The sequence below is a fragment of the Acinetobacter sp. Brlt_5 genome (assembly GCF_051949055.1).
GTDB lineage: Bacteria > Pseudomonadota > Gammaproteobacteria > Pseudomonadales > Moraxellaceae > Acinetobacter > Acinetobacter indicus.
The window spans coordinates 115344-162118 of record NZ_JAYJLP010000004.1; the positions used below are offsets into that span (position 1 = coordinate 115344).

Genomic DNA, 46775 nt, shown 5'->3' on the forward strand with positions numbered 1-46775 from the left:
AATTCCAAAAGGCACGTATGGCAATGCAGAAGATGTGCAGACCGCGGCCATTATGAATGCCTTGGTGGTACGTTCCGACCTGTCTGAAGATGATGTGTATAAGCTGACCAAAACCTTCTTTGACAATTTAGGCAATTTGGCCAATGCCCATCAGGCCGCTACCGATATTACTCTGGAAAAAGCCCAGCAAGGTCTGGTTGCACCGCTGCACCCAGGGGCGAAACGTTATTATGATGAGGTGGCAGCACCTTAATGTTCAGCTATAAAAGTGCAGTTTGGGCTGCACTTTTTCTGTTGATGCTGATCATCCTGCTCGGCTTGTGGTTTCCGCAAAGTTATACCCTGGTCAAGATTGAAGAGAGTCACAAAGGTCCTAACACCAGCTGTGTGATTCGCCCGCAACAGTTTCAGTTGCAGTGGCAACATTCGGTAGAAAAAACCCGCTGGCAGGAACATTATCAGCGTGAAGATCAGCATTTTATTTTAACGCATACCGACCTGGTGTCCTTTGGTGCCGGTACACCGGATCATTATCCTGTGCTGCGCCAAGCCAATGGCCAGGTACGTATGCAGGTCAATCATCATTTAAAAGAATTACATTGGACCATTTCACGCCGTATGCAAGGACAGCTCCAGATCAATCAGAAACGCTGGCCCATAGCCGAAGATTTTCCTGATTACACGGTGGTGCATTTTTCGGTACAGCAACGACCGTTCTGGAAATGGTGGGGTCAAGGAGACTGCGTATGACACAACAAGAAAAAGTAACCATTGAACAGCTGGATGAAAAAGAACAGCAGGCCCTGCTGGAAAAATTTGACCGGGAATCGGTCACGCGTCAGCCTCGCAGCAAATCGGTCAGCTGGTTTATTGCCGCGATTGCCATCAGCTATTCGCTGTTTCATCTGTTTATTACCTTTAACCCGCTTCCAGAACTGCTACAACGCTCGGCGCACGTGGCCATTGGTCTGGTACTGGTGTTTTTACTTTATCCGGCACGACAGTCCAGTTCCCGCCAGCATGTGGTCTGGTTCGACTGGATTCTGGCCCTCGCCTCTCTCGCTTCATTTTTATATTTATGGAAAGAATATCAGGCCATTATGACCACCCGCGGCGGGATTCCCAATGTACTGGATATTGTGTTTTCAATTATGACCGTGGTGCTGGTAGTGGAAGCAGCACGACGGGTCATGGGCTGGATGTTGCCCATTCTCGGGCTGATTTTCCTAGCTTATCCTTTTATCAGTCATTTTAACTGGATGCCAGAACGGTTGCTGACCCGGCCTTATACCGTGAGTGATATTTTCGGGCAGATGTATCTGAAAACCGAAGGCCTGTATTCATCGGCGATTGGCGCATCGGTGACTTTCATTTTCCTGTTTATTTTATTTGGCGCCTTTCTGGCTAAATCGGGGATGGGCAAATTATTTAATGATCTGGCCATGGCCCTGGCCGGGCATAAACAGGGTGGCCCGGCCAAGGTGGCGGTTATTTCCAGTGGCTTTATGGGCAGTATTAATGGTACAGCAGTGGCCAATGTGGTCGGTACCGGTTCCTTTACCATCCCGCTAATGAAAAAGATTGGTTATCACAAAAATTTTGCCGGCGCGGTGGAAGCCAGTGCTTCGGTCGGCGGACAGATTTTACCGCCAGTGATGGGCGCCAGTGCCTTTATTATGGCGGAAACTACCGGCGTCAGTTATGGCACCATCGCCCTAGCCGCGACCCTGCCGGCGCTGTTGTATTATTTAGGCGTGATGGCCCAAGTCCATTTTCGTGCCGGGAAAGACAACCTAAAAGGGGTACCCAAAGCAGATTTGCCCCGGGTTAAAGAAGTGCTAAAAGAGCGCGGACATTTGCTGATTCCGATTGTGGCGCTGGTGTTTTTCCTGTTCCAGTCAATTCCGGTCAGTTATGCCGCGGTATATACCATTGTACTTACGGTTATTGTGGCAGCCTTTAGAAAATCCACCCGCATGGGAATTCGGGAAATTCTGGATGCCCTGGCCGATGGTGCCCGGCAGTCCTTATCGGTGATGGCAGCCTGTGCGGTGGTCGGAATTATTATTGGGGTGGTCAGCCTGACCAGTTTTGGTACTGTCATGACCTCATCCATTATGAGTATTGGTGCGGGCAGCCTGTTCCTGACCCTGTTCTTTACCATGCTGGCCTCCATGATTCTGGGCATGGGCCTGCCTTCAATTCCGGCCTATATCATTACCGCGACTATGGCTGCGCCGGCTTTGGCCCATTTTGATATTCCGACCCTGGTGGCGCACATGTTTGTGTTCTATTTTGGTCTGTTTGCCAATATCACCCCGCCGGTGGCGCTAGCCGCCTTTGCCGGTGCCGGGATTGCTGGCGGTGACCCGATGCGGACCGGTTTTCAGGCACTGAAACTGTCACTGGCCGGTTTTATTGTGCCGTTCCTGTTTGTATATAACCCGGCCATGCTGATGATTGATACCACCAATGTGGCCGTTAATGCGCGTGAATTTGCCTTCCCGGCCTGGACCACCATTGTCAGCATTACCGTGACTTCGGTTATTGGGATTCTAGCCTTGGGCGCGGCGGTCGAGGGCTATTTCAAAACCGGTTTAAACTGGTTCTGGCGAATTTTCATGGGGGTGGGTGCCTTAATGATGATTATTCCGGAAACCTATACCGATATTGCCGGTACCATCATGGTGGTGATTGCAGTGGCTGTTAATGTGCTGCAAGCCAGAAAGCAAAAATCGACGCCATCCGGTTTATCATCTGCCTAAAATAAAAGCCCAATCTGAAGATTGGGCTTTTTTCTATTCACTACATTACAGAATTAAAAAATCCGGTTCTGGTCTTTGTCTGCTTTTGGCAGTTTATCCATGATTTTCTGGGCAATTTCCCGATAGCTGTCGGCTGCATCATCTTCGGCAATCACAGACGGTTTACCGGCATCGGCATTTTCACGAATCTGTACATTCAGCGGCAAACGGCCCAGTAATGGAATATCGTATTGCTCGGCCAGTTGATCGCCACCACCGGTCCCAAAAATTTGCTCTTCAAAACCACAGTTAGAACAGATGTGCGTCGACATATTTTCAATCACACCTATCACCGGAATCTGTACACGGTTAAACAGCTCAATGCCTTTGGTCGCATCCATTAAGGCTACGTTTTGCGGTGTAGTGACAATTACGGCACCCGTGACCGGAATACGCTGCGCCAGGGTTAACTGGATATCACCGGTTCCCGGCGGCATATCAATCACCAGTACATCTAAATCTGGCCACAAGGTCTGATTGAATAACTGCATCAGGGCACCCGTAGCTTTTGGTCCACGCCAAGCCACCGGGGTATTATGATCACCAGTTAAATGACCAATCGACAGCACCGCCATCCCATAGGCATCTAGCGGCACAAAATGCTCGGCTTCAATCATCGGGGTTTGGCCGGCATTGCCGAGCATGGTTGGAATACTCGGGCCATAAATATCGGCATCCAATACACCCACTTTCAGACCCAGCTGTTGCATCGCCAAGGCCAGATTAACGGTAGTGGTTGATTTTCCAACCCCGCCTTTACCGGACGACACCAGAATTACGTTTTGAATACGTGGATGTTTTGGCACATCACGCTGCTGCGGTGCAGCTTTTTGAATTGGCGCTTCTTCTTGCTGGGGTTGATAGTTGGCATTGGCTTGCTTGAGCGCATCTGAACTTGCCGAAGCATCGACCACAGGTGGCAGACTGGATTTTGCTGCAGCTTGTGGTTTGCTGGAACAGCTTTCCCCTTCGGCATGGTGATGACCACAGCCACCCTCTTTTTTCGCTCCGGTTTTTTGCTGCACCACATGCAGATTCAGTTCCTTGATGCCGCATTGCTCGAGTGCATCGGCCAGATCATCATGAATCTGCTGCAAATACTGTTTTTCTTCCGGATAGGTATTGATGGTTAATTGCAGGATGCGTCCCTGTACATTGACCTGAGAAATACGCTCTTTGAGTGCGTTTTGGGAAGCAGGAAGTACATAGTTTTGCAGTACCTTCTGGATTTCTTCCTCTTTCACCTCCTGTGCAGGAGCAAAGACCGATTTTAGTGAAGAAAGCCACGACATAAAGTTACTCCAAATCTGGATATACAACCGAATGCCCTAGTTTAACGGGTATTTAAACGAAGGTTAAGCCAGTGCAGCCACAGGAATTATAAATCTTAGTCAAAGACTTGGTTTTTTCTGTTTTTTCGGCACAGAAATGCAGATTTTATCCGGTCCTGAAAAGAATTAACCGATTCCCTTGTGCAAGCCTGCATCATCTAAGGTAAAATCGCGGACATTGCATAATGAATACGAATGAGAGAGTTAATCCGTGCGTAAAATTTTAGTCACCAACGCCCTTCCATACGCCAATGGTCCAATCCATATGGGCCACTTACTCGGTTATATCCAGGCAGATATCTGGGTTCGTGCCATGCGTGCAATGGGCCATGAAGTGACTTATGTCTGTGCGGATGATGCTCACGGTACCGCCATCATGCTACGTGCTGAAGCCAACGGTATTTCACCAGAACAGCAGATTGCCAATGTTCAGGCCGAACATATGCGTGACTTTGCCGGCTTTAAGGTCGATTTTGATCATTATGATTCCACCCATAGCGACACCAACAAGGCACGCGCGCAAGAAATTTATATCAAGAACCGTGATGCCGGCAATATTGCCGTACGTCCTGTGACACAACTGTTCGACCCGGAAAAAGGCATGTTCCTGTCGGACCGTTTCATTAAAGGCACCTGCCCGAAATGTAAAGCCGAAGATCAGTACGGCGACTCATGTGAAGTCTGCGGAACCACGTATAACGCCACTGAACTGTTAAATCCGAAATCGACGTTAAGCGGTGCCACGCCGATTGAAAAATCATCGGATCACTACTTCTTTAAATTGCCAAACTTTGGTGAATACCTGCAAAAATGGACCCGTGATGAAGGCCGTTTGCCGGTATCAATTGCCAACAAGTTAGATGAATGGTTTGACAATGGCCTGAACGATTGGGACATCTCCCGTGATGCACCTTACTTCGGCTTTGAAATTCCGGATGCGCCAAATAAATATTTCTACGTTTGGGTTGATGCACCTATCGGCTATATGTCGAGCTTTGAAAACTACGTCAAAACCAAACGTCCAGACCTGAATTTTGATGATTACTGGAAAAAAGATTCTGACAATGAGGTCTATCACTTCATTGGTAAAGATATTGTCTATTTCCACGCGCTGTTCTGGCCAGCAATGCTGGAAGGTGCCAACTACCGCACCCCAACCGGTTTATTTGTAAACGGTTTCTTGACTGTAAATGGTCAGAAGATGTCGAAATCTCGCGGTACCTTCATTAAAGCAGAAACCTATTTACAGCATCTGAATCCGGAATACTTACGTTACTACTTTGCCTCTAAACTGTCTGATAAAGTTGAAGATTCTGACCTGAATCTGGATGATTTCGTGCAGAAAGTAAACTCTGACTTGGTGGGTAAAGTAGTGAATATTGCCAGCCGTTGTGCCAAATTTATTAACACCAAGTTTGATAACACATTAAGTGCAACCTGTGCCGAGCCTGAACTGGTGCAAAGCTTTATTGACGCTGGTGATTCAATCGCGCAAGCATACGAAGCACGTGAATTCTCTACTGCGATTCGTGAAATTATGGCACTGGCGGATAAAGCCAATCAATACATTGATGAGAAAAAGCCTTGGGCGCTTGCGAAAATTGAAGGCGAAGAACAGCAAGTGCATGATGTGTGTTCTGTCGGGATCAACCTGTTCCGTCAATTGGCGGTTTACTTGGCGCCTGTATTGCCAACATTGGCTGAACAAGTTCAAGCCTTCTTACAACTCGACAGCTTTGACTTTGCATCGCGTCAGCAAATTTTGCTTGCACATGAAATTGCACAGTTCCAACCGCTCATGCAACGTGTTGACCCGAAAGCTGTTGCTGCAATGGTCGATGCATCTAAAGATTCTTTAGCTGCGCCTGCTGAAGCACCAAAAGCTGAAAAGAAAAAAGAGAAGAAAGCTGAGAAAAAGCCAGAACCGAAAGTCGGTGAAGCTGAAATCATTAATATTGATGATTTTATGAAAGTTGACCTACGTGTGGCTGAAGTTTTAGAAGCAGCTCACGTTGAGGGTTCTGACAAGCTTCTTCAATTGACGTTAAATGTGGGTGAAGCTGAGCCACGTAACGTATTTAGCGGTATTCGTGAGTTCTATAAGCCTGAAGACTTAAAAGGCAAATTGGTGGTGATGGTGGCAAACCTTGCACCACGTAAAATGCGTTTTGGTATTTCAAACGGTATGGTGTTAGCTGCGGGTAATGGCGATGGTGTTTGGGTAATTTCACCTGAAACTGGTGCTAAACCGGGTGATAAAGTGTCTTAATTGATATTTTTAAAATAAGGCTTCTTCGGAAGCCTTTTTCATATAAAAAGGTACAACCATGTTAAGAAAAATATCCATATTGATTATTAGTTTGTTCATCTCACTGATGGTACATTCCACTGAAAATGAAATAACATATAAATTTAGTCCGACTATTCAAATAGCGAAAGATAAATATCAAAAGCTTATAAATTCATTAATGTCTGATCCATCAGCACCGAACTCAATTTCATATTCACCTGAATTAGATCAATTATTAAAAGAAAATAATGAAGTAAAGATCAATCAGTATATTAATGTAGAAAAAAGAAAATACCTTGCGACATTAAATAAATATATTTTACAGGGTGATCCATCTGCATCTATGGCTCTTCTTGAATTCGTATTATTCTTCAAAGAAACTGAACTAAAATCTGAAATTGATATAAGCCCTATTGAAAAATTATCAGATCAAAATAATGCTTATGCCTCGTATTTACTAGCTCAACACTTTGAATATGATCCCACCAAATATCTAAAATTCTTAGAAAAAGCAGGCGAACAAGGTTCACCTATCGCACAAAGAACACTTGTCGATGAGTATAATTTTCGATTACCTAAAAAGTTACAAAGTATAAAAAAAGCAGAGTATTGGAAGCAAAAAGCGATAGCTTCAATGGGTTCTGATGAGTATGAAGAAGAAGTTTGTAAGTTAGCAAATTGCGATACTGGAGAGTTCGAGCTTGTCGATTTCTCTAAGGACATTGAGAAAATATTAAATCAATCAAAATAATAGTCTTTCTTATATCCCATTCTATAAATAGCGATTACTCTCTGTGAATGCAAACCTTGCACCACGTAAGATGCGTTTTGGTATTTCAAACGGTATGGTACTCGCTGCGGGCAATGGCAACGGTGTTTGGGTGATTTCACCTGAATCTGGCGCGAAGCCGGGTGATAAAGTGTCTTAATTGTTAGATTAAGATGAGAAAAAGCCTCTACGTTGTAGGGGCTTTTTTTATAAATGAAAAGCTTTAAAGATTCATATAATACAGTTCTATTAAAAACTCAGTTTAGCACTTCTAACTCACCTCCAATTAGATCAAAATTTAAAATTAAATTGTTGATTTTTATTTCTTTAAATATAAAATCTACTCGCTTTTATCTTTATAATTATTCGGGGTATATATGAAAAAATTACTAATTTCAGTTCTGGCAATGTCAACAATTGTATTTACTGGCTGTTCAGTTCGTATGGCAGATATGACTGTAGCATCTACCAAAAACTATAATTTAAACTCAAACCAATTTGTAAAAGGTGAACGTGTGAAAGGGGAAGATAAAGTTCCTGTTGTACTATTCCCTTTAGGTATTCCTAATTTCAAAACTGCTATTGATCGTGCAATTGAAAAAGACTCTTGTGCTGTGGCACTTTCAGATGTTGTCATTACTCAACTGAACCAAGCATTCCTCGTGGGTCAAATTGGTTACCGTGTAGAAGGTACTCAAATTATTGACCGTTCACAGCCTGCATGTAATAAGTAAGTCTTTGTGATTTATAGAGCCTTTACTCATGTAGGGGCTTTTTTTATTGTTAACTTCCCCTTGCGAAGTAGTGTTTCTCATCTCCCTGACAAAAGTAAGGCTAATTTCTCTAATTATCTATCCCCTCACCCTTACGAAGCAGTGCTTCTCATCTCCCATAGGGAGAGGGAGAATCCTTTATTAAATCAATATTGATATATTCCCTCTCCTTTTAGGAGAGGGTTAGGGAGAGGTCTGAAAATTATTCCCTTACTTTTGAAAGATCAAAAGTAAAGCACATAACAAAATAGTGTTAATAACCCTCACCCCAACCTTCTCCCTGAGTCATCTATGGCGCAAGAGAAGAAGCTTTCAACTAGTGTTAAATTTCACCAATAAATATGATAAAAAGATGTATCACTTCAAAACTTATAAGAACCCATGAAAACTTTAAAACCCATCCTTCTCGCTCTAACCCTAAGCACTGCAACTTTCACCACAGTCCAAGCCGCTGAACCGACCATCCCCCAACAAAAACAGGTCGCGGGCTACTATCAGCATCAGTTTGGGCCTTATCAGATTACCGCCCTGCTCGATGGCACCAACTATCTCAACCGCTCACAATTTAAAGGTGTGGCAGATCAGGAATTCAGCGAGATTCTGCAAAAATACTATGCCGATCAAGCCAAAGGCATCCAGACCTCCGTCAATGCCTTTCTGGTCAATACCGGCAGTCAGCTTTATCTGGTTGATAGCGGTGCAGCCAGCTGTTTTGGCGATCACTTAGGTTCAATCTATAACAATTTAAAAGCCTCAGGCCATCAACCAGAACAAGTGAATGGTGTCTTTCTGACCCATTTACACCCCGATCATGTCTGCGGGATTTCTAACAATGGTGTAGCCAATTATCCAAATGCGACCTTGCATATTGCCAAAACTGAATATGATTTCTGGCTCAATCCCAATACTGTAAAAAAACTACCGAAAGACAAACAGGCTGGCTTTTTGGGTACGGTGGAAAAAATCAAAGCGGCTTTAGCACCTTATGAAAAAGCCAAAAAGATTAAAGTCTTCTCCGATAAATCTCTGGCCTTTGGTGGTGTCGAGTTTAAGCCATCATTCGGGCATACACCGGGACATTACAGTTTTAAATTAAAGCATGAGCAGCAGGAACTGGTGTTTATTGGTGATATTGTGCATTCGCATACCATTCAGTTTGATAAACCTGAAACCGCCATTGAGTTCGATATTGACCCGAAAGCGGCGGTCGCCACTCGTCTCAAGCATTTTGCTGAATATGCCAAAGACGGTCAGACCATTGCGGCCGCGCATTTACCATTCCCGGGCATCGGCCATATTTATTCAAAAGATGGCAAAAGCTATCAATGGATTCCGGTACATTTTACCGATTAACTCAGAACTCTTGAGCTAAGTCATTTTTATAAACAGAACCCCGCTAATGGGGCTCTGCTGTTTTACATCCAGTATTCCTTGCTATTCTTTCGCACTTTTTCTGTTCCAGCACGCAACCACATTAGCCCTCGCAGCAATTTTTGACTTAACTTTTAAAATTTTCTAAACAGTCCAGTCGGTTTCAAAATGCACCGTAAACATACAAACTGCTGCCCATCTTTGTATCAATCAATTTAAATCCTTCAAAAATAGCCAAAAATATTGAATTTTACAGCGCTCAAAAAAGATTTGATTTAGTGCAAAAAATCGCATTGTGCTTTATATCGAGTCTTATTCATTTCACGAAATTCTTCATCAAAATTTCCGCAGTCTGCCCCTCTTTTACAATCTATTCGCCTCGATATACTGAGTTTCTTTTCCTGATCCCGTGCACTCAATTGGAACGCACAATGCCAAATATCGACTTATTATTTCTCCTTCTTGGTGCAGTGCTAGTGCTGGCCATGCATGCCGGATTTGCATTTTTAGAGCTGGGCACCGTTCGGCATAAAAATCAGGTCAATGCCTTAAGCAAGATTCTCACAGACTTTGCCATTTCTGCGGTGGCCTATTTTCTGGTGGGCTATTACATTGCCTATGGCCAGCATTTTTTCCATGATGCTCATACCTTGGCAGCCGATCATGGCTATAATCTGATGCGCTGTTTCTTCCTGCTCACCTTTGCAGCGGCCATTCCAGCAATCATCTCGGGCGGCATTGCTGAACGTGCCAAAATGCGCTCCCAAGCTTTAGCGACATTATTTCTGGTTGCCCTGATCTATCCTTTTTTCGAAGGGATGATCTGGAATGGTAACTTTGGTCTGCAACTCTGGCTGGCACACAGCTTTGGTGCCAGTTTCCATGACTTTGCCGGTTCAGTGGTGGTCCATGCCATGGGGGGCTGGATTGCACTGGCCGCGGTGATTCTGCTGGGTGCGCGTTATGGTCGCTATAAAAAAGATGGTCGCATCAGTGCCCATCCGCCTTCATCTATTCCTTTTCTGGCTTTGGGTTCCTGGATTTTGATTGTCGGCTGGTTTGGCTTTAATGTCATGAGTGCCCAGCGTCTGGATGCCATTTCCGGACTGGTGGCGATCAATTCTTTAATGGCGATGGTCGGGGGCACAATAGCCGCTAAAATTGCAGGCAAAGATGACCCGGGCTTTTTACATAATGGTCCACTTGCCGGTCTGGTGGCCATCTGCGCCGGCTCCGATGTGGTACATCCACTCGGTGCCTTTGTGATTGGCGGCATCGCCGGGATTATGTTTGTCAAACTCTTCACCTATACCCAGAATAAACTCAAGATTGATGATGTGCTTGGTGTCTGGCCATTGCATGGCGTATGTGGTGCTTTTGGTGGGCTGGCAGTTGGCATCTTTGGGCAGCAATGGCTCGGTGGTATGGGGGGCGTATCCCTGATCTCCCAGCTGTTCGGCACAGCACTGGCAATTCTGATTGCGCTGGCCGGGGGGGTCCTGGTTTACGACGTACTGAAACTGCTGATGGGCATCCGTTTAAGTCAGGAAGAAGAATTTAATGGCGCAGATTTATCTATCCACCGGATTTCCGCCAATTCTGAAGAAAATATGTTCTAAGATAAAAAAGCCTCCGACAAAACGGAGGCTTTTTTGAGATATGTTGATCAACGATCAACACAATTTAAGCCATCTATTTCATACCAAAAATCAGCTTTAGACCCAGCACCGTCATCACCACACCGGCCGCACGATCAAACACTTTTTTAAACTTTAAATAGACTGCGCGCGGTTTTTCCGCCGATAGTGCCACCGCCAGCAAGGAACACCAGCCGGCATCAATAAAGAAACACAGAATAGGCAGGACAAAATAAAAATACAGCGGAATCTCTTTGGGTAATAGCGCGGTAAAAATACTGGCCAGCACAATGGCAATTTTAGGATTCGACAATTGGGTAATCAGACCGGTCATAAAAGCACGGCGTAAGGACATTTGCGTGCCGGCAGCATGATCGGCCTGAATCGGGTCTTTGGCATGTTTAATAATTTTAAATGCCAGCCACAGCAGGTATAAACCGCCACAAATTTTTAAGGCCAGATAAGCCGATGGCACAGCCAGTAAAAAGGCCTGTAAGCCCAGCACCGCAAGCAAACCAAAGATGGCTGCGCCCAAACCGGTGCCCAGCGCGGTAAACAGACCATGCTGACGTGAAATCGCAATCGAGTTTTTCGCCACATAAATTGATGTTGGCCCCGGACTCATGGCCCCCAACATCAATGCCAGCGCAATTGATCCCAAAATAAAAACGGATTCCACAGTCCTATCCAATACAATGATCTGCCGGCATTTTACAAGCAAGTGCTTTGAATATCTTCCTATTTTTTACCAGTTGTTTTGATTTTCACGATATTTTTCACTATAGATCTTTATACTGACCTTATAAAATTCACTCCGTATTTTAATCAATCTGCTGAAATTTGCTTGCCATAAAAAAGCGCCCAGATACCAGCATGGCCTGAGCGCTTTTCAAGATCATCAATTAAATACAATATTAATAAATCTGTGATGGATCGGTCTGCTCTGGCCTCACACTCGCTTCTTGCTTGGGCAGCAGATAATCCTGATCATGCACCGGCACACCGCCAATAATCATGCTGCGTGTTTCTTCCGTTTTGGGCTGGTTTAAATCTTTGGTCGGGTCACAAGCCGCCAGTAAAGCGCCCTGGATTAAAATAAGCAGGAAGATGATTCTTTTCATCATTATTCTCCCTTTCTGCAAAGTCTATCCGTTTATTTTTTGCACAGTTACTATTTTTATGCAAGCCTGATCCGGCTTTTATCGTGAAAGATTATTTAGCCTCGTTGATGGCCGCGCCCCGTTTTCAGTTAGAATTGTCAAAAACGTTCCGTTCTGTCTATGTTTGATTCTATTGCCCAGCAAGTGCCTTATCAGCACATTGAATATCGCCACCAGCGCATCAGCATCAAGCGGCTGGATCTGATTCATCCGCAGATTTCGGGCAACAAGTTTTTTAAACTGAAATACAACCTGCTGGCCGCCCGGCAACAGGGGTTTGAAAAAGTGCTGACCTTTGGTGGGGCCTATTCCAATCATATTGCTGCAACCGCTTTTGCCACGCATAAGTTTGGTTTTCAGAGCTTAGGCATGATTCGCGGTGAAGAACTGGCGCAGCGTCCTTTCAACCCGACCCTGGCCACGGCACAGCAATTTGGCATGCAGCTGGAGTTTATCTCCCGCAATGCCTATCGCCAGAAAGATCAGCCCGATTTTTTGCAGCACCTGCAACAGCAATATCCTGATTTTTATCTGATTCCGGAAGGTGGCACCAATGCGCTGGCGGTTCAAGGCTGTCGGGAAATTCTGACAGCGGAAGATGCGCAATTCGATCTAATCTGCTGTGCCGTCGGTACGGGTGGCACGTTTGCCGGGTTGATTGAGGCCAGCCAGCAACATCAGCAATTGCTGGGATTTTCGGCTTTAAAAGGTGATTTTTTAACTCAGGAGGTCGCGCAGCTCACGACCAAACGCAACTGGCGTATTCTGGATAATTACTGCTGTGGTGGTTATGCCAAAACCACACCCGAATTAATCCAGTTTATTCAGTCATTTGAGCAGCGTTATAATATTCCGCTGGAGCAGGTTTATACCGGCAAAATGCTGCGCGGCATCTTTGATCTGATTGATCAAGATAAAATTGGGCCAGACCAGAAAATTTTACTGATCCATACTGGCGGGCTACAGGGACGCGCGTTTTAAAGCATCAGCTTCAAGTGCAGTCTATTTATGATACCGGCTGGTTATTGTTTAGCGCCATCAGGCCTTTCACCAAACGGTAGATATGCCAGATAAAGGCCAGCAACAGCACAATAAAACCAATCAGAATGGTGGTCAGAACCGCACCGACCAGATAGGCAATCAGCGTCACCCAAAAGGTTTTGATTTGCCAGTTCACATGACTTTCCAGCCAGGTACCACGCATTTCCGCGCGTTTTAAATAATTCATGATAATGGCAATAATTGGCGTAACACCGACAAAAAAGCCGACGATGTAGAAGATGTAGGTGATCAGGTTGTATTGTTTGAGCTGATCCAGCCCCGTGGTTTGATTCATTGATTTTTCCTTTTTTATAAAGTCCGATACCAGATATAGATGTCTAGCCGACATTTCTATTTATTGTTAAGCCAATCAAAGTGTAACTGCGTCAAGTTGAAGCTCGACATCTTAATATAAACAGATCATAAAAAAGTCTGATGAAAGTTTTGTTGATGATCTGTATGTGCTGTGAAATTCAAAGTTCATCTGTTGTGACGTCCTCAATCGGGCTTCCATCCAGCGGATACAGTTTCAACTGGATGGAAGGAAAATCAAAACTTAAGGCTGATTGGTCTCTGGCAATGGATTGGCGGCAAAATAGCGCTCCAGATGATTCACATGTGAATCCGGACGTGGTCGGCGCATATTTTCTGCGACCCCGTTATAGAGCTCAGCCCGTGGCGTTAAGTGGAATTTATTCAGCTCTGGGTCCATATACGGCAAGCGCTGTTTACGCTGTAAATATTGATGCAATTGCTGATTAATTTCCTGTAAACCATAGCCACCTTTGGCCCAGGCGCTTTCGTGGCTGCCCCAGTGATGGCCGAACTCATGGCCCACAATGCCAATACTGGTATTGAAATAATGCGCATAGAACAGCCAGGTATCGACTCCCAGCACATTTCGTCCGCCTAAACCGCCGCCCACGGTGGTCACCCCGAGCGTCACTTCGCCACGGTTCATAATCTCATCATAATATTTTTGATACTCCGCTGCGGTAAAGTAACCGCCATCTCCGACCACTTGGCCCTTGTTGCCAAAGAAGTCATGCCCCATGACCGCTTTATGGTTAAACCAAATGTGTTTAAACTCAGGGCTATTCACCAGATAGGCAAAATTGGTAATCATAATCACCCATTCACGCGCATAGGCTGGAGTAATTTTGCCCCAATTGCCATGCGTTTCAGGGGCAAAGTTGCCAAAATGAATTTTCCATTTCGGCTTTAAACTCATGAGCTTTTGTACATGCGGATCGGTTGCGGAGCTGATTTTTAACTCGAGTAAATCTGCCGGTAACTGCTGGAAGTTGCCTAAATTTCTTAGCTGAACCGAACCTGTGCCCTGCAGCAATGGGAAATGCATATTTTCATTGATATTCAGTTTGAGTTTGACCTGGCTAAAAGCATCCAGATGGTCCAAGCGGGCCAACACAAACCATTGCTCGGTATCTTTCAGTCTGGCGTGAATTTCCAGATCACGGACCGGTGCCGCACTATAGCTTTGCAAGGCCAGAAGCTGATGCTGTAAATTTGCCGATAAAATATTATCCATATAAAAATGGCGCAGGTTTTCATTGGTCAGGGTTTCCCAGCTTTCCCCATCTTGCAGCACATAACTGCGGCTTTGGGCCTGCTGCTGCTTGAGTGCCGTGACTGTGGCAGCAGTATTGGACTGGAACTGCTGCAATCGCTTAAGCGGCATCATGACAATTTTGCCGTTAAACAGGCTGAATAAATGTTCCTGACTAACCTGAATATCTAAGGCACCGGCCAGTTGCTGATCGGTACTCGCCCCTGCCGTACGATATTTATAAAAACTTTCTTCTGCGGCTGGAAAAATATTCTGTAGATTTTGCGTATTTGGTAAAGCTGAACTGTCGATCCGGCCTGAAGTATGGGCTGCATAAAAACGCTGGTCATCCGCGGCATGAAATACCCGTGTTCCCACATTTTCCTGTCGTGTCGCCGCCACGTTTGTTGCGCCTTCTTCAAGATGAGTCAGGTCATATACATAGCTCATGCCATTATTAAAACTGGCATACAGCAAATTACCGACAGCTTCCAAACGCGCACTACAGTTATAACCACAGTTCGGCAAGGACAAACGTGCATATTTTTTGGCTTTTAAATGATTGGTGCTACTGATCTCACTTTGCTTCCAGACATTAATCCGGCTATGCGTATCTGTGGCAAATACATATTGATCATTCGCTGCCACCGACATGGGATGCACCACCACGGTATTGTGCTGATCACCCGACCAACTGCCGGTTCCCAACGACATCAGAAATTGTGGTTCGCCTGAGCCTAAATCAAAGACATCGACCCGGTTAGACGAATAAGAAGCCGCATATAAGCGGTCGTTATGTACACTTAAATCAAACAACCGATTCCACGGCCGACCAATGCCGGAAATATTCTGGGCATGGATCGAACTCAAGACTCGCTTGGCTTTCAGGTCATAACGCAAAATGCTTGCCTCGGCGCTGTCATTGGCCACATACAAAATATCCTGATGCACCACCATCGCTTTCGGATTCCAGCTGTCCAGACCAAAAGTCTGGGCACTAAATTCGGTGGCCAGATCTGCAAAGCGAACGTCATTGATCAAGCTGGCAGTGACAGGCGTGGTATCAGGTGTTGAACCAGGTGAAGTTGGCGTCACAGGAGCCGGTGCAAATGGATTTGAAGATGCTGCCGTATTGCTGTCACTGCCACCGCAGCCAGTGAGAGCCATACTCAAAATTACCGCCAGGCTTAATAATGTTTTATTCATTGTGTTCCCCAAGAGACAAAGTCATGACATAAAAAATATGTCTAAAAATTGCTATTTATTCTAAACAACAATGCCCCTTTAATAAATACCAAAATATTGATTTAAAACAACTTTAAAATAAAACCAGATCAAATAAACACGACTTTGCCGCGCAAAAATCACCTTAAAACAGTAAAATGTGGCCTTGTTAACGATGATTTGGTTTATTGATAGACCATTCCTGTTTTATAGGAAAAGTAAATATTCTGCGCACATTTCAATCTGGAAAATGCGGCATCATCAAACGATAAAGTCTATAATAGTCCGCTTTCATTTTCTCTCGGTGCAACATGACAACAGCAAATCAATACGATGTTCTAGTTTTGGGTGCCGGTGCGTCTGGTTTAATGACCGCCTATATGGCTGCCCAGCGCGGACGCAAAGTATTGGTGCTGGAAAAAGCCAATAAAGTTGGCAAGAAAATCCTGATGTCGGGCGGTGGTAAATGCAATTTCACCAACCTCTATGTCGAGCCAAGCAACTATATTTCACATAATCCGCATTTTGTGATTTCCGCGCTCAGCCGCTATACCAATTGGGATTTTATCGGGCTGGTCTGCGAATATGGCATTGACTATGAAGAACGTAAACATGGGCAGCTGTTTACCTTAAATGGCGCCAAAGACATTCTGAATATGCTGCTGGCCGAGTGTGACAAAACCGGTCTGGTCGAGATTAAAACCAGCTGTGAAGTCAAAGCCATGACCGCCATAGATGATTTGGGTTTTCAGGTCGCAACCACTTTAGGTTATTTTCAGGCAGAATCTGTGGTGATCGCCAGTGGCGGCCTGTCCATTCCGACGCTGGGAGGGTCCGGAATCGGTTATGAAATTGCCAAGCAGTTTGGCCATCATGTCTATCCAACCCGTGCTGGCTTGGTGCCGTTTACCTTTTCCGACAGTTTTAAAGAAGTCACTACCCGCCTCAGTGGTAATGCCGTAGAGACCACACTTTCCAATACGCTAAACAGCTTTACCGAAGCTTTGCTGTTTACTCACCGCGGTTTAAGCGGACCAAGTTCGCTGCAGCTGTCCAATTACTGGGATGTCGGCCAAAGTTTTCATATCGACTTCCTGCCGGCCGTGGATTTAGCCGAGTTTTTTAAAGCCAAAAAATCCAGCCAGCCGAAAGTGCTGTTACGTACCTTACTGGCCGAACATTTACCGAAAAGTGTGGTGGCAGAGCTGCAACAGCTGATCTGGCCGGAACAGGCGGAAAGCGCCATCGGACAGCTGAGTGATGAAAAACTGGAGCAGATTGCAGCGCGCCTGCACAGCTTTGAAGTCAAACCGTCAGGTACCGAAGGCTACCGTACCGCAGAGGTGACTTTAGGTGGCGTCGATACCACTGAAGTTTCTTCCAAAACCATGGAAAGTAAAAAGCAGAAAGGCTTGTATTTTGTCGGTGAGGTGCTGGATGTGACGGGCCATTTAGGTGGTTATAACTTCCAGTGGGCCTGGGCGTCAGCGCATGCCGCCGCCCAATATGTCTGATGGTTTATAAAACTGGTGGATGAATTATTCCAGATAATCTGTGCGCAATAAGCACAGATGATTCTGGCGTTGTACACGTAAAATAGTCTGCTGCATTTTCACCACGGCGCACTGAACATGCTTTGGTAGTACTGCCGGCTGTTCTGATTGTTTTAAGCTAATTTTTAACATAAGGTCTTCCCCAAATAGACTTTCGTCGATTTTATTCCCTGAATATTTCATACAGATTAAATATAAGCATCTAAAATATATGAAATATTTATTCCTTTTTTATGAAGCTTTACTATAACAAAAAATTGTTCATTTATACAACATCATCGACTTTGGTCGCAGCTTGCCCGGTATCGCCCGGATCATCAGCGCTCTGGCCGGGTTGGTTTTGAGTTTTGGCAAAAATAAATTTATATGCGCTGGCCAAAAAGCCAAGGGTAATCCCTGCAATCACTACGGGTGCAAAAAGATTAGAAGGCGCTTTCTTTTTCGTCATTCTGCTTCTCCAGTTTTCAACAAAAAACGAGGTCGATCAACACTCAGTTTGATCGACCTTGTAGATAGATGACAGGTTATTTCGGGTCATCTTTTCGTGGTTGATGTGCATCGACATCCGGTTCTTTTTCACCAGTTGAACCAAACGGATTATTATTGGCCGGATGCGCCGGATCCACCTTCAGCGTATCAGGTGTAACCTGATCTGCACCGGATGCTTCATCTTCCTGTGGTGCAGTGGTCAGCGTTGCCGGTGTGGTATTCGACAAATCCGTAGTCATGGGGGTATTTGTCCCTTGTGACGGGTCCTGTTTGTTCATTGGATTCACTCCTGGGGTCGTAAAGCCACTATTGGCCGCACTGTCCTGCTCCTGTTTCAACGGATTCGGCTGCTTGGCTTCGCGTTTGGCTTTATCAATCAGATCGGTTAAAACACGTTCTGCCGGTTGACGGCCACCCAGACCAAAGGCCAGAGCAAAGGCCACCGCAACTGCACCCAAGGTTAAACCGAAGGCCAGGTTCACAATAGAATCGGCAATGCCCATGGCACGTAAGCCCATTGCTACGACCAGACCCATAATCAGTACGCGTACCAGCGTCGCTAACCAGCGTGAACTGTTGTATTCACCACGCTCGACCACTTTGGCCACCACATTCGCCAGCCAGAAACCGACCACCAGAATGACCGCACCCAGCAGGATATTGGCACCGAAGTAAATGAACATGGAAATCAGACCACTCACCTGCTCGAAACCAAGACGGTTAGCCGCTTCAGACACAGCAAACAGCATGGTAAAGAACACGATCAGACAACCAACCATGGTCGATACTTTGGTGGTACCGAGGAAACGCTGTACACCCAGTTTGGCCGGAATTTCATCGACACCTGTGCCTGAAATAATTTCAACCACCAGATTGGCCACGAAACGCGACACCACATAGGCAATGATCAGAATTAAACCGGCGGCAATAATATGCGGAATTGCATACATGATTTCATGCAGCATGGCGGTTGCCGGCTGAGAAATCGCCTCAATACCCAAGGCTTCAAATGCAATAATTAATGCAGTAATGATAATAATGGCGAAAACAAAAGAACCGACCAGCTTCGGCAAGTTAGAGTTCTTGAACAGGCCAATTTTTTGCGCCTGCTGTTGCAGATTCAGGCTACCAATTAAACCTTCGACAATACCACGGACAATTTTAGCCAGAATATAACCGACAAAAATAATCACGCCGGCAATAAAGATATTCGGCAGATAAGAAATGGCTTCAGTCACCATGTTTTGTACTGGATACAACAGGCCGTTTAAGCCCAGAATCGACAGCACAATTGGCAAGAACAGTAACAGGATTAACCAGTACACAATATCACTGATATTGCGGCTAATCGAGCTAACCCCGACATCGGCACTGAGCTTTTCATCCAGCTGGGTACGATTCAGTACGCGCTGCAGGCCCATTTTGACCAGCGTTGCGACAATCCAGGCAATAAAACCGACCGCAATGGCTGCCAACAACTGGGGAATAAAGACCAGGAAGCTTTGAATCATATTGCTAAACGGCCCACTGACACTGGTCAGATTCAGCACATTCAGCGCCGCGATAATCGCGATAATCATGATGATCCAGAAGGCAACTCTGGACAGAATACTTTCTACATTGGGACGGTGCCCGGTGGCATGCGACAGCTTCTGGTTGGTGCCCAGCTTTTCTAAGCCTTTTTTAATGGCTGCACCGACAATTAATGCAATAATCCAACCAATAATAAGTATGGCAATCGCCGATAAAATGGGATGAAACTGTTCCCAGTAGTACATGGCATCGAAGCCTGCACCTCTCGGGTTTCCATCAAAATAATCATTCATATGTCTTGCCCTCTTGTTATGACTTTCTACATTCGTTGTTCATGGCAAAAGATGCGCATCTTGATCATGGTAAAAATGAAAGGTTTAAGTACTTTGTATTTTTAAGTACCGTGTTTTTATGAAGTACCAAGCGTGTAAGAATGCACGGCTATCGCAAAAAACCCTGAACTGACGGTCAGGGTTTATGCAATCTTCAGACTTATTGAGCGGTGGCCGTAGCGGTATCGCCATCAGTGGCAGTGGCTGAATCACCATCTACAGCGGTGCCAATGTCGCCATCCACACCTGTGGTCGCCACACCTTCTTCAGCCATTGCAGGCGTACTGTTATTGGGTGTAGCCTGTTCTACATTGGCATTCGGATGCCCAGGTGGTGCCTCACTCGGTTTAGGATCACGATCCGCAAACATGTACACCACCAGTGCCAGCAGAAAAACACCCACAGCAATCAAGATAAAAACTGGCATACGTTTTTTCTTTTGTACTTCTTCTGCGCTTGTGACATGAGGTGGCTTGTTAAAATCATGGCTCATGTTTCCCTCACTTCTTTTCTATTCGCTTGTCGAATTTTTATACTAACAAGAAGCATTGTTGTGTTGTGTGACAAAGCATTGTGAGATGGTGAAAAATGTAATTACAAAAATTGAAGTTTATTACTGCTTTCATTTTATTCAAAATTTTGACGCAAGCCGGGTTCAGCAGCTGATAGATCTTGTATGCTTTTTAATCACAACAAGCAGATGGATAACTGATGCAAAATTAGAAGAATAAGCACATGAAAAGGAATATAGAATCGCCTAGATGAGAGAAAAAATTCAGCAGCCTGAGCATTCTCCAGTGCTGATCAGCCCCTCCTTGCCTGATACAGCAAAATGCCAGGTAACAATTTGCTTCAGCTCGCCCACCACAAGCGCTGCCTTAACGCATACAAATGCGCTATAATACGTCACTCTTTTTTTCATGCTCCAGAATTTTATGGCGTATCGTCAACAAAGTGTAACGCTTGATCTTGACACTGACGTCACACATCAATGTGCTTTGCACTACACGCGTGATCAGCATTTAATCGGGATTATTGAGTTCAGTAAACCGAGCTTTCTTCTGAAATGGGGCGATCTGGAATATTTCCGCCGTCGTACTGAAGAGTTTTCAGTGATGCCGTTTCCAGACTGCATTAATGCCATGGTGATTGATGTGCGTAATGTCGCGGCCTGGCTCGATAATGAAGTGCCGATTATTCCATGGCGCTTACTGGAAGAAGAATGTCCAGTGCGTCTGGTGGTCCCTGCAGACCGTGTCGAACACTATGCCGGCTTTTTTGAACCGACCTGGCTGACTACTGATACAGAAACAGCGATTCAGGAAATCCGTCATTTTATGGATATGTTTGTGCATTAAGCATATTCAAGTGGTGCTGACACTTCATCAAAAAAACCTCATCTGAATCATACAGATGAGGTTTTTTAATAGAATATACGTTTCATTTAATCCGTTAGCGAATGGTAAAAATACACTGCTGCTTAAAACTGGATTTGGGTAGCCAGATCAGCTGTTTATAGCGCACCTGATCTATTCCAAAACTTTGCATTTTCTGGCGTGTATAGCGCCAGCCAATACAATCTTGATAGCGCGCATATTCAGGCGCTTGCCCTGCTGTAGTCGATGCCTGCTGGACCTGAATTTTCTGGAAAAACGCGGTTTCTCTGGCGCGCATCGGGCCAATATACTGCTGATAGGCCTGCTCCATGTCTGCATCATCAAACTGCATTGGTTACATGGCGCCGCCATGCCAGCCCAGCTGACTGCGCCAGTTCAGATATTTGACCTTTCCGGCCGGAAACACATAATTGGCGCAGGAGGAAAAACAGTATTGCCCGACTTCTACATTCAGCTAATGCGCATAGACCAGATCACCCAAATCCATTCCCAGACCAATTTCACCCCCTTGACTGGTGATTTTCAGGGTCTGTACTTGCGGGAACTGCTTTAACAAGGCAGCTGCACGGGTATTGGCATCTTGGCTGAGCGGGCCAGTATAGATCAGCACATTTTCTTGTACCGTCACTTCTGTTTCCGTGCCTGTGATATTTGCCTGCAGCGTAGTTTCCGCCACCAGCGCGACGCTGGCCATAAGCATGGATTGAAACACTTGCATCACATCCTCACAGAACAATAAACCAGGCTGAGAACAGCAGACCATTGAAGTAAGCCTGTAGCACTCAAGCTTACCAGTAATTCTCTACCGCGATATTGCCTTCTCCACGGCGATTCATGCTCAGGCCACGCGCTTTTAGGGCTTCTTTGGTATCTTCCACCATTTGCGGGTTACCACATAGCATCACATGACTGCTGTCCGGATTAAAAGACAGGCCCACAGCTTTTTCCAGCTCGCCATTGGCGATTAACACCGGCAGACGGTCATGCAAAGGTGCGTTCGGATCACGGGTAATAATCGGCACAAATTTAAAACCTGTATGCCCTTCGCCAAAAGTCGCTGCAATTTCTTCAATCCGCTCGACATAGGCCAGTTCAGCGGCAGTACGGACACTATAGACCAGATGGATATGCTGGTATTTATTCCAGGTGTCGAAGTCTTGCAGCATCGACAGGAATGGCGCCAGTCCGGTGCCGGTACCCAAAAGCCATAAGTCTTGTGGCAAAGGCAACTGATAGCGCGCCAAGGTTAAAAAGCCATACGGTACTTTTTCCAAATACAGCTCATCGCCAACCTGCAGATGTTGCAGATTGGAAGTAAAGGCCCCATCGGGTACGACAATTGAAAAGAATTCCAGGGTTTCATCAAAAGGTGAGGACACCACTGAATAGGCCCGCACCACCAGTTCATCGCCGACTTTAAGGCCAATACGCGCAAATTGCCCGGCAGTAAATTTAAAGTGGGCTGGACGCGTCATGGTAAAGCTGAACAAGGTATCGGTCCAGCGATGTACAGATAACACCGTTTCTAGGCTAAATTTTTCAATTGACATAATTTGTACGTGGCATGAAAGACTGCGCTCATGGTAGCATGGCAGCATAATTTATTAATATTTTTTAAATGTTAAGGCTATATTCATGCGCATGACTTTACGCCAATTGGCTGTTTTTGTAGCAGTCGCTCAAGAAGGCACAGTAACCAAGGCCAGTGATGCCGTCAAACTGACGCAAAGTGCGGCGAGTATGGCTTTAGCAGATCTGGAAGATGGTTTAGGCGCACCATTGTTTGACCGTTTAGGTAAACGCCTGCAATTGAATGATCTGGGCCGTTTTTTACTCCCGCAGGCGCTTGAAATTCTGGGTCGCTGTGAGGCCTTTGAACAGGCCGCCAAAGGTGAGCTGCAAAGCATTGATTTGCGTCTGGGCGCGACCCTGACCATTTCCGATTATCTGATGCCAGATTTAATGGCCAACTTCCTACAAATTCAGCCACAGGCGCATTTACAGCTGCAAGTCGGTAATACCCGTCAAATGATTGAAGCAGTCAACCAGTTCCAGCTCGATTTAGCCCTGATTGAAGGTTCCTGTCATTTACCGCAGCTGCAATGTATCCACTGGCGTGATGATGAACTGGCGGTCTGCTGTTCACCGAATCATCCGCTGGCGCAGCTAGACCGTGCCTTAACCGCAGAAGACTTTAAACAGGTGGAATGGATTTTACGAGAAGAAGGTTCAGGCACGCGTGAAGTATTTGATAACGCCATTTTAAAAGATGTGCCAGATGCCAAAATCCGTTTAACCCTGGGTCATAATGAAGCCATTCTGAAAATTGTGGCCGGCGGCTTAGGCATGTCCTGTATTTCAAAACTGGCGATTGAGCCTTTACGTGAAAAAGGCCAGCTGGTGATTTTAGATACTCCATTCTGGCAACTGGCGCGGCCTTTATTTATGCTGGTGCATCGTCAGAAATACCAGGGTCCAGGTCTGAAAGCCTTTATGAAGTTCTGTGACAGCAAATAAGACTGTATTTAATCCATAAAAAAGCGCCTGCAGGCGCTTTTTTCATACCTTATCGAAATTGGCTTTCACATGGAATCCCGTCGCCATCACCATCCATTTTGGTATTTGGGCAATTACGAATAAAGAATAAAGCCTCCTCATAAGACTTCATCTGACTACAATGCTCGCGGCCATCACATTTAAATTGTTCAGATGAGCTGCTACTTACCGGCAGCGCTTGCTCTACATTCTCTTGGACATTTTCTAAATTCTTTTTCCCTTTTTCACTAAGTCCAAGTTCCGGTAATTCGCCATGTACCGCTCTTTGCTCAGCTACGATCTGTTGCTGAGCAATCATCAGTTCTTCAAGTTTTTGCTGTTTCTGAGTTTGATATTCTTGATATTTCTTATATACCAAAACACTTAATCCTAAAATAATGATTAAGCCTAATACAGTAATGATCTTTGAGTTAAGCCATGAAGACTTCTTTTTATCTCTTGACGAAACTTTACCCTCGATATTTCTGTATCGTAGATTGTTCTGTTCAGCAGGCTCTGATACTTTTAGGTCTAAGCGCACAATATTCGCGGCTTTAAATTTTCCTGCATCTTCAACAATTATAAATTTTAGATTTTCACCGATTTTAGGTGGAACATTCTTATTGGGAAAATCTTTGATGTGGAAAAATAAATCTTTTGACTCTTTCTCTATCTGAATAAAACCAAAACCACGATCTTCATGATAGCTTTTGATTTTCCCCTCTTGAAACATAATGCGCTCTTATCTTTGATATTTTTAATAATTGTAATAAAAAAGAAGCTAAAAAGCCTCTTTTCTATTCTTATACTCGACTTAAGCAGAATATATAAATTCTACCTCAGTACTAACGTCGGAAATTGGACAGCAGGGAAGAAGTAATCGACTGGTTATGGGCGGCCACTTTGGATTTTTTGGCTTTGGCCGACTGGTCTTCAACCCGCTCAATTTTCACTGCTTTAAACTTGTTGCCGTTTTTGACCACATTAAATTTCACCCGGTCATTTCGCTTCGGTTCTATCCTATCGGCCGGGAAATCGGAAATATGAAAAAACACTTCGCCTTCCGGACAGGCAATAAAGCCGTAACCCTTGTCTGCGTTGTATTGCTTAACTTTACCCTGATATTGTTCGTTGCTCATCGACCTGTCCCCCATTTGCGCTTCAAGCTTAGTATATAAAAAAGAGGCTATAAAAGCCCCTTCTCTGTTCACTGGCAAAATCAGTCTTTTTGCACGGAACCGAAAATTTTGTCACCAGCATCACCCAGGCCCGGTACGATATAGCCATTTTCATTCAGGCCCTGATCCACAGAGGCAGTGAAAATTACCACATCCGGATGCGCTGCTTCTACACGCTGAATGCCTTCTGGCGCAGCCACCAGCACCATCACGCGAATATCTTTACAGCCGCTGGCTTTTAACACATCAATCGCCGCCACTAAAGATGAACCGGTGGCCAACATTGGGTCAATGATCATGGCAATACGGTTTTGTACATCCGGTACCAGTTTTTTGTAGTAGGTACGTGCTTCCAGCGTTTCTTCATCACGCTCTAAGCCCAGTACAGACACTTTGGCGCTTGGAATCAGGTTCAGGAAACCATCCAGCATGCCAATACCGGCACGTAAAATTGGTACCACCGTAATTTTTTTACCGGCAATACGGTCTACCGTGACCGCACCATTCCAGCCGTCAATTTCATGCTCGACCATTGGCAAATCTTTGGTCGCCTCATAGGTCAACAGCATGGTCACTTCTTGCGCCAGCTCGCGGAAGTTTTTAGTGCTGATATCTGCACGACGCAGTAAACCGAGTTTATGACGAATGAGCGGATGACGAATTTCATGGATAGCCACGGGAGAACACCTAAAAGGTTAAGATAAAATTCCGTCTATTATAATCATTTTTTGACCCTGATAAAAACAAAAAAGCCCTCAAATATTGAGGGCTTTTTGCTAGACAATTCTCTTTTTCAAGATTATTGCTGAGACAGCATGAAGTGAATTGGAGATAAAATCTCGGCTTCAAGCGCCATCTGGATAATTGGATCCGGATAAACACCAATCACCAATACCGCCAGTGCAGCCAGCAGAACCATGATCCCGCCAACACGTTGACCCCAGTGATCGACTGCATCCATTTTTGGTGTTTCTGGCGGAGTCATATACATCACCACCATCACACGTAAATAGTAATACAGACCAATACCCGAACCGACAATAATCATCGCTGCCAGGAACCAGTGCTGGGTTGTTACCGCAGCCATGACAATCAGGAACTTACCAATAAAGCCTGCAGTCAGTGGAATACCGGCCAGAGACAGCATCATCACGGTTAATACAGCAGTCAGCACTGGACGACGCCAGAACAGACCACGGTATTCAGCCAGACTTTCTGCTTCTGAAGTGTTGTTATATGGACTCGACATTAACGCTACGGCACCGAAAGCACCAATCGTGGTTAATACATAGGTAATCACATAAACAGTCACATTACCCAAGCTGGCATAAGTCAGACTGATCAGACCAATCAGCAGATAACCGAAGTGTGCGATTGAAGAGTATGCCAGGACACGCTTCAAGTTCACTTGGCGTACCGCCAGGAAGTTACCGACCACAATCGACAGTACGGCAATAATGGTCAGCAGTGTAATAACTGATTCTTGCAGGATGGCACCTGAAGTCAGCAAGTAACGTACGAACAAACCAATGGTCGCCACTTTGGCAGCCGTTGCCAGGAAGGTCGCGATTGGTGCTGGAGCACCCGCATACACATCTGGTGTCCATTTGTGGAATGGTGCCAAAGACAGTTTGAATGCAACCGCAAAGATAATTAAGGCAATACCTAAAATGACCAGTGGCTGGTGCAGGTTCTGCATAAGCGCCTGTACAGAGTCATAGAATGACAGTGAACCGGTGTAGGCATAAATATACGCCATACCCATCAGCAACATCGCAGATGCGGTTGCTGAAAGTACCAGGTATTTCACCCCTGCTTCTAAAGACTTCGAACGCTGATGCGTATAGGCTAACAAGCCATACACCGGAATCGACATCAATTCCAGGCTGATGAAGAATGAAGCATAGTGCGAGCTTGCCACCATGAGCATTGCGCCTGCAACTGAGGACAACATCAGGATGTACAGCTCTTCACGATTGTCTTTATAGCTTTCAATATAAGCATGTGACAAGGTACAGCAAGCCAGTGCAGCAACCAGGATCAGTAACTGATAAACCAGTGTGAACTGATCAATCATAAACATGCCCATGACATTCGCTGGTGCAAAAGCACCACCGAATAATGAGAGCAGAATATACGCTGCAGCAAGGTTTAAGCCCACTACAGATGCTGTCGCAATCAGGTTATGGTTACGCTTGATTGCGGTGAGAATCATCACGACGATCGCAGTTAAAGCCACGATCATCACAGGAGCTAATGGCATAAGCTCGGAAAATGACATTGTGAAGTTCATGACTTATTGGATCTCCACATTTTCGAGTTGAGTGCTTACCTGTTCGGTCACGTCAACTAGCTCTTGAACTGGAATGTAGCTGTTTGCTAACCACGCCATGCTTGAATTGGAAATATCAAGGAAGCTTTGTGGATACAGACCAAGCCATAACAGACCAACGGCACAAATTAACAGAATCACAATTTCACGCGCATCCAGATCTTTTAACGGATTGCTGTAATGCTGTTTTTGCTCTTCGTTTGGTGTACCAAATAATGCTTTGTGAATCAGGATCAGACCATAAAGACCTGCAAACACCAGACTCACTGCAGCAATGATTGTAAATACAGGGAACTGGTTGAATGAACCCATCAGAATCAGGAATTCACCAATAAAGTTACCCAGACCCGGGATACCGACCAATGCTGCCACGAAGAACATCAGGAAGAAGGCCAGATACGGGAATTGACCACGAATACCACCCATCAGACGCATGTCACGGGTATGCACACGTTCATAGACCTGACCACACATAATGAACAATGCAGCAGATGACAAGCCATGTGCCAGCATCATGATCATTAAGCCTTGGTAAGTCAGGATATTACCTGCGTAAATCGCCAGTAACACAAAGCCCATGTGCGAAATAGAGGTATAAGCCAACAGGCGTTTCATATCGGTTTGCTGGAAGGCACACCAAGCGCCGTAGAAAATACCAATTAAACCGAAAATAATCGCGATGTCTGCAAACTGTGCAGAAGCCGCCGGGAAGAATGGAATCACGAAACGGAGTAAACCGTACGCTGCAGTCTTAATCAAGATACCTGCAAGGTCAACAGAACCCGCTGTTGGTGCCTGTGCGTGGGCATCTGGTAACCAGCCGTGTAACGGGAAAACTGGAAGTTTTACCGCAAAGCCGATGAACATACAGATCATGAAGGCATAAGCCACTGCCGGTAACTGTGCATCAAGTGTATTCGCCACCGCTAACAGATAGTGGTAGTTGAACGAGATGGTACCTGACAGCATGTAACCGTAAATCACCAGCCCCAAGATACCGATCAGCATGATCAGACCTGCAACCTGTGTATAGATGAAGAACTTGGTTGCTGCGTAAACACGCGATTTACCATCTGCCCCTTTATGCCCCCAAAGCGCAATCAGGAAGTAGATTGGAACCAGCATCATCTCCCAGAAGAAGAAGAACAGGAACAGGTCAATCGCCAGGAATACACCAATTACGCCACCTAAAGACCATAACAGGTTCAGGTGGAAGAAGCCCACGTTCTTCTGGATTTCACCCCAAGAACAGCCGACGGCCAAAATACCCAGCAGCGCTGTCAGGCCAACCATGAGTAATGATAAGCCATCTACCGCCAGGTGAATGTTAATGCCCAGGGTTTGAATCCAAGGCAACTGGAATTGGGCAGCCCAGCTTGGAACCTGTGCACCCAATTCATATTGATACGTACCTGATTGCCATAACGCCAGGGTCAGACCCAGCGTTACCAGCATACCCACCAGCGCAATATAGCGCGGCAGTTTGTCGTCGAGCTTGTCGACGATCCAACAAATAAAACCTGCAATGAACGGAACGAGGATCAGTGCGGGTAAAATGATATTGTTTGGAGCTTCCATCTTATTTCCCCACGACCTGAGTCACGACCACGACCAGCAGTAAAACAACAACACCGAGGGCCATACTAGAGGCGTATTCGCGCAATGAACCGGTTTGACGTGAACTGGTAAAGCTGTTGCCTGCTTTAACAATTGCAGGAAGCACCAGCCACAAGCCATCAATCGGATCGCGACCTAAAATTTTAGCGATAAGCAGGTAAGGCTTCACGAATACGATGTCATACAACGCATCGAAACCAAGTGCATTACGGCAGATATTGGCCAGACCTGACCCCAGAGAAGTCTGAGCAAAGCCTTTCACGGCATTGTAAGCAAACGCAAACAGCACCACGCCAACAGCAAGACCTGCCAAAGCAACCCCAATCGCGATGTATTCAGCACCATGTGCACCGGCTTCAAGCGCTTCAGGAATAATGAAGGCTGGAATTCGTGCAGCATCCAGAATACTCATGACTGGTGCTTTCAGCACAATCGCCAGACCCGTTGAAAGCACTGCCAGAATTGCCAGTGGAGCCCAGTAAGTAATGCCTTTGATTTCATGATAAGGCGTGTTTTCTTTGCCGAAGAATACTACCCAGATTAAACGGAAAGTATAAATAGACGTTAAGAACGCACCTGCAACACCCACCCAATACAGTGTATTGAAGACTGGTACGCCAGCTAAATGGCTTTGTGTCCACACCGCGGCCAGAATCGCATCTTTAGAAAAGAAGCCGATGGTCAGGAATGGAATGGCTGCCAAGGCACCGCCACCAATCGCGAAACATGCAAACAGGAATTTGTTCTTGTAGAACAGACCACCCATCTTGAAGATGTTTTGTTCATGATGGTAAGCCAGAATCACCGCACCTGAAGACAAGAATAATAATGCCTTGAAGAATGCGTGAGTCAGCATGTGGAACAGACCCGCCTGGTACGCTTCAGCACCTACGGCCATAAACATATAACCGAGCTGACTCATGGTTGAGTAAGCCAGAATACGTTTGATATCGGTTTGAACCAGCGCTGCAAAACCAGCCACCAGCAAGGTTACTGCACCGGTAATAGAAATGAAGATCATCACTTCTGGTGCAAGTTCAAATACGCTGAACATACGGCAGCATAGATAAACACCTGCAGTCACCATGGTTGCCGCGTGGATTAACGCAGATACTGGTGTCGGACCCGCCATCGCATCTGCCAACCAGGTTTGTAACGGGATTTGCGCAGATTTACCAGCAGCACCCAGGAACAACATTAAGGCAGTCCAGATGGTAATTGATGAGCTTTGGGTCATAACCGCAGCAGCATTCTCAACGATATACTGTGTATTCAGGGTACCGAACTGTTGATACAGCAAGAACAGTGCAATCAGCAGGAATACGTCACCAACACGCGTTACGGTAAAGGCTTTAATTGCCGCAAAACCGTTGGCCGGGTTCTGGTAGTAATAACCGATTAACAGGTAAGAACACAGACCTACACCTTCCCAACCCAGGAACAATAACGCCAGGTTATCGCCCAGTACCAGCAGTAACATGCTGGCTACGAACAGGTTGAAGTAAGAGAAGAAACGTGCAAAGTCTTCCTCACCACGCATATACCAAGATGCGAAGATGTGAATCAGGAAACCAACACCGGTGATCATGCCCATCATCAGTAACGATAAGCCGTCAAGCTGCAAACTGATGCCTGGGGCAAAATCACCCACACTGAACCACGTCCACAAATGCTGAACGTAAAGTTCTTTACCGTTATTGACAAAGTCAAGGCCGGCAATCAGGGCAAATAATGCCGATAAACCAACTGCCCCTACCCCGATAATCGCCGCAACTTTCTCAGGAAGATTGTGACGCCCTGCCGCTAATAAAATAAAACCGATTAGCGGGAACAAAATTGTTAAATATAAATAACTCATCCGCGCATCTCACTAGCAGCATCCACATCCAGGTGATGGAAGCGATGATAGAACTGAAGGACGATCGCAAGACCGATACACGCCTCTGCCGCAGCCAGCGTCAGAATCAAGATGAACATGATCTGGCCATCTGGTTGTACCCAGGCACTACCCGCCAGAACGAACGCAAGTGCTGCTGCGTTCATCATGATTTCAAGGCTCATTAAAATGAATAACAGGTTGCGTCGCACCATTACACCGTAAAAACCCAGTGCAAAAAGAATGGTTGCAACGATCAAACCATGTTCTAAAGGGATGTTGCCCATTATTGTTTTTCCTCTTCTGCACCTGGTTCACGTTTACCTAAGTGGAATGCTGCAACCAGGGCTGCTAGCAATAACATCGCGGCAACTTCAACCAATAATAAATAGTGAGTAAAGAGTGCTTGACCGACTTCTTTAGGACCAACAATTTCGGTTCCCATGACAGCTGGCGTGCTGGAGTAATCCGATGCAAGCATCCATACCAGAACCAGACCCATCAGGAAGCTCATTAATGCTGGATATGCGCATGCAGATGAGTTGAGCCATTTGCTCTCTTGTTCAACAGTTTGCTGACCCAAGTTCAACATCATCACCACGAACACGAATAACACCATGATCGCGCCGGCATACACAATAATTTCCAGGGCACCGGCAAACGGTGCACCCACAATCATGAACATCCCTGCAACTGCAAGTAATGACACGATCAAGCTCAGTAACGCATGTACTGGGTTCGTGTTGGTGACAACACGAACAGTAGAGATAATGGCCACGAGTGCCATCAAATAAAACGGCCACATCATGGTAATAGACTCCGTACATCAACAGGTGCACTTTCTTTTTGTGCTTGACCTTTGTCTTTACCTGTAACTGCCATACCGGTTACACGGTAGAAGTTATAGTCAGGATATTTACCCGGACCTGAAATCAGCAAGTGTTCTTTTTCATAGACCAGGTCCTGACGAACATATTCACCCAATTCAAAGTCTGGTGTCAGCTGAATTGCAGTTGTCGGGCAGGCTTCTTCACACATACCGCAGAAGATACAGCGAGAGAAGTTGATACGGAAAAATTCCGGATACCAACGACCATCTTCCTGCTCTGCTTTTTGCAGTGAAATACAACCCACTGGACATGCAACGGCACAAAGGTTACAGGCAACGCAGCGCTCTTCGCCATCTGGGTCACGTGTAAGCACGATACGACCACGGAAACGCGGTGGTACGATTTCTTCGGCTGGCACTTCCGGATATAAAATGGTGTCACGTTTGCGGGTTGCGTGGCTGAACACCATCCACAACGAGCGCACGATTGACCCAAATCCAGCTAGAAACTTATACATTTTGTTCTCCCTGCCCTTACCACAAGATAACCGCGCCAGTAACCAGCAGGTTCACCAACGCTAATGGCAAGCAAATTTTCCAGCCAAAGTTCATTACCTGGTCATAACGTGGACGCATTAAAGAACCACGTGCCAGAACGAACATCATTACAAAGAATGCTGTTTTGATAATGAACCAGAATGCTGGAGGTAAGAAATCAAGTCCGAATGGCGCTAACCAGCCACCGAAGAATAACGTCACGATCAGCGCAGAGATCAGCACCACGTTGACGTATTCCGCAACGAAGAACATCCCCCATTTCATACCGCCGTATTCGACGTGATAACCTTCTGCCAATTCCTGTTCTGCTTCTGGTTGGTCAAACGGGTGACGGTGCGTTACCGCAACACCTGCAACCACGAAAATCAAGAAGCCCAAGAACTGAGGAATTACAAACCAGACATCTTGTTGTGCTTCTACAATTTCACGCATGTTGAATGAGCCGGCAATTGCCACCACACCCATCAGGGAAATACCCAGGAACACTTCATAAGAAATGGTTTGCGCTGCAGAACGTAGACCACCCAGCAATGCATATTTGTTATTTGATGACCAGCCACCAAATAGAACCGCATAGACTGCAATACCCGCCATTGCCATAAAGAACAGCAGGCCGATGCTCATGTCTGCCACACCTAAATACGGTGATACAGGAATAACCATGAACGACAGTACCGCAGTTGCCATTGCAACCGCAGGTGCCATACGGAAAGTCAGCTTGTCAGCGAATTTTGGTGTCCAGTCTTCTTTGAACATGATTTTCAGCATGTCGGCGACAATCTGGAACATACCGCCCGGACCTACACGGTTCGGACCGTAACGGTCTTGCCATAAACCGAGCAGACGACGCTCGATAAATGACATTAATGCTGCAACCAGTACCACAACCAGCAAGATCACAATCGCTTGAATGACTGAATAGGCAATTGGCCAGTTCTCAGCCCAAAGCGGTGTTTGACGCATTAATTCTTGTTCCATGAATTATACTCCTACCGCGACTGACACAGGCTCAGCAAGAGATACCGTCGGTGCTAGACCAATTGGGTAACCAATATAACCTGTAGGTAAATATTCAATCACTTGAACTGGAAGAACAATTGAAGTCTCGCCTGCTTTCACAGTGATCTTCTGACCATCTTTCAGGTTCAAACGGCTTGCATCCTGTTCACCCACGGCAAACATGGCTTCAGGAATACGTGATTCCATCGCTGGTGTTTTAATGGTGAATTCACCTGACGCAAAAATATGATGCATTGGCACCAAACGGAAGCTGTCCGGATTGGCCAATACAGGGCTTGGTGCTACGAAGCTACGTGCTGGACGTTTTGGTAAACGGTCGAATAAACGTACGCCTGAATCACCACCTTTTAAGTGACCGCCCACGTTGTCCTGGAATTTGTTCCAGGCCTGTGGCGAGTTCCAGCCTGCAGACCACGCAAATGGCACCAGTGCAGATGGCGTCTGATTACCGACATAACCTTCCATCGAGAAAGTTAATGCAGAATCGACATCGGTCGGCTGTTTTGGTTCGTGAATCGAAAGCGGTGCACGAATGGCAGTACGACCTGAGTAACGACGTGGTTCACGTGCCACTTTCAGACCATGGACACGGAAGCCCGCATCTGGTGCAACGTCTAAAATACCTTCTAATGCAGGTACGTTTTTCGCTACAGACTCGATCACATCATCCAGCAAGGTCCATGAAATCGCTTTGCCTTTCATGCCAGTTTCAAGGGCATGTAACCAGCGCCAAGATTCTTTAATCGCCAGTTCCGGCTTGTAGTAGCTTGGGTCATACACTTGATAGAAACGCTGTGCACGGCCTTCTTGCGATACCACAGTACCATCACCTTCAGCGAAGCTTGCTACTGAAAGTACGATGTCTGCTTTCGCCACAGTCGCAGTTTCAGAGTGGTCCAGCACAATAATGTCTTTACCTGCAAGTGCAGCATCGACCTGAGCCGCTGGTAAACGACGGTAAAGGTCATTTTCCACCACAATCACAGTGTCATAGTCTTGTGCAAAGGCTTGCTCCAAGCTTTGACCACCAAAGATCGCCAAGCCCATTGAGTTCACTTCAGGAACAGTCAATGTTAAGCCTGCATTACCCAGATTCTGCGCCACTTGTGCAGCAGCTTCCATAATCGCAGCGTCTTGTAAGCTTGTACCAGAGATGATTAAAGGCTTCTTCGCCGCTTTTAAGGTATCTGCGATGGTTTGCGCAAATGCTTTGGCATCGTCATCTAAACCGGTAATCACTTCGCCTTTTACGCCAGCTGCAATAGCAAAGCCTAAACGCGCGATGTCATTTGGAGATGCAACCACTTCACCAGTTGCTACATCTGCTAGACGGGTTTGTGTTGCAGCCAGAATGTAAATCGGAGATTTCGCATCTTGCGCAATACGTTGTACTGGTTCAGCCAGCCATTCTTGAGTACGACGCTCTGCCGCCATTTCTTTGGCTTTGTTTTTCGCCGCTTGACGAACAGATAACGCCATACGTGGTGCAGTTTGTGTCAGGTCTTCACCCAGAATTAACACGGCGTCATAGCTTTCAATTTCACGCATACCCGGGTTGTAAACACCTTCGGTTTGCATGATTGATGCCGCCAGTTCCACTAGGCTTTGCTCTTTTTGCGACATACCGGTTGAGTAGTTGTCCTGACCAACCAGTTCGCGCAGTGCAAAGTTCGATTCAAGCGAGGCACGTGGTGAGCCAACACCCAGCACTTTTTTGCCTTGAAGATTCTCAATCACGGTGTCTAATGCCTGATCGACAGACACAGTCGTGACATTTTGACCATCACGGAATTGTGGCTGACGCGGACGATCTTCACGGTTTACATAACCGGTACCGAAACGGCCTTTGTCACACAGGAAGTACTGGTTCACTTCACCGTTGAAACGGTTTTCTACACGACGCAGTTCACCATAACGCTCACCCGGAGAAATGTTACAGCCTGAAGAACAGCCTTGGCATACGCTTGGCGCATACTGCATGTCCCACTTACGGTTGTAGCGTGCAGAGTGAGTTTTGTCGGTGAATACACCTGTTGGGCAGACCTCAGTCAGGTTACCCGAGAATTCAGATTCTAAAGTCCCTGATTCTGGACGACCGAAGTACACACGTGATGCATTGGCATATACGCCAAAGTCGGTACCACCAGCATAGTCTTTGTAGTAACGCACACAACGGTAACATGCGATACAGCGGTTCATCTCGTGCGCAATAAACGAACCCAGTTCCTGGTTGTAATGCGTACGCTTGGTGAAACGGTAACGACGACGGTCGTGTTGCGTCATTACAGTCATATCCTGTAAATGACAGTGACCACCTTCTTCACAGACCGGACAGTCGTGTGGGTGGTTGGTCATCAAGAATTCAACAACAGAAGCTCGGAAATCTTTTGCTTCTTTGTCTTCAATCGAGATGTAGGTATTGTCAGCAGCAGGCGTCATACATGACATGACCAGACGACCACGCGTATCTTCAGGATTCGCGTATTGCGTCACAGCACATTGACGGCAAGAACCGACAGAACCTAAGGATGGATGCCAACAAAAATATGGGATGTCGATGCCAAGGCTTAAACAAGCTTGCAGCAAGTTTTCTGAGCCGTTGACTTCATACGATTTTCCATCGACATGAATTGTAGCCATAGTCGAATTCCTTAAGCTTGTTCTACGTTGCTGGTCTGAGCTGCGGCATTCACCACTTTCGCTTCAAACTCGCCACGGAAATATTTGAGTGCGCCCATTAACGGTTCCATCGCACCTGGTGCGTGTGCACAGAAAGTTTTACCAATCCAAAGCTTACGGGTCAGTTCCTGTAAGTGATCGATGTCTTCTTTCGTACCCGTACCATCTTCGAGTGCTTTCAGTGCTTTTACCGCCCACGGTAAACCATCACGGCAAGGTGTACACCAGCCACATGATTCACGCGCAAAGAATTCTTCTAAGTTACGGGTTGCTGAAACCATACATTGGGTTTCATCGACTACCATCAGCAGACAGGTACCTAAACGTGAACCCGCTTTCATGATGCTTTCTGCATCCATTGGCAGGTCAATGTGCTCAGCAGCCAGGAAGTCTGTTGATGCACCACCTGGTAACCATGCTTTCAGCTTCAGGCCGTCACGCATACCACCGGCATGTTCTTCAATCACTTCACGTGCAGTGGTACCAAAAGGCAGTTCCCAAAGACCCGGGAATTTCACCTTACCTGATGCACCGTAAATTTTCGTACCTGGATCTTTAGATTTACCCGCAGACAGGTTGATGTACCACTCAGGACCACGTAACAAAATAGCTGGCAAGTTGTTGTAGGTTTCTACGTTGTTGACAATCGTAGGACGACCCCACGCCCCTGCAACTTGCGGGAATGGCGGTTTGGTACGCGGATTGGCACGGCGACCTTCCAGCGAGTTAATCAGTGCGGTTTCTTCACCACAGATATAACGGCCCGCGCCGGTGTGTACATACAGCTCGAAGCTCCAGCCAGAACCCAGGATGTTGTCGCCCAGGTAACCTTTGGCACGAATCTGCTCAATTGCTTCATTTAAGTATTGTGCAGCTTCGATGTACTCACCACGGATAAAGATATAGCCGTGAGTCGCTTCCAGTGTATATGCCGCAATCAGCATACCTTCAATCAATTGATGTGGAAGTTTTTCCATCAACAAACGGTCTTTGAAGGTACCCGGTTCCATTTCGTCGGCATTACAGATCAGGTAACGTGGACCTGAATTGTCGTTTGGCGCCATCAGCGACCATTTGATGCCCGCCGGGAAGCCTGCACCACCACGACCTTTAACGGTTGCAGCTTTCACCACATCCAGCACTTCAGCCGGTGTCATGCTAATGGCTTTTTTGAAGCCGGCATAACCATCAAGCGCTTCGTAATCATCTGCATTACGAACATGCTCTTGTTTACTCAAACGCCAAGTTAATGGATGAGTTTCTGGGTTACCGTCGCCATAAATTGGTTTTGGTTCGGTATTCATACATACTTCTCCAATAACTGTTTAATTGATGTCACTTCAACCAGACCGTGAGTATCTTCATCAATCATTAACGTTGGACCTTTGTCACAGTTGCCCAGACAGCAGATTGGCAGCAAAGTGAAACGACCATCTGCAGTCGTTTGACCAAACTGAATACCAAGCTCGCGCTGGAACGCTTCTGCCAAAGTTTCCGCCCCCATCAAGAAGCACGCGATAGAGTCACACAAAAGAATAACGTGACGACCTACCGGTTGACGGTAAATACGGTTATAGAACGTTGCTACCCCTTCTAAATCAGCAACACTGATTGAAAGCAGTTGAGCAATCGCATTGAGCTGTGCGTCATCAATCCAGCCATTACGGCGTTGTACACACTTCAGCGCATCCAGAGATGCTGCACGTGGGTACGGATAGTGACCAATGTGATGTTCGATTTCGTGGATTTCATCCGCAGTTAAAATCCCTTCAACATTCACACGTGGCTTTTTATCAGTCAAAATCATCATAATGCGTTTACCCCTTAGCGATCCACGTCAGCCATTACGACATCAATTGTCGCTAAATAAATAATCAAGTCAGAGACCAGACTGCCGTTAATCACCGAAGGAATTTGCTGTAAGTGCGTGAAGGTTGGTGTACGGATACGGGTACGATAACTCATGGTTGACTTGTCTGAAGTCAAGTAGTAGTTCGACGCCCCTTTCACCACTTCTGCCATTACAGATGCTTCACCTGCCGGCATGACAGGCCCCCAAGACACGCTCAAGAAGTGCGTAATCAGGGTTTCAATATCTTGTAATGTCTTGTCTTTTGGTGGTGGAACAGCCAGAGGATGATCCGCTTTATATGGACCAGATGGCATGTTATCCAAGCACTGCTTGATGATTTTTAAAGACTGTTCGATTTCGCGGTAGTGAACGATGACACGTGCATAGGCATCGCCTTCATACTCCACCGGCACTTCGAAGTCATAGTTTTCATAGCCGCTGTATGGACGGTATTTACGTACGTCAAAGTCAATACCTGTGGCACGTAAACCGGTACCTGTCACACCCCAGGCCAATGCAGATTTTGCATCGTACTGCGCTACATTGCGGGTACGGCCTTCAAACACCGAGTTTTTCAGCGCTGCAGTATGGTATTCCTTCAGACGTTTTGGCATCCACTCCAGAATCTCGCGGATCAGGTGCTGCCAGTTGTTTGGAAGGTCATGCGCGGTACCGCCAATACGGAACCAGGCTGGGTGCATACGGTAACCGGTGATCGCTTCAATCGCGTCATAAATCTTCTGACGGTCGGCGAACATATAGAATACTGGGGTCATACCGCCGGCATCCTGAATTGCTGTACCGATATAAAGCAAGTGGTTATTGATACGGAACAGTTCCGACATCATCACACGGATACATTGTGCACGCTCTGGCACCTGAATACCGGCCAGCTGCTCCACACCCATCACATACGGCATGTTTTGCGCACAACCACCGAGGTAGTCGACACGGTCGGTATACGGAATGAATGAGTGCCAGGTTTGACGCTCAGCCATTTTTTCCACACCACGGTGGTGGTAGCCGATGTCGGGTACACAGTCTTTTACTTCTTCACCATCCAGCTGCAAGATGACACGGAACGCACCGTGCGCAGATGGGTGGTTAGGACCTAAGTTCAGGAACATGAAGTCTTCGTCTTCGTTACCACGGGTCAGACCCCAGTCTTCCGGTACAAAACGTAAGTGTTCCTGTTCAAAATCCTGCTTGGCCTGGTTCTGCATATACGGGGTATATTCAGTGGCACGTGCAGAATATTCCTTGCGCAGCGGGTGACCTTCCCAATAGGTTGGCAGCAAGATACGACGGAGCATTGGATGCCCTTCGAAGTTAATGCCGAACATATCGTAAGCTTCACGCTCGTACCAGTTGGCATTTGGCCAGATATTGGTCGCAGTCGGAATATTCAGATCGTTCTCATTTAGCGCAACTTTGACACGGATATCGCTGTTACGTTCTAACGACAACAGGTGATAGAACACGGTAAAGTCAGATGCAGGCAATCCGTCGCGGTGCGTACGTAAACGCTCATCTACCGCAGACAGGTCAAACAGCATCACGTATGGACGTGACACTGTACGCAAGAACATCAAGACTTCTTGTACGCGTGCGCGCTCAACCCAGACCGTTGGAAAATCTTCAAAAGTCGTTTGCACATAGAAGTTCTCACCAAATTTGGTTTTGAGCTCTTCTACAATTGCAAATGCTGGGCGGGAATCAACTGCTGTTGATTCTGGCATAGCAATGTCAGTTTCAGCCATTGGCTTGGCTTCCTATTTAATACAAATTCAGTCAACCTAAACGACAACTACACCCATAACGGGTGCACCACGATTTTGTCGCTTAAATTATTTAATTTCATCCATAGAGCGCAGGTTTTTCACCGCAATACGCTGTGCTTGCTTACGGTCACGTTCTGGCATCATCTTTGGCTTATACACTGGCTTAAGATCATCACCAATCACCGCAGACAGCGGACGGCGCTCTAATTGAATTTGGTCTTGCAACAACATTAATGCCTGAATTAAGGCTTCAGGACGTGGTGGGCAACCTGGGATATACACATCGACAGGAATGATTTTATCCACACCTTGTACAACCGAATAAATATCGTACATACCGCCTGAGTTTGCACATGCACCCATTGAGATGACCCATTTTGGCTCAAGCATTTGCTCGTACAAACGCTGGATTACTGGGGCCATTTTCACGAAACAGGTACCGGCGACAATCATGAGGTCGGCCTGACGAGGTGAAGCACGAATAACCTCGGCACCAAAACGTGACAAGTCATGCACGCCGGTTAAAGTCGTTGCATACTCTACGTAGCAGCAAGATGTACCAAAGTTAAACGGCCAAACTGAGTTCTTACGCCCCCAGTTTACTGCTGTATGTGCCAAGTCTTCTAAACGAGTCATGAACACATTTTTATTCACTTCTTCTTCAAGCGGATCTGTAACGATCTGGCGCTCCTGAAGTGGATATTGATCAGCATCCGGATTCGCACGGGTTAAGGTATATTTCATCCCGAGTTACTCCTTATCAGATGATATAGCCTGTGATTTTTTCACATGACCAGCAGATTGAGCAGGAATTTGACCAGTAGGGTCGATTACCAGCTCTTCAATTGAGTTAAAGCGGGTAATTTCTGCAAGATCCATATTTGGTGAACCGATTTTAGGTTTAATCCCTGCAGCTTTACGTTTGTCAGATGGAGCCCAGTTCAGTGCACCGGTTGACAGTTCGTAAATCAAACCAACGAGTAAAACTAAAATAAATACAGCAGCAGTTGCAAAACCAACCCAGCCTACTTCACGAACAGAAGCTGCCCATGCGTAGAGATAGAGGGCTTCTAAGTCGAACACAACGAAGAAAATCGCAACTAAATAGAACTTGGCAGACAAGCGAATGCGTGCACCACCTGCACTCACAACACCTGACTCAAACTGCTCCTGCTTGGCACGGCCCCATGATTTACCCCCTAGGAGTAACGGGACAGTGAGCATAAAGACGCATAAAAATGTAACGCCGATCACGAAGGCAATAATTGCCCATTCGTATGGAGTAATGGCACTCATGCGGGGATAACTCCTGGCAGGCCTATTTATTAACAAAGAATGTATGTATTGGCCTTCAAATACACCAAACACAAAATTAATCCCGCCAATTGTACCTGATTTATGATTTCACTTGCTAGCTTATAAGCCTTAGTCTTTCGGATGATTTTTCCGCGAAACAAATGCCAGAGCACCATTCTGTTGGCCCCTACAGGCCATAATCGTTTTACTAAATCAAGATGTGTTTATTTATTAATTTTTCCAAAATTTTGCATGAGTCGCTGCTATTGATCACTAAATTTGCAATGGCCAATCCTGCCAGCCGTATTCGGCTTCATTTACACCGAATTGAAATGATGATCCTATTCTGCGCCTGAACGCCGGCGTGATTTGTATATTTTTGCAATTTAAAGCGCTTAAGGCTTCATCAATCTGAAGGCTTATGGTATTCCTAAGAAGAACTATAAATTTCAATAATAAGGAGTACATACATGAGCTTAAAATTTACCCATCATCCTGAGTACTTTCTCTTTGCCCAGCTAATTATGCGTCATATTGAAAATTATATTGAGAAACATCCAGACGCGAACAATGCCATTTTCGATTTACGTGATATTTACGAGCTGTTCCGTCAGGACAAAGCCTCAGCCAGTATTAACCTCGATGGTATTTTAAATATTGCTGATGAGTACACGGTGGATACCCTGGACGGTGACCAGAAACTGATTAGCCGTTACAATATTGATGCCAAAGACAATAAGCTGCTGTTTGACTTTAATCAGGCTGCACTGGAAGGCCTTAAGAAAGGCAAAGCCCTGATTGCTCCGGATGCCAAAATCCAGGAATAAAACAAAAAAGCGTGTTTTGACAACACGCTTTTTTAATTAACTTTTACGTTGCCATAAAAATTGTGAAATGGCTCTTAATGCGGCGGCATCTTCAGCAAAATAGTCTAGCGCCTGCAAAGCCTGATCATGCAAATCTGTGGCATAAGCCTGTGCCTGCTCCAGCCCCATCAATGCCGGATAGGTCGATTTCTCCACCTGTTCATCCTTCCCGGCAGTTTTGCCTAACACTTCAGTATCAGAAATAATATCCAGAATATCATCCTGGACCTGGAAGGCCAGACCAATCACCTGCCCATATTCGCGCAGTTGTGGAATCGCGCGATCGGTACCCTCAAAAATCGCTACTGCAGCCATCATAATCGCCGCAGAAATTAAAGCGCCGGTTTTATTGCGATGAATCGTTTCTAACGCAGCCTGATCAACCTGCTTGCCTTCGGCCTGCAAATCCAGCACCTGTCCGCATACCATCTTGGAAGACGCGGTCGCCAGAATCTGCATCTGCTTTAGCACAATTGCCGCATCTACCGCCGCACCCTGATCAAACAAACGGCTGCCCAATACCTCAAAGGCCATTGACTGTAAAATATCGCCAGCCAACAGTGCCGTATCTTCACCAAAAGCAGCATGACAGGTCGGCTGGCCACGGCGCAGCAAATCATTGTCCATACAAGGCAAATCATCATGCGCCAGCGAATAGCAGTGAATCAGCTCAATCGCCACCGCCGCACGGCGCACTGCCGCCATATTGGTATTCGGTTTTAAGGCTGCTGTGGCATAACACAAGGCTGGACGCACACGTTTTCCACCCAGCATTACTGCATGATAGACCGCCCCTTTTAAAGGCTCAGGAATGGCAAAAGCGTCTAAGGCCGTCAATAAATCTTGTTGGATACGTTGTTGCGCTTCAGTCAACACGGTTACAGGGACGTCAGTGAGAGATGACACATTTGCCTCGAATTGGTTGTTCTATAAGATTGTTAGCCGTCACTGGCCAACCCCCTGTCCGCATTGTACCTCTAATTTAAGTTTTTTTAAGCCTTAACTACAGACAAGCGGATATTTCAATTTTTCAGCTTTCAATCTCAACCCATAAAAAAATGCCCCTATTGAACATAGAGGCGAATTCATTAATTCAGGCAAGATAAAGTCAGCGTTATTCCAGCACCTCGGCCGGTACACGTACCCAGCCTTCCATCAGCACCCGCGCACTACGGCTCATCACCGCTTTTTTCACCTGCCACTGACCGTTTTCCTGTACCGCTTGCGCGCCGACGCGTAAAGTCCCGGAAGGATGGCCAAAACGCACCGCTTCACGCTCGCCACCACCAGCAGCCAGATTCACCAAGGTCCCCGGCACGGCAGCAGCTGTCCCAATGGCCACCGCAGCAGTGCCCATCATGGCATGATGCAGTTTACCCATCGACAAGGCACGCACCAGCAAATCGACATCTTCAGCCTGAATATTTTTACCACTTGATGCAGTATAGTTCTGTGGACGCGCGACAAAAGCAATTTTTGGAGTATGCTGACGTTTTGCTGCTTCCGCTACATCATCAATTAGCCCCATCTGCTTGGCACCATAAGCCCGGATTTTTTCAAAACGCGCCAGCGCCTCCGGATTACTATTAATGTCATCCTGCAATTCGGTACCGCTATAGCCAATTTCATCGGCATTTAAAAAGATGGTCGGAATACCAGCATTAATAAAGGTCGCCTGAAAAGTCCCGACATCTGGTACCACAAAGGTATCCACCACATTGCCGGTCGGAAACATGGCCCCGCCCTCTTCGCCATCATCGGCCGGATCTAAAAATTCAATTTGTACTTCTGCTGCCGGAAAAGTCACACCATCCAGCTCAAAATCACCGGTTTCCTGCACCTGGCCATCGGTGATTGGCACATGCGCGATAATGGTTTTCTGAATATTTTTCTGCCAGATACGCACAGTGCACAGACCGTTTTCTGGAATTTTATCGGCATCCACCAAGCCCTGACTGATGGCAAAGGCACCCACCGCAGCAGTCAGGTTGCCACAGTTACCGCTCCAGTCCACAAAAGGCTGATCAATTGCCACCTGACCAAATAGATAATCGACATCATGCTCCGGCTGGCTGCTTTTGGCCAGAATCACGGTTTTACTGGTACTGGAAGTGGCGCCGCCCATGCCATCAATCTGCTTGCCATAAGGGTCCGGGCTGCCAATGACCCGTAGCAGTAGCTGATCACGAATTTTTCCATGCACTTGCGCTTCGACTGGTAAGTCATCCAATTTGAAAAAGACACCTTTACTGGTACCGCCACGCATATAGGTGGCTGCAATTTTAATTTGTGGAGCGCAGCGCATTCTTATCTAATCCTTTGATTTTTCGTTGTATTACATAATCCAAAGCAAGGTTTTTGCTTGCTTTAAATGATAACGTCTTTTGCTTAAAAAATCAGGTGAACTGGACTTAAGTATAAAATTTACCCAAATCTTTGGCTGCAGACTTGAAATTTTCAAGCCTAAAAAAATATAGCCAATAAAATTAATATCTTGATTCAATTATTGTTTCAACAAAATGACCATTTTTCGATTTTATGAGCTGTTCTGAAGCGACTGGTGATCTACTAGGCTAATTTGCAACTATCTATTACAATCGAGCCACTTATTATACATTGTCGGGCTGAACACTTTGAACAACGAGTCTTCTCAACTTCAGCGTGGCTTAAAGAACCGTCATATCCAACTCATCGCCATGGGCGGCGCGATTGGTACTGGCTTATTCTTAGGTTCCGCTCAAGTCATCCAATCCGCAGGTCCCTCTATTATTTTAGGCTATGCGATTGGGGGTTTGATTGCATTTTTAATTATGCGCCAACTGGGCGAAATGATTGTTCATGAACCGGTTGCAGGTTCTTTCAGCCATTTTGCTTATCGCTATTGGGGGAAATTCCCTGGCTTCCTGGCCGGCTGGAATTACTGGATTTTATATATTCTGGTCGCCATGACCGAACTCACCGCTGTCGCCAAATATATTAACTACTGGTGGCCGCATATTCCGGCCTGGTCCTCGGTCCTGTTTTTCTTTATTGTCATTACCCTGATCAACCTCGGCAATGTAAAATTTTATGGGGAATCAGAATTCTGGCTGGCAATTATTAAAGTGGCCGCAGTAGTATCGATGATCATTTTTGGTCTGTACCTCCTGTTGACCGCAGATGCCAACTCGACTGCTTCATTTAGCAACCTCTGGAGCCACGGCGGATTCTTCCCGCATGGTTTTGAGGGCTTATTCTTCATGTTAGCCTTCCTGATGTTTGCCTTTGGCGGGATCGAGCTAATTGGTATGGCGGCAGCTGAAGCGCAGGACCCGAAAAAGACTATTCCAAAAGCCATCAATCAGGTGGTGTTCCGTATCCTGATTTTCTATGTTGGTTCATTGACGATTTTACTGTCGTTAGTGCCATGGAATCAGCTGGAACTGGGCGGTCTGGATAAAAGCCCATTCGTGATGATCTTTAGCCAGTTAGGCATTGGCTGGGCGGCACATCTGCTGAACTTTATTATTTTAACGGCGGCGCTGTCGGTTTATAACAGTGGTATGTATGCCAATAGCCGGATGCTGTTCGGTCTGGCCCAACAAGGCAATGCGCCAAAAGTATTCCTGAAAGTGAACAAGCAAGGCGTGCCAATTCCTGCGGTGCTGTTCTCTGCCCTGCTGATTTTTGGCTGTGTATTGTTGAACTACTTTGTACCGGAAGATGCTTTAAGCCACCTGATTTATATTGTGGTCGGTGCCTTGGTACTGAACTGGGCCATGATTACCCTGACTCACCTGAAGTTTATTCAGGCCATGAAAAACTCAGGTCAAACCACCTCTTTCCCTGCACTGTGGTCACCTGTGGGTAACGTGATTGTGCTGCTGTTTATTGCCACCATCCTGTACATTATGTGGACCCAAGGCTTTAGCGAATCGGTGTATATGATTCCGGTCTGGATTGTGCTGATGTGGGGTCTGTTTAAATTGCTAAAACAAAAAAACAGCTAAGTTATTTTTACTGACAAAAGAAAAAGTTATTACTTCGTTAATAACTTTTTTTTCAGCTTTTTTTCAGCTAAATTAAGGACGTTTTGTGCCCTTAGCTTAACTGGATAGAGCAGTTGCCTCCTAAGCGACCGGCGTGGGTTCGAGTCCCGCAGGGCACACCATCGTATCTATAAAAAAGGAAGGCGCATCTCCTTCCTTTTTTATCTTCAGCACTTCACCGAAATGAAGCAACTCGCGTAGCTGCCTTGGCGAATTCCCCCACCATTTTAAATCGGCTGTAACTGTGCGCTTAAACGTGCTGCCATCTCTCTTAAATACTGGATTTTTGGATGCTGCATATCCAGCGGCAAATCCGAAGCAGTGCCCAACACCGAAATCGCATATTCAATTTCATGGTGCTGATTTAATACCGGCACACAAATCGCATGAATTCCGGCCAGCAAATCGCCTGCGACCGTGGCCACACCTTCACTTAGAATCTGCTGTTTTAAAGTTAAAAATTCATCCCAGTTCTGTGGATAGACCCGTTTTTGCTGTGCCTGATGCTGCTGCCATTCTTTTTCCAGCAAAGGTCGCACCAATGCTTCCGGCATAAACGCAGCATAAGCCCGGCCGGTGGCCGAATTCAGCATCGGCATGATCGAACCGACACGGGTAATTACCGAAACTGGCTGATTCGGCTCCAGCCACTGTACAATCAGTGGGCCTTGCGTCGTCCATTTGCTAATCTGCAATCCACAATCCAAATGCCGGTGCAGTTCATTAATCTGTGCCTGTGCCGCCTGCAGACTGTCACTGCGCTGGATACAGCTCAGACCAAAACGATAAGCCTGATCGCCCAGTGCATAACGACCATCTTCCAGCTGCTTGGCATAATTCATACGTACCAGACTGACCATATAACGGTGCACCTTGGCCGGATGCATGGCCAGTTTTTCAGATAAATCTTTGAGCATGACCGGATGACGATAGGTCATCAGCGCATCCAGCACGGTTAAACCCACCTCTAAAGATTGCACGCCCACCTGATTCTTTTCTGACATAAGAATTTTACTCTCCTGTAAACACCGAGCATTTTAGCGTGCTGTTCTGATTT

The 46775-nt window shown here is 46.1% G+C and carries 45 protein-coding genes, 1 tRNA gene and 1 pseudogene (1 of these 47 only partly in view); 16 read left to right on the top strand and 31 right to left on the bottom strand.

The window, feature by feature from the left end; genetic code table 11:
- The 3 genes in view from VF685_RS04570 to VF685_RS04580 are tightly spaced (each overlapping or abutting the next) and all read left to right on the top strand, a layout consistent with a single transcriptional unit that may run on beyond the window.
- On the top strand, positions 1-253 hold the final stretch of the coding sequence (locus VF685_RS04570) for a TAXI family TRAP transporter solute-binding subunit (RefSeq protein ID WP_127798616.1). The gene continues 749 nt to the left of window position 1, outside the view; 253 of the gene's 1002 nt are visible here — the last part of the coding sequence; the start codon falls outside the window, past its left edge; the stop codon is at positions 251-253.
- Positions 253-750, top strand: coding sequence for a DUF1850 domain-containing protein (locus tag VF685_RS04575; protein ID WP_127798619.1), 498 nt, complete (start codon positions 253-255; stop codon positions 748-750). Before VF685_RS04570 ends, VF685_RS04575 begins: the two co-directional genes overlap by 1 nt.
- Positions 747-2765 (top strand): TRAP transporter permease, encoded by a 2019-nt coding sequence (locus tag VF685_RS04580; RefSeq protein ID WP_127801597.1) that lies wholly within the window; start codon positions 747-749, stop codon positions 2763-2765. The genes VF685_RS04575 and VF685_RS04580 overlap by 4 nt, the downstream gene beginning before the upstream one ends.
- 53 nt (positions 2766-2818) lie before the next feature.
- Here VF685_RS04580 and apbC read toward each other — a convergent pair whose 3' ends face one another.
- Entirely contained in the window at positions 2819-4096 is a 1278-nt protein-coding gene (gene apbC / locus VF685_RS04585; RefSeq protein ID WP_127801598.1) for an iron-sulfur cluster carrier protein ApbC, read from the bottom strand.
- A 250-nt stretch (positions 4097-4346) separates the two neighbouring features.
- Here apbC and metG point away from each other — a divergent pair, with 250 nt between their 5' ends.
- The 6 genes and pseudogenes from metG (at position 4347) to VF685_RS04615 (ending at position 10957) form a co-directional block, all read left to right on the top strand.
- A complete protein-coding gene (gene metG, locus VF685_RS04590; protein WP_286384832.1) occupies positions 4347-6404 on the top strand; it encodes a methionine--tRNA ligase in 2058 nt (685 codons plus the stop codon).
- 58 nt (positions 6405-6462) lie between these two features.
- On the top strand, positions 6463-7176 hold the full coding sequence (locus VF685_RS04595; protein WP_163145544.1) for a sel1 repeat family protein: 714 nt from the start codon (positions 6463-6465) through the stop codon (positions 7174-7176).
- Positions 7177-7219: 43 nt separating this feature from the next.
- A pseudogene (locus VF685_RS04600) lies at positions 7220-7354 on the top strand (hypothetical protein); the annotation flags it as partial.
- Positions 7355-7571: 217 nt separating this feature from the next.
- On the top strand, positions 7572-7928 hold the full coding sequence (locus tag VF685_RS04605) for a hypothetical protein (RefSeq protein WP_286384831.1): 357 nt from the start codon (positions 7572-7574) through the stop codon (positions 7926-7928).
- A gap of 420 nt (positions 7929-8348) precedes the next feature.
- The gene (locus VF685_RS04610; protein WP_286384830.1) at positions 8349-9320 is read left to right on the top strand and encodes an MBL fold metallo-hydrolase; all 972 of its coding nucleotides are present in this window, start codon (positions 8349-8351) and stop codon (positions 9318-9320) included.
- 449 nt (positions 9321-9769) lie between these two features.
- Positions 9770-10957, top strand: coding sequence for an ammonium transporter (locus VF685_RS04615; RefSeq protein ID WP_286384829.1), 1188 nt, complete (start codon positions 9770-9772; stop codon positions 10955-10957).
- 73 nt (positions 10958-11030) lie between these two features.
- On the opposite strand, the gene VF685_RS04620 is transcribed toward VF685_RS04615, so the two are convergent.
- Together VF685_RS04620 and VF685_RS04625 are read right to left on the bottom strand one after the other, a co-directional pair.
- Complete coding sequence (locus VF685_RS04620; RefSeq protein WP_104473084.1) at positions 11031-11654, bottom strand: LysE family translocator; 624 nt, start codon at positions 11652-11654, stop codon at positions 11031-11033.
- Between the two features lie 235 nt (positions 11655-11889).
- On the bottom strand, positions 11890-12096 hold the full coding sequence (locus VF685_RS04625) for an NF038215 family lipoprotein (RefSeq protein WP_005179579.1): 207 nt from the start codon (positions 12094-12096) through the stop codon (positions 11890-11892).
- A 159-nt stretch (positions 12097-12255) separates the two neighbouring features.
- Between VF685_RS04625 and VF685_RS04630 the strand changes: the two genes are divergently transcribed.
- Complete coding sequence (locus tag VF685_RS04630; RefSeq protein WP_163145541.1) at positions 12256-13116, top strand: 1-aminocyclopropane-1-carboxylate deaminase/D-cysteine desulfhydrase; 861 nt, start codon at positions 12256-12258, stop codon at positions 13114-13116.
- 25 nt (positions 13117-13141) lie between these two features.
- Here the strand turns inward: VF685_RS04630 and VF685_RS04635 are convergent, their stop codons facing one another.
- Both VF685_RS04635 and VF685_RS04640 read right to left on the bottom strand, forming a co-directional pair.
- Entirely contained in the window at positions 13142-13471 is a 330-nt protein-coding gene (locus VF685_RS04635; protein WP_104484222.1) for a DUF4870 family protein, read from the bottom strand.
- Between the two features lie 261 nt (positions 13472-13732).
- Positions 13733-15949 carry a YncE family protein gene (locus VF685_RS04640; protein ID WP_286384828.1) on the bottom strand — a complete coding sequence of 739 codons (2217 nt, stop codon included), beginning with the start codon at positions 15947-15949 and terminating at the stop codon, positions 13733-13735.
- 329 nt (positions 15950-16278) lie between these two features.
- On the opposite strand from VF685_RS04640, the gene VF685_RS04645 reads away from it, so the two are divergent.
- Complete coding sequence (locus tag VF685_RS04645) at positions 16279-17481, top strand: NAD(P)/FAD-dependent oxidoreductase (protein WP_163145539.1); 1203 nt, start codon at positions 16279-16281, stop codon at positions 17479-17481.
- Between the two features lie 24 nt (positions 17482-17505).
- On the opposite strand, the gene VF685_RS04650 is transcribed toward VF685_RS04645, so the two are convergent.
- The 4 genes from VF685_RS04650 to VF685_RS04665 form a co-directional block, all read right to left on the bottom strand.
- Positions 17506-17652, bottom strand: coding sequence for a hypothetical protein (locus VF685_RS04650; protein WP_005179593.1), 147 nt, complete (start codon positions 17650-17652; stop codon positions 17506-17508).
- Positions 17653-17785: 133 nt separating this feature from the next.
- Complete coding sequence (locus VF685_RS04655; protein WP_163145538.1) at positions 17786-17968, bottom strand: hypothetical protein; 183 nt, start codon at positions 17966-17968, stop codon at positions 17786-17788.
- Positions 17969-18044: 76 nt separating this feature from the next.
- Positions 18045-19835 carry a mechanosensitive ion channel gene (locus tag VF685_RS04660; RefSeq protein WP_286384827.1) on the bottom strand — a complete coding sequence of 597 codons (1791 nt, stop codon included), beginning with the start codon at positions 19833-19835 and terminating at the stop codon, positions 18045-18047.
- Positions 19836-20034: 199 nt separating this feature from the next.
- Positions 20035-20367, bottom strand: a complete 333-nt coding sequence (locus VF685_RS04665) for a hypothetical protein (protein WP_005179600.1) — start codon at positions 20365-20367, stop codon at positions 20035-20037.
- Between the two features lie 442 nt (positions 20368-20809).
- Here VF685_RS04665 and VF685_RS04670 point away from each other — a divergent pair, with 442 nt between their 5' ends.
- Positions 20810-21232, top strand: a complete 423-nt coding sequence (locus VF685_RS04670; RefSeq protein WP_034598216.1) for a hypothetical protein — start codon at positions 20810-20812, stop codon at positions 21230-21232.
- Positions 21233-21326: 94 nt separating this feature from the next.
- Here VF685_RS04670 and VF685_RS04675 read toward each other — a convergent pair whose 3' ends face one another.
- The 3 genes from VF685_RS04675 to VF685_RS04685 all read right to left on the bottom strand — a co-directional run bounded on the left by VF685_RS04675 (position 21327) and on the right by VF685_RS04685 (position 22821).
- A complete protein-coding gene (locus VF685_RS04675; protein ID WP_104505627.1) occupies positions 21327-21602 on the bottom strand; it encodes a hypothetical protein in 276 nt (91 codons plus the stop codon).
- A 123-nt stretch (positions 21603-21725) separates the two neighbouring features.
- The gene (locus tag VF685_RS04680) at positions 21726-21989 is read right to left on the bottom strand and encodes a hypothetical protein (RefSeq protein ID WP_180192008.1); all 264 of its coding nucleotides are present in this window, start codon (positions 21987-21989) and stop codon (positions 21726-21728) included.
- A gap of 70 nt (positions 21990-22059) precedes the next feature.
- A complete protein-coding gene (locus VF685_RS04685) occupies positions 22060-22821 on the bottom strand; it encodes a ferredoxin--NADP reductase (RefSeq protein ID WP_034597870.1) in 762 nt (253 codons plus the stop codon).
- Between the two features lie 85 nt (positions 22822-22906).
- Here VF685_RS04685 and gigC point away from each other — a divergent pair, with 85 nt between their 5' ends.
- Positions 22907-23788, top strand: a complete 882-nt coding sequence (gigC, locus tag VF685_RS04690; RefSeq protein WP_005179612.1) for a LysR family transcriptional regulator GigC — start codon at positions 22907-22909, stop codon at positions 23786-23788.
- Between the two features lie 49 nt (positions 23789-23837).
- Here gigC and VF685_RS04695 read toward each other — a convergent pair whose 3' ends face one another.
- The 16 genes from VF685_RS04695 to ndhC all read right to left on the bottom strand — a co-directional run bounded on the left by VF685_RS04695 (position 23838) and on the right by ndhC (position 40824).
- A complete protein-coding gene (locus tag VF685_RS04695; RefSeq protein WP_180192009.1) occupies positions 23838-24539 on the bottom strand; it encodes a cold shock domain-containing protein in 702 nt (233 codons plus the stop codon).
- A 112-nt stretch (positions 24540-24651) separates the two neighbouring features.
- Positions 24652-24945, bottom strand: coding sequence for a cold-shock protein (locus tag VF685_RS04700; RefSeq protein ID WP_163145534.1), 294 nt, complete (start codon positions 24943-24945; stop codon positions 24652-24654).
- Between the two features lie 80 nt (positions 24946-25025).
- Positions 25026-25661, bottom strand: a complete 636-nt coding sequence (gene upp, locus VF685_RS04705) for a uracil phosphoribosyltransferase (protein WP_045796291.1) — start codon at positions 25659-25661, stop codon at positions 25026-25028.
- A 122-nt stretch (positions 25662-25783) separates the two neighbouring features.
- Positions 25784-27277 carry an NADH-quinone oxidoreductase subunit NuoN gene (nuoN, locus tag VF685_RS04710; protein WP_005179615.1) on the bottom strand — a complete coding sequence of 498 codons (1494 nt, stop codon included), beginning with the start codon at positions 27275-27277 and terminating at the stop codon, positions 25784-25786.
- A 3-nt stretch (positions 27278-27280) separates the two neighbouring features.
- Positions 27281-28894, bottom strand: coding sequence for an NADH-quinone oxidoreductase subunit M (gene nuoM / locus VF685_RS04715; protein ID WP_075174598.1), 1614 nt, complete (start codon positions 28892-28894; stop codon positions 27281-27283).
- A 1-nt stretch (position 28895) separates the two neighbouring features.
- The gene (gene nuoL, locus VF685_RS04720) at positions 28896-30791 is read right to left on the bottom strand and encodes an NADH-quinone oxidoreductase subunit L (RefSeq protein ID WP_104487499.1); all 1896 of its coding nucleotides are present in this window, start codon (positions 30789-30791) and stop codon (positions 28896-28898) included.
- Positions 30788-31096: an NADH-quinone oxidoreductase subunit NuoK gene (gene nuoK / locus VF685_RS04725; protein ID WP_005179622.1), complete on the bottom strand. Its 309-nt coding sequence runs from the start codon at positions 31094-31096 to the stop codon at positions 30788-30790. Before nuoK ends, nuoL begins: the two co-directional genes overlap by 4 nt.
- A complete protein-coding gene (gene nuoJ, locus VF685_RS04730; protein ID WP_286384864.1) occupies positions 31096-31614 on the bottom strand; it encodes an NADH-quinone oxidoreductase subunit J in 519 nt (172 codons plus the stop codon). Before nuoJ ends, nuoK begins: the two co-directional genes overlap by 1 nt.
- The gene (gene nuoI, locus VF685_RS04735; protein WP_005179629.1) at positions 31614-32156 is read right to left on the bottom strand and encodes an NADH-quinone oxidoreductase subunit NuoI; all 543 of its coding nucleotides are present in this window, start codon (positions 32154-32156) and stop codon (positions 31614-31616) included. The genes nuoJ and nuoI overlap by 1 nt, the downstream gene beginning before the upstream one ends.
- A gap of 16 nt (positions 32157-32172) precedes the next feature.
- On the bottom strand, positions 32173-33174 hold the full coding sequence (nuoH, locus tag VF685_RS04740) for an NADH-quinone oxidoreductase subunit NuoH (RefSeq protein ID WP_005179637.1): 1002 nt from the start codon (positions 33172-33174) through the stop codon (positions 32173-32175).
- A gap of 3 nt (positions 33175-33177) precedes the next feature.
- Positions 33178-35856 (bottom strand): NADH-quinone oxidoreductase subunit NuoG, encoded by a 2679-nt coding sequence (gene nuoG / locus VF685_RS04745; protein ID WP_286384824.1) that lies wholly within the window; start codon positions 35854-35856, stop codon positions 33178-33180.
- Positions 35857-35867: 11 nt separating this feature from the next.
- The gene (nuoF, locus tag VF685_RS04750) at positions 35868-37199 is read right to left on the bottom strand and encodes an NADH-quinone oxidoreductase subunit NuoF (RefSeq protein WP_163145533.1); all 1332 of its coding nucleotides are present in this window, start codon (positions 37197-37199) and stop codon (positions 35868-35870) included.
- The gene (gene nuoE / locus VF685_RS04755) at positions 37196-37705 is read right to left on the bottom strand and encodes an NADH-quinone oxidoreductase subunit NuoE (protein ID WP_005179645.1); all 510 of its coding nucleotides are present in this window, start codon (positions 37703-37705) and stop codon (positions 37196-37198) included. The genes nuoF and nuoE overlap by 4 nt, the downstream gene beginning before the upstream one ends.
- Before the next feature lie 14 nt (positions 37706-37719).
- Positions 37720-39507: an NADH-quinone oxidoreductase subunit C/D gene (gene nuoC / locus VF685_RS04760; RefSeq protein ID WP_005179647.1), complete on the bottom strand. Its 1788-nt coding sequence runs from the start codon at positions 39505-39507 to the stop codon at positions 37720-37722.
- Between the two features lie 87 nt (positions 39508-39594).
- A complete protein-coding gene (locus VF685_RS04765) occupies positions 39595-40272 on the bottom strand; it encodes a NuoB/complex I 20 kDa subunit family protein (protein ID WP_005179652.1) in 678 nt (225 codons plus the stop codon).
- Positions 40273-40278: 6 nt separating this feature from the next.
- A complete protein-coding gene (gene ndhC / locus VF685_RS04770; protein ID WP_005179655.1) occupies positions 40279-40824 on the bottom strand; it encodes an NADH-quinone oxidoreductase subunit A in 546 nt (181 codons plus the stop codon).
- Positions 40825-41294: 470 nt separating this feature from the next.
- Between ndhC and VF685_RS04775 the strand changes: the two genes are divergently transcribed.
- The gene (locus VF685_RS04775) at positions 41295-41651 is read left to right on the top strand and encodes a hypothetical protein (RefSeq protein WP_104505625.1); all 357 of its coding nucleotides are present in this window, start codon (positions 41295-41297) and stop codon (positions 41649-41651) included.
- Positions 41652-41687: 36 nt separating this feature from the next.
- On the opposite strand, the gene VF685_RS04780 is transcribed toward VF685_RS04775, so the two are convergent.
- Both VF685_RS04780 and prpF read right to left on the bottom strand, forming a co-directional pair.
- Positions 41688-42596 (bottom strand): farnesyl diphosphate synthase, encoded by a 909-nt coding sequence (locus VF685_RS04780; protein WP_104505624.1) that lies wholly within the window; start codon positions 42594-42596, stop codon positions 41688-41690.
- A gap of 208 nt (positions 42597-42804) precedes the next feature.
- Positions 42805-43995: a 2-methylaconitate cis-trans isomerase PrpF gene (gene prpF / locus VF685_RS04785; protein ID WP_440203568.1), complete on the bottom strand. Its 1191-nt coding sequence runs from the start codon at positions 43993-43995 to the stop codon at positions 42805-42807.
- A gap of 328 nt (positions 43996-44323) precedes the next feature.
- On the opposite strand from prpF, the gene VF685_RS04790 reads away from it, so the two are divergent.
- Complete coding sequence (locus VF685_RS04790) at positions 44324-45679, top strand: amino acid permease (RefSeq protein ID WP_034597873.1); 1356 nt, start codon at positions 44324-44326, stop codon at positions 45677-45679.
- Positions 45680-45764: 85 nt separating this feature from the next.
- Positions 45765-45840, top strand: a tRNA-Arg gene (locus VF685_RS04795).
- A 105-nt stretch (positions 45841-45945) separates the two neighbouring features.
- Here VF685_RS04795 and VF685_RS04800 read toward each other — a convergent pair.
- A complete protein-coding gene (locus VF685_RS04800) occupies positions 45946-46722 on the bottom strand; it encodes an IclR family transcriptional regulator (RefSeq protein WP_163145531.1) in 777 nt (258 codons plus the stop codon).
- Positions 46723-46775 lie beyond the last annotated feature (53 nt).

Bases quoted from the DNA above. Each gene is read 5' to 3' on its own strand.
- VF685_RS04595 (WP_163145544.1), top strand. From the start codon at position 6,463: ATGTTAAGAAAAATATCCATATTGATTATTAGTTTGTTCATCTCACTG.
- VF685_RS04700 (WP_163145534.1), bottom strand. From the start codon at position 24,945: ATGAGCAACGAACAATATCAGGGTAAAGTTAAGCAATACAACGCAGAC.
- VF685_RS04645 (WP_163145539.1), top strand. From the start codon at position 16,279: ATGACAACAGCAAATCAATACGATGTTCTAGTTTTGGGTGCCGGTGCG.
- VF685_RS04615 (WP_286384829.1), top strand. From the start codon at position 9,770: ATGCCAAATATCGACTTATTATTTCTCCTTCTTGGTGCAGTGCTAGTG.
- prpF (WP_440203568.1), bottom strand. From the start codon at position 43,995: ATGCGCTGCGCTCCACAAATTAAAATTGCAGCCACCTATATGCGTGGC.
- VF685_RS04640 (WP_286384828.1), bottom strand. From the start codon at position 15,949: ATGAATAAAACATTATTAAGCCTGGCGGTAATTTTGAGTATGGCTCTC.
- VF685_RS04580 (WP_127801597.1), top strand. From the start codon at position 747: ATGACACAACAAGAAAAAGTAACCATTGAACAGCTGGATGAAAAAGAA.
- apbC (WP_127801598.1), bottom strand. From the start codon at position 4,096: ATGTCGTGGCTTTCTTCACTAAAATCGGTCTTTGCTCCTGCACAGGAG.
- VF685_RS04685 (WP_034597870.1), bottom strand. From the start codon at position 22,821: ATGTCAATTGAAAAATTTAGCCTAGAAACGGTGTTATCTGTACATCGC.
- VF685_RS04655 (WP_163145538.1), bottom strand. From the start codon at position 17,968: ATGACGAAAAAGAAAGCGCCTTCTAATCTTTTTGCACCCGTAGTGATT.
- nuoN (WP_005179615.1), bottom strand. From the start codon at position 27,277: ATGAACTTCACAATGTCATTTTCCGAGCTTATGCCATTAGCTCCTGTG.
- ndhC (WP_005179655.1), bottom strand. From the start codon at position 40,824: ATGAGTGCCATTACTCCATACGAATGGGCAATTATTGCCTTCGTGATC.
- gigC (WP_005179612.1), top strand. From the start codon at position 22,907: ATGCGCATGACTTTACGCCAATTGGCTGTTTTTGTAGCAGTCGCTCAA.
- VF685_RS04800 (WP_163145531.1), bottom strand. From the start codon at position 46,722: ATGTCAGAAAAGAATCAGGTGGGCGTGCAATCTTTAGAGGTGGGTTTA.
- nuoK (WP_005179622.1), bottom strand. From the start codon at position 31,096: ATGGGCAACATCCCTTTAGAACATGGTTTGATCGTTGCAACCATTCTT.
- nuoE (WP_005179645.1), bottom strand. From the start codon at position 37,705: ATGATGATTTTGACTGATAAAAAGCCACGTGTGAATGTTGAAGGGATT.
- nuoH (WP_005179637.1), bottom strand. From the start codon at position 33,174: ATGGAACAAGAATTAATGCGTCAAACACCGCTTTGGGCTGAGAACTGG.
- VF685_RS04650 (WP_005179593.1), bottom strand. From the start codon at position 17,652: ATGTTAAAAATTAGCTTAAAACAATCAGAACAGCCGGCAGTACTACCA.
- nuoM (WP_075174598.1), bottom strand. From the start codon at position 28,894: ATGGAAGCTCCAAACAATATCATTTTACCCGCACTGATCCTCGTTCCG.
- VF685_RS04625 (WP_005179579.1), bottom strand. From the start codon at position 12,096: ATGAAAAGAATCATCTTCCTGCTTATTTTAATCCAGGGCGCTTTACTG.
- VF685_RS04630 (WP_163145541.1), top strand. From the start codon at position 12,256: ATGTTTGATTCTATTGCCCAGCAAGTGCCTTATCAGCACATTGAATAT.
- VF685_RS04660 (WP_286384827.1), bottom strand. From the start codon at position 19,835: ATGAATGATTATTTTGATGGAAACCCGAGAGGTGCAGGCTTCGATGCC.
- VF685_RS04675 (WP_104505627.1), bottom strand. From the start codon at position 21,602: ATGCAGTTTGATGATGCAGACATGGAGCAGGCCTATCAGCAGTATATT.
- nuoL (WP_104487499.1), bottom strand. From the start codon at position 30,791: ATGAGTTATTTATATTTAACAATTTTGTTCCCGCTAATCGGTTTTATT.
- VF685_RS04605 (WP_286384831.1), top strand. From the start codon at position 7,572: ATGAAAAAATTACTAATTTCAGTTCTGGCAATGTCAACAATTGTATTT.
- VF685_RS04775 (WP_104505625.1), top strand. From the start codon at position 41,295: ATGAGCTTAAAATTTACCCATCATCCTGAGTACTTTCTCTTTGCCCAG.
- VF685_RS04665 (WP_005179600.1), bottom strand. From the start codon at position 20,367: ATGAGCCATGATTTTAACAAGCCACCTCATGTCACAAGCGCAGAAGAA.
- VF685_RS04695 (WP_180192009.1), bottom strand. From the start codon at position 24,539: ATGTTTCAAGAGGGGAAAATCAAAAGCTATCATGAAGATCGTGGTTTT.
- VF685_RS04670 (WP_034598216.1), top strand. From the start codon at position 20,810: ATGGCGTATCGTCAACAAAGTGTAACGCTTGATCTTGACACTGACGTC.
- nuoI (WP_005179629.1), bottom strand. From the start codon at position 32,156: ATGTATAAGTTTCTAGCTGGATTTGGGTCAATCGTGCGCTCGTTGTGG.
- VF685_RS04680 (WP_180192008.1), bottom strand. From the start codon at position 21,989: ATGCAAGTGTTTCAATCCATGCTTATGGCCAGCGTCGCGCTGGTGGCG.
- nuoC (WP_005179647.1), bottom strand. From the start codon at position 39,507: ATGGCTGAAACTGACATTGCTATGCCAGAATCAACAGCAGTTGATTCC.
- nuoF (WP_163145533.1), bottom strand. From the start codon at position 37,199: ATGAATACCGAACCAAAACCAATTTATGGCGACGGTAACCCAGAAACT.
- VF685_RS04765 (WP_005179652.1), bottom strand. From the start codon at position 40,272: ATGAAATATACCTTAACCCGTGCGAATCCGGATGCTGATCAATATCCA.
- nuoG (WP_286384824.1), bottom strand. From the start codon at position 35,856: ATGGCTACAATTCATGTCGATGGAAAATCGTATGAAGTCAACGGCTCA.
- nuoJ (WP_286384864.1), bottom strand. From the start codon at position 31,614: ATGTGGCCGTTTTATTTGATGGCACTCGTGGCCATTATCTCTACTGTT.
- VF685_RS04575 (WP_127798619.1), top strand. From the start codon at position 253: ATGTTCAGCTATAAAAGTGCAGTTTGGGCTGCACTTTTTCTGTTGATG.
- VF685_RS04635 (WP_104484222.1), bottom strand. From the start codon at position 13,471: ATGAATCAAACCACGGGGCTGGATCAGCTCAAACAATACAACCTGATC.
- VF685_RS04610 (WP_286384830.1), top strand. From the start codon at position 8,349: ATGAAAACTTTAAAACCCATCCTTCTCGCTCTAACCCTAAGCACTGCA.